Source organism: Isoptericola sp. NPDC057391 (assembly GCF_042668085.1).
In the GTDB taxonomy this organism is placed as follows: domain Bacteria; phylum Actinomycetota; class Actinomycetes; order Actinomycetales; family Cellulomonadaceae; genus Isoptericola.
The window spans coordinates 1-56475 of sequence record NZ_JBHVBO010000007.1 but is presented as its reverse complement, the minus strand read 5'-3'; the positions used below and the strand labels follow the sequence as shown (position 1 = coordinate 56475).

The 56475-nt window shown below is 74.6% G+C and carries 54 protein-coding genes (1 of these 54 only partly in view); 26 read left to right on the top strand and 28 right to left on the bottom strand.

Features of this window, described 5'->3' with window-relative positions; translation table 11 throughout:
• The 3 genes in view from ACFUVW_RS02160 to ACFUVW_RS02150 are tightly spaced (at most 39 nt apart) and all read right to left on the bottom strand, a layout consistent with a single transcriptional unit that may run on beyond the window.
• A protein-coding gene (locus ACFUVW_RS02160; protein ID WP_430569703.1) for an alpha-N-arabinofuranosidase crosses the window boundary here: on the bottom strand, positions 1–1176 show its 5' portion. Its footprint begins 369 nt before the window's first position; the window shows 1176 of its 1545 coding nt (coding positions 1–1176); the start codon lies at positions 1174–1176; its stop codon lies beyond the left edge, outside the window.
• A gap of 39 nt (positions 1177–1215) precedes the next feature.
• Complete coding sequence (locus ACFUVW_RS02155) at positions 1216–2232, bottom strand: hydroxyacid dehydrogenase (protein ID WP_430569702.1); 1017 nt, start codon at positions 2230–2232, stop codon at positions 1216–1218.
• A gap of 32 nt (positions 2233–2264) precedes the next feature.
• Positions 2265–3284: a LacI family DNA-binding transcriptional regulator gene (locus ACFUVW_RS02150; RefSeq protein ID WP_430569701.1), complete on the bottom strand. Its 1020-nt coding sequence runs from the start codon at positions 3282–3284 to the stop codon at positions 2265–2267.
• Positions 3285–3397: 113 nt separating this feature from the next.
• On the opposite strand from ACFUVW_RS02150, the gene ACFUVW_RS02145 reads away from it, so the two are divergent.
• On the top strand, positions 3398–4372 hold the full coding sequence (locus ACFUVW_RS02145) for a family 43 glycosylhydrolase (RefSeq protein WP_430569700.1): 975 nt from the start codon (positions 3398–3400) through the stop codon (positions 4370–4372).
• On the top strand, positions 4369–6552 hold the full coding sequence (locus tag ACFUVW_RS02140; RefSeq protein ID WP_430569699.1) for a glycoside hydrolase family 36 protein: 2184 nt from the start codon (positions 4369–4371) through the stop codon (positions 6550–6552). Before ACFUVW_RS02145 ends, ACFUVW_RS02140 begins: the two co-directional genes overlap by 4 nt.
• A gap of 9 nt (positions 6553–6561) precedes the next feature.
• Here the strand turns inward: ACFUVW_RS02140 and ACFUVW_RS02135 are convergent, their stop codons facing one another.
• The 5 genes from ACFUVW_RS02135 to ACFUVW_RS02115 all read right to left on the bottom strand — a co-directional run bounded on the left by ACFUVW_RS02135 (position 6562) and on the right by ACFUVW_RS02115 (position 10538).
• Entirely contained in the window at positions 6562–6960 is a 399-nt protein-coding gene (locus ACFUVW_RS02135; RefSeq protein WP_430569698.1) for a type II toxin-antitoxin system VapC family toxin, read from the bottom strand.
• Entirely contained in the window at positions 6957–7184 is a 228-nt protein-coding gene (locus tag ACFUVW_RS02130; RefSeq protein WP_430569697.1) for an antitoxin, read from the bottom strand. Before ACFUVW_RS02130 ends, ACFUVW_RS02135 begins: the two co-directional genes overlap by 4 nt.
• 61 nt (positions 7185–7245) lie before the next feature.
• A complete protein-coding gene (locus ACFUVW_RS02125; RefSeq protein WP_430569696.1) occupies positions 7246–8202 on the bottom strand; it encodes a carbohydrate ABC transporter permease in 957 nt (318 codons plus the stop codon).
• On the bottom strand, positions 8199–9131 hold the full coding sequence (locus ACFUVW_RS02120) for a carbohydrate ABC transporter permease (protein ID WP_430569695.1): 933 nt from the start codon (positions 9129–9131) through the stop codon (positions 8199–8201). Before ACFUVW_RS02120 ends, ACFUVW_RS02125 begins: the two co-directional genes overlap by 4 nt.
• Positions 9132–9197: 66 nt before the next feature.
• Positions 9198–10538, bottom strand: a complete 1341-nt coding sequence (locus ACFUVW_RS02115; protein WP_430569694.1) for an ABC transporter substrate-binding protein — start codon at positions 10536–10538, stop codon at positions 9198–9200.
• 239 nt (positions 10539–10777) lie between these two features.
• Between ACFUVW_RS02115 and ACFUVW_RS02110 the strand changes: the two genes are divergently transcribed.
• Genes ACFUVW_RS02110 through ACFUVW_RS02100 form a run of 3 tightly spaced genes read left to right on the top strand, consistent with a single transcriptional unit; the run spans position 10778 to position 16669 of the window.
• Positions 10778–14332 (top strand): discoidin domain-containing protein, encoded by a 3555-nt coding sequence (locus ACFUVW_RS02110; protein ID WP_430569693.1) that lies wholly within the window; start codon positions 10778–10780, stop codon positions 14330–14332.
• A 54-nt stretch (positions 14333–14386) separates the two neighbouring features.
• Positions 14387–15664: an alginate lyase family protein gene (locus ACFUVW_RS02105; protein WP_430569692.1), complete on the top strand. Its 1278-nt coding sequence runs from the start codon at positions 14387–14389 to the stop codon at positions 15662–15664.
• A 39-nt stretch (positions 15665–15703) separates the two neighbouring features.
• Entirely contained in the window at positions 15704–16669 is a 966-nt protein-coding gene (locus ACFUVW_RS02100; RefSeq protein ID WP_430569691.1) for an alpha/beta hydrolase, read from the top strand.
• A 90-nt stretch (positions 16670–16759) separates the two neighbouring features.
• Here the strand turns inward: ACFUVW_RS02100 and ACFUVW_RS02095 are convergent, their stop codons facing one another.
• The 8 genes from ACFUVW_RS02095 to ACFUVW_RS02060 form a co-directional block, all read right to left on the bottom strand.
• Positions 16760–17050, bottom strand: coding sequence for a DUF1905 domain-containing protein (locus ACFUVW_RS02095; protein WP_430569690.1), 291 nt, complete (start codon positions 17048–17050; stop codon positions 16760–16762).
• Between the two features lie 31 nt (positions 17051–17081).
• Positions 17082–18683 carry an alpha-amylase family glycosyl hydrolase gene (locus tag ACFUVW_RS02090; RefSeq protein ID WP_430569689.1) on the bottom strand — a complete coding sequence of 534 codons (1602 nt, stop codon included), beginning with the start codon at positions 18681–18683 and terminating at the stop codon, positions 17082–17084.
• A 44-nt stretch (positions 18684–18727) separates the two neighbouring features.
• A complete protein-coding gene (locus ACFUVW_RS02085) occupies positions 18728–19462 on the bottom strand; it encodes a VIT family protein (RefSeq protein WP_430569688.1) in 735 nt (244 codons plus the stop codon).
• Positions 19463–19520: 58 nt separating this feature from the next.
• Positions 19521–20768 (bottom strand): MFS transporter, encoded by a 1248-nt coding sequence (locus tag ACFUVW_RS02080; protein ID WP_430569687.1) that lies wholly within the window; start codon positions 20766–20768, stop codon positions 19521–19523.
• Positions 20765–21313 carry an ArsR/SmtB family transcription factor gene (locus ACFUVW_RS02075; protein WP_430569686.1) on the bottom strand — a complete coding sequence of 183 codons (549 nt, stop codon included), beginning with the start codon at positions 21311–21313 and terminating at the stop codon, positions 20765–20767. Before ACFUVW_RS02075 ends, ACFUVW_RS02080 begins: the two co-directional genes overlap by 4 nt.
• Before the next feature lie 84 nt (positions 21314–21397).
• Positions 21398–22315, bottom strand: a complete 918-nt coding sequence (locus tag ACFUVW_RS02070; RefSeq protein ID WP_430569685.1) for a cation diffusion facilitator family transporter — start codon at positions 22313–22315, stop codon at positions 21398–21400.
• Positions 22312–22686, bottom strand: a complete 375-nt coding sequence (locus ACFUVW_RS02065; protein ID WP_430569684.1) for an ArsR/SmtB family transcription factor — start codon at positions 22684–22686, stop codon at positions 22312–22314. Before ACFUVW_RS02065 ends, ACFUVW_RS02070 begins: the two co-directional genes overlap by 4 nt.
• 52 nt (positions 22687–22738) lie before the next feature.
• A complete protein-coding gene (locus tag ACFUVW_RS02060; protein WP_430569683.1) occupies positions 22739–23677 on the bottom strand; it encodes an oxidoreductase in 939 nt (312 codons plus the stop codon).
• Between the two features lie 97 nt (positions 23678–23774).
• Between ACFUVW_RS02060 and ACFUVW_RS02055 the strand changes: the two genes are divergently transcribed.
• Complete coding sequence (locus ACFUVW_RS02055) at positions 23775–24428, top strand: DNA-binding response regulator (protein ID WP_430569682.1); 654 nt, start codon at positions 23775–23777, stop codon at positions 24426–24428.
• A 6-nt stretch (positions 24429–24434) separates the two neighbouring features.
• Here ACFUVW_RS02055 and ACFUVW_RS02050 read toward each other — a convergent pair whose 3' ends face one another.
• The 4 genes from ACFUVW_RS02050 to ACFUVW_RS02035 are packed head-to-tail and all read right to left on the bottom strand — an operon-like array spanning position 24435 to position 29682.
• Positions 24435–25757: an APC family permease gene (locus ACFUVW_RS02050; protein WP_430569681.1), complete on the bottom strand. Its 1323-nt coding sequence runs from the start codon at positions 25755–25757 to the stop codon at positions 24435–24437.
• A gap of 40 nt (positions 25758–25797) precedes the next feature.
• Positions 25798–26454, bottom strand: a complete 657-nt coding sequence (locus tag ACFUVW_RS02045) for a response regulator (protein ID WP_430569680.1) — start codon at positions 26452–26454, stop codon at positions 25798–25800.
• Between the two features lie 34 nt (positions 26455–26488).
• Positions 26489–27652, bottom strand: a complete 1164-nt coding sequence (locus ACFUVW_RS02040) for a sensor histidine kinase (protein WP_430569679.1) — start codon at positions 27650–27652, stop codon at positions 26489–26491.
• Positions 27653–27696: 44 nt separating this feature from the next.
• A complete protein-coding gene (locus ACFUVW_RS02035) occupies positions 27697–29682 on the bottom strand; it encodes a glycoside hydrolase family 3 protein (protein WP_430569678.1) in 1986 nt (661 codons plus the stop codon).
• Positions 29683–29922: 240 nt separating this feature from the next.
• Between ACFUVW_RS02035 and ACFUVW_RS02030 the strand changes: the two genes are divergently transcribed.
• The 13 genes from ACFUVW_RS02030 (at position 29923) to ACFUVW_RS01970 (ending at position 41016) form a co-directional block, all read left to right on the top strand.
• The gene (locus ACFUVW_RS02030) at positions 29923–30372 is read left to right on the top strand and encodes a hypothetical protein (RefSeq protein ID WP_430569677.1); all 450 of its coding nucleotides are present in this window, start codon (positions 29923–29925) and stop codon (positions 30370–30372) included.
• Entirely contained in the window at positions 30369–31994 is a 1626-nt protein-coding gene (locus ACFUVW_RS02025) for a multicopper oxidase family protein (RefSeq protein ID WP_430569676.1), read from the top strand. The genes ACFUVW_RS02030 and ACFUVW_RS02025 overlap by 4 nt, the downstream gene beginning before the upstream one ends.
• A gap of 17 nt (positions 31995–32011) precedes the next feature.
• Entirely contained in the window at positions 32012–32923 is a 912-nt protein-coding gene (locus ACFUVW_RS02020; protein WP_430569675.1) for an arginase family protein, read from the top strand.
• Positions 32924–32974: 51 nt separating this feature from the next.
• Positions 32975–33547: a GNAT family N-acetyltransferase gene (locus ACFUVW_RS02015; protein ID WP_430569674.1), complete on the top strand. Its 573-nt coding sequence runs from the start codon at positions 32975–32977 to the stop codon at positions 33545–33547.
• A gap of 49 nt (positions 33548–33596) precedes the next feature.
• Complete coding sequence (locus tag ACFUVW_RS02010; RefSeq protein ID WP_430569673.1) at positions 33597–34043, top strand: helix-turn-helix transcriptional regulator; 447 nt, start codon at positions 33597–33599, stop codon at positions 34041–34043.
• A gap of 14 nt (positions 34044–34057) precedes the next feature.
• Positions 34058–34468 carry a VOC family protein gene (locus ACFUVW_RS02005; protein WP_430569706.1) on the top strand — a complete coding sequence of 137 codons (411 nt, stop codon included), beginning with the start codon at positions 34058–34060 and terminating at the stop codon, positions 34466–34468.
• Complete coding sequence (locus ACFUVW_RS02000; protein ID WP_430569672.1) at positions 34465–34941, top strand: nitroreductase family deazaflavin-dependent oxidoreductase; 477 nt, start codon at positions 34465–34467, stop codon at positions 34939–34941. The genes ACFUVW_RS02005 and ACFUVW_RS02000 overlap by 4 nt, the downstream gene beginning before the upstream one ends.
• Positions 34942–35099: 158 nt before the next feature.
• Positions 35100–35687 carry an MOSC domain-containing protein gene (locus tag ACFUVW_RS01995; protein ID WP_430569671.1) on the top strand — a complete coding sequence of 196 codons (588 nt, stop codon included), beginning with the start codon at positions 35100–35102 and terminating at the stop codon, positions 35685–35687.
• Between the two features lie 40 nt (positions 35688–35727).
• Positions 35728–38097 carry an ATP-binding cassette domain-containing protein gene (locus ACFUVW_RS01990; RefSeq protein WP_430569670.1) on the top strand — a complete coding sequence of 790 codons (2370 nt, stop codon included), beginning with the start codon at positions 35728–35730 and terminating at the stop codon, positions 38095–38097.
• A gap of 24 nt (positions 38098–38121) precedes the next feature.
• A complete protein-coding gene (locus ACFUVW_RS01985; protein ID WP_430569669.1) occupies positions 38122–38889 on the top strand; it encodes an SDR family NAD(P)-dependent oxidoreductase in 768 nt (255 codons plus the stop codon).
• Positions 38890–38939: 50 nt separating this feature from the next.
• The gene (locus ACFUVW_RS01980) at positions 38940–39224 is read left to right on the top strand and encodes a DUF6412 domain-containing protein (protein ID WP_430569668.1); all 285 of its coding nucleotides are present in this window, start codon (positions 38940–38942) and stop codon (positions 39222–39224) included.
• 130 nt (positions 39225–39354) lie between these two features.
• The gene (locus tag ACFUVW_RS01975; RefSeq protein WP_430569667.1) at positions 39355–40140 is read left to right on the top strand and encodes a YidC/Oxa1 family membrane protein insertase; all 786 of its coding nucleotides are present in this window, start codon (positions 39355–39357) and stop codon (positions 40138–40140) included.
• 84 nt (positions 40141–40224) lie between these two features.
• A complete protein-coding gene (locus ACFUVW_RS01970) occupies positions 40225–41016 on the top strand; it encodes an SDR family oxidoreductase (RefSeq protein ID WP_430569666.1) in 792 nt (263 codons plus the stop codon).
• 12 nt (positions 41017–41028) lie between these two features.
• On the opposite strand, the gene ACFUVW_RS01965 is transcribed toward ACFUVW_RS01970, so the two are convergent.
• Together ACFUVW_RS01965 and ACFUVW_RS01960 are read right to left on the bottom strand one after the other, a co-directional pair.
• Positions 41029–41628, bottom strand: coding sequence for a GNAT family N-acetyltransferase (locus ACFUVW_RS01965; protein ID WP_430569665.1), 600 nt, complete (start codon positions 41626–41628; stop codon positions 41029–41031).
• 37 nt (positions 41629–41665) lie between these two features.
• Entirely contained in the window at positions 41666–42217 is a 552-nt protein-coding gene (locus ACFUVW_RS01960; RefSeq protein WP_430569664.1) for a GNAT family N-acetyltransferase, read from the bottom strand.
• 94 nt (positions 42218–42311) lie between these two features.
• Here ACFUVW_RS01960 and ACFUVW_RS01955 point away from each other — a divergent pair, with 94 nt between their 5' ends.
• Positions 42312–43463: a GNAT family N-acetyltransferase gene (locus ACFUVW_RS01955; protein WP_430569663.1), complete on the top strand. Its 1152-nt coding sequence runs from the start codon at positions 42312–42314 to the stop codon at positions 43461–43463.
• 3 nt (positions 43464–43466) lie between these two features.
• Here ACFUVW_RS01955 and ACFUVW_RS01950 read toward each other — a convergent pair whose 3' ends face one another.
• From ACFUVW_RS01950 to ACFUVW_RS01940, 3 genes are read right to left on the bottom strand one after another with little or no spacing between them, the layout of a single operon-like run.
• Positions 43467–44141, bottom strand: a complete 675-nt coding sequence (locus ACFUVW_RS01950) for an MBL fold metallo-hydrolase (protein ID WP_430569662.1) — start codon at positions 44139–44141, stop codon at positions 43467–43469.
• A 47-nt stretch (positions 44142–44188) separates the two neighbouring features.
• Positions 44189–45091: an alpha/beta fold hydrolase gene (locus tag ACFUVW_RS01945; RefSeq protein ID WP_430569661.1), complete on the bottom strand. Its 903-nt coding sequence runs from the start codon at positions 45089–45091 to the stop codon at positions 44189–44191.
• A 49-nt stretch (positions 45092–45140) separates the two neighbouring features.
• Entirely contained in the window at positions 45141–46103 is a 963-nt protein-coding gene (locus ACFUVW_RS01940) for an endonuclease/exonuclease/phosphatase family protein (RefSeq protein ID WP_430569660.1), read from the bottom strand.
• 163 nt (positions 46104–46266) lie between these two features.
• On the opposite strand from ACFUVW_RS01940, the gene ACFUVW_RS01935 reads away from it, so the two are divergent.
• From ACFUVW_RS01935 to ACFUVW_RS01925, 3 genes are all read left to right on the top strand, one after another.
• Positions 46267–46821 (top strand): hemerythrin domain-containing protein, encoded by a 555-nt coding sequence (locus ACFUVW_RS01935; RefSeq protein ID WP_430569659.1) that lies wholly within the window; start codon positions 46267–46269, stop codon positions 46819–46821.
• Positions 46822–46946: 125 nt separating this feature from the next.
• Complete coding sequence (locus tag ACFUVW_RS01930) at positions 46947–47348, top strand: DUF3817 domain-containing protein (protein WP_430569658.1); 402 nt, start codon at positions 46947–46949, stop codon at positions 47346–47348.
• A 204-nt stretch (positions 47349–47552) separates the two neighbouring features.
• On the top strand, positions 47553–49829 hold the full coding sequence (locus ACFUVW_RS01925) for a 5'-nucleotidase C-terminal domain-containing protein (protein ID WP_430569657.1): 2277 nt from the start codon (positions 47553–47555) through the stop codon (positions 49827–49829).
• 80 nt (positions 49830–49909) lie between these two features.
• Here the strand turns inward: ACFUVW_RS01925 and ACFUVW_RS01920 are convergent, their stop codons facing one another.
• From ACFUVW_RS01920 to ACFUVW_RS01910, 3 genes are all read right to left on the bottom strand, one after another.
• The gene (locus tag ACFUVW_RS01920) at positions 49910–51922 is read right to left on the bottom strand and encodes a hypothetical protein (protein ID WP_430569656.1); all 2013 of its coding nucleotides are present in this window, start codon (positions 51920–51922) and stop codon (positions 49910–49912) included.
• A 147-nt stretch (positions 51923–52069) separates the two neighbouring features.
• The gene (locus ACFUVW_RS01915) at positions 52070–53011 is read right to left on the bottom strand and encodes a hypothetical protein (RefSeq protein WP_430569655.1); all 942 of its coding nucleotides are present in this window, start codon (positions 53009–53011) and stop codon (positions 52070–52072) included.
• Between the two features lies 1 nt (position 53012).
• Positions 53013–53471 (bottom strand): Lrp/AsnC family transcriptional regulator, encoded by a 459-nt coding sequence (locus ACFUVW_RS01910; RefSeq protein WP_430549148.1) that lies wholly within the window; start codon positions 53469–53471, stop codon positions 53013–53015.
• 114 nt (positions 53472–53585) lie between these two features.
• On the opposite strand from ACFUVW_RS01910, the gene ddaH reads away from it, so the two are divergent.
• From ddaH to ACFUVW_RS01895, 3 genes are all read left to right on the top strand, one after another.
• Positions 53586–54503, top strand: coding sequence for a dimethylargininase (gene ddaH, locus ACFUVW_RS01905; protein WP_430569654.1), 918 nt, complete (start codon positions 53586–53588; stop codon positions 54501–54503).
• Positions 54500–55714 carry an ornithine cyclodeaminase gene (locus tag ACFUVW_RS01900; RefSeq protein WP_430569653.1) on the top strand — a complete coding sequence of 405 codons (1215 nt, stop codon included), beginning with the start codon at positions 54500–54502 and terminating at the stop codon, positions 55712–55714. The genes ddaH and ACFUVW_RS01900 overlap by 4 nt, the downstream gene beginning before the upstream one ends.
• A 215-nt stretch (positions 55715–55929) precedes the next feature.
• Positions 55930–56475: hypothetical protein (locus ACFUVW_RS01895; RefSeq protein ID WP_430569652.1), on the top strand; the 546-nt coding region annotated here is incomplete at its 3' end.

Here is a 56475-nt window from a genome sequence, read left to right as displayed (position 1 = left end):
CGCGCTCATCGCGAACGCGTGGAACGTGGGCGTCTTGATCATCTTCGCCCCGTCCGTGAGCAGCATGGACTGCAGCACGTTCACCGTCTGCGCGATGTTGGCCAGGCGCAGCCGGCGGGCGTGGTCGTGGAAGGCGTCGAAGTGCACCGCCGCGACGAGGGCGTCGCGCATCGCGTTCTGCTGGTACAGGAAGCCCGGGTTGGTGTCGCGCTCCACGTTCCACCAGGTGCCCCACTCGTCGAGCGCGAGCCCGAGCCTGGCCTGCGGGTCGTAGGCGTCCATCACGGCCGAGTGGCCGGCGATGATGCGGCGCACGTCCAGCGCCTTGCGCATCGTGGCCCAGTACTCGTCGCGCGTGAACTCGGTGGCGGCGCCCTTGTCGCCCCACGTCCCGGCGAACGTGTAGAAGTGGAACGACACCATCTGCCACAGGTCGCGGGGTTCCGCGTCGCCGAGCTTCGCGACCTGCTGCATGAGCGTCTCGGTCCACGCGTAGTCGTCGTCCGACGCGCCCGCCGCGACCCGCACCAGGCGGTTGCCGCCGTGGTCGCGCGCGTACGTCGCGTGCTGGCGGGCGAGCGAGGCGAACTGGTCGGCGCGCAGGTTGCCGCCGCAGCCCCACGGCTCGTTGCCGATGCCGAAGAACGACACGCCCCACGGCTCGTCGCGGCCGTGCTCGCGGCGCAGGCGCGCCATCGGCGAGTCGTCGCCGCGCGTCAGGTACTCCACCCAGTCCGCGGTCTCCTGCACCGTGCCGGAGCCGACGTTCCCCGAGATGTACGGGGCCGTGCCGAGCAGGTCGCACAGCGCCATGAACTCGTGCGTGCCGAAGGAGTTGTCCTCGACGACGTCGCCCCAGTGGGTGTTGACGATCCGCGGGCGGTCGGACGCCGGGCCCACGCCGTCGCGCCAGTGGTACGTGTCGGCGAAGCAGCCGCCCGGCCAGCGCAGGTTCGGGATGGCCAGCTCGCGCAGTGCCTCGACGACGTCCGTGCGGATGCCGCCGACGTTCGGGATGTCGGAGTCCTCGCCCACCCAGAAGCCCTCGTAGATGCACCGGCCCAGGTGCTCGGCGAAGTGCCCGTACAGGTGGCGGCTGATCGTGGGGCCGGGGACGTCGAGGTCGACGACGGCGTCGAGGGCGAGGTCGGGCGTGGACGAGGACAGGTCGGTCACGGGGGTTTCCTCCAACGTTGCAGGGGTGCGGTGATGACGCTACTGAGCGGGCGCGAGGTGGGCGGCGAGGCGCTCGACCTCCGAGACGACGGCGTCGCCCAGGCGGAGCAGCTCGTTGCCCATCGACCCGGCCACGTGCGGGGTGAGCAGCGCGTTCTCCAGGCTCCAGAGCGGGTGCCCGGGCGGGAGAGGCTCAGGGTCGGTGACGTCGAGGATCGCGTCGATGCGCCCGGTGCGGAGCTCGTCGACGAGGGCGTCCGTATCGACGAGCGCGCCGCGCGCGGTGTTGATCAGGGTGCTGCCGTCGGGCAGCAGGGCGAGCCTGCGGGCGTCGAACAGGTGCCGCGTCTCGGGCAGGTCGGGCGCGTGGATCGAGACGACGTCGCAAGCGGCGGCCAGGTCGTCGAGGTCGGCCCGGCGGACGCCGAGCGCGGCCGCATCGTCCTCGGTCAGGTACGGGTCGTGCACGACGACGTCGAGGTCGAACGGGCGCAGCAGCTCGATCGTGAGGCGCCCCGTGGTGGAGGCCCCGACGATGCCGACCCGCCGGCGGAAGTTGCCGGCGTGCGGGAAGTGCTCCTCGCGATCGAGGTGCCGGCGCTGCGCGGCGTACCGGCGTGCGGCCGGCAGCACCTGCTTGCCGGCGAGGACGATCATGGCCTGCGCGTACTCCGCGACCGGGACGCTGTTGGCGGCGCGCGAGTTGGTCACGACCAGGTTGGCGGCGCGCGCGTCCGGGCCGAGCAGGTGCCACGCGTCGCCGCCGGCGTGCAGGACCGCGCGCAGCCGCGTGGCCGCCGCGAACGTCTCGTCGGGGAGCGGCGGCGCTCCCCACCCGGTGAGCAGGACGTCGGCCGTGCTCAGCGCGTCGCGGGCAGCGGGCGTGTGGAGCTCGGTGAGCACCTCGGGGTGCAGATCGGCCACCTCCTCGAGGCGACGACGGAGCGCCGCGTCGAGGAGGTGGTCGGCGAGGGAGGCGGGACGCATCGACAGGACGACGGCGAGGCGGTGAGGGCCGGCAGGATCGGTGGGTGGCGGGACCGCGGTGTCAGGCACGGGGATAACGATATCCCGTCAGAGATCGGCGGTCACCCCCGCGGAGGCGCCGTCGACTCGCGGACGACGAGCTGCGGCGTGGCGACCGACGCAGGCACGTCGTCCTCGCCGTCGATCAGGCGCTGCAGCAGGCCGAAGGCCCGCGCGCCGAGATCCTCGAAGTCCTGGTCGACCGTGGTGAGCGACGGCTGCCACAGCGCCACGAGGGGCTGGTCGTCGAAGCCGACCACCGACACGTCCTCGGGCACGCGCCGGCCGCGGTCGGACAGCGCGCGCATGAGTCCGATCGCCAGCTCGTCGTTGCCGCAGAAGACGGCGGTGACATCGTCCCGTGCGGCCAGCCGCTCGCCCCAGCGGTAGCCCGCGGCGGCGTCCCACTCGGCGTTCATGACCGGCGGCACCGGCACCTGGGCGGCCTGCAGCGCGGCCCGCCAGCCCTCCGTGCGCCCGGAGTGCTTGCCCTCGGTCGGGCCCGCGATGTGGTGCACCGTCGAATGGCCGAGCCGCAGCAGGTACTCGGTGGCCTGACGCCCGGCGGCTCGCTCGTCGATGAGCGCGGCCGGCCGGCCGCCGGTCCGGCGCGACCCGCCGCCAGCGACGACGACCGGCAGCCCCTCCGGTAGCGCGCGGCCGGCCTGGATGCCCGCGCGGTCGAACTCGAGGACCAGGGCGCCGGCGGTGGGCTGGGCCAGAGCCAGGTCGACGGCCCGGGTCACGTGCTCCGGCTCCGCCGACTCGACGACCGTGATCGACACGGACATCCCGGCCTCGCGCGCTGCGACCTCGACGCCCTGCAGGGTGCGGGCGTAGCCATAGTTCGCCGTCGCGCTCGCGAGCACGGAGACCAGCGTGCGGCGGCCCGAGCGCATCGACCGCGCGGCGCTGTTGGGGCGGTAGCCCAGCTCGCGGACGGCGTCGTGCACGCGCTCGGCGAGCTCGGGAGCCACGTACTTCGAGCCGTTCAGCACGCGCGAGACCGTGGGCACGGAGACGCCGGCCGCCTTGGCGACGTCGGCCAGGACGGGGGCGCGGTACGCCTGTGGTGGGGCCATGCGCCGAGGATACGAGAGCGCGAGAAAGTTTGCCCAGCCCGCCCCCGACACGGCGGACTGGCGAGGAATCTCAAGGTGATAACGTTATCCTCGTGTCTCGCCAAGGAGGTCGTGTGCCCACTCCATCGTCCGCACCCCGGGGCGTCGTCGCGCCCGGGCGGCTCTTCGTCGACCAGCATGGGTCCGTCGCCCAGCTCCACGGCGTCGGGGTCCAGCACCTCGACGGCCTCTTCTACGCGTGGGGCGAGGACAAGGCGCACGGGCAGACGTTCGCCGGGGTGGCCTGCTACTCCTCGCCCGACCTGGCGACGTGGACCTTCCGCGGGCACGCCCTCGCCGTCGACCCCGCCGTGCCCGACCTCGCTCCCGGCCGGGTGATCGAGCGACCCAAGGTGCTGCGGCACCCCGACGGGCGCCACGTGATGTTCCTGCACGTGGACTCGCCGGACTACGCCGACGCCCGGGTCGGCTGGGCGGTCGCGGACCGTCCCGAGGGGCCGTACACCTACCTGCGCTCGGAGCGACCGCTGGGCCACGCCAGCCGCGACATCGGCGTCTTCGCCGACGCCGACGGCACGGGGTACCTGCTGAGCGAGGACCGGGAGAACGGCCTGCACGTCTACCGGCTCACGCCGGACTACCTGGGCGTCGAGGAGATCGTGTCGACCACCCTCACGCCGCCGAGCGACCATCCCGCGGGTCCGCACGGGTACGAGTCGCCGGCGATGATCGAGCACGACGGGCGGTACTACCTGTTCGGCTCCGAGCTCACCGGCTGGGCCACCAACGACAACAAGGTCGCCTGGGCGCCGTCGCCGGCGGGACCCTGGAGCGACTGGGCCGACGTCGCCCCGCCCGGCTCCGCCACCTACGACTCGCAGACCTCGACGGTCGTGACCGTGCGCGGCACGGAGGCCACGACGCACGTCTATGTCGGCGACCGCTGGGACCCCGACGACCTGGCGCACTCCGCCCCCGTCTGGCTGCCGGTCCGCGTCGCCGACGGCGCCGCCACGATCGAGTGGCTCGACGCCTGGACGATCGACCCCGTGACCGGGCTCGTGGCGGACGCGGAGGTGACCGCATGACCGTCGACCTTCCCGGACTGGCCGCCGACACGGAGCAGCGGCTCGAGTGGGGCACCGACGTGCTCCGCGTCGCGATCGCCCACGGCCCGGACACCGCGCCCCGGCTCGTGGCGCTCTGGCACGTCGACGAGGGTCGGCCGGACCTCGACGGGCTGCGCCGCTCGGCCCTGCCCGTCCTCGAGGTGGCGGTGCTCGGCGACGGCCGGCACGGGACGTCGGGCAAGCGGCACGTGGACGGCGCCGCCGCGCAGCGCCTGCGCCTGGTCGGCATCGACCGGGAGCGGCACGGCGACGTCGAGGCCCTGCGCCTGCAGGTCGCCGAGGACGAGACGGGGTTGCGCGCCGTCGTGCACTACGAGGCCGCGGTCGGCGTCCCCGTGCTGCGGTCGTGGGCCGAGATCACCGCGACGGCCGAGGCCGTCGTCGACCACGCCACGACCGGCGTCGTGTCCGGGCTCGGGCACGGGGCACGCTGGGAGGACGAGCTCGCCGTCTGGGAGGCCGCGAACCCCTGGAGCGGGGAGTACCGCTGGCGGCGCAGCACCCTCGCTGAACGCGGGCTGATCGACGTGGGTATGGTCCGCTTCGGTCAGGTCGGCTCGAAGAACCGCGTGAGCCTCACCTCCACGGGCGCCTGGTCCACCGCGGAGCACCTCGCGACAGGGGTCGTCGAGGACGCGCGGACCGGGCGGATGCTCGCGTGGCAGGCGGAGACGAACGGCGCCTGGCACGCCGAGCTCGGCGACCGCTACGACGACGTCTACCTCGCCGTGTCGGGCCCGACGGCCCTGGAGCACCAGTGGTCCGCGCGCCTCGCCCCCGGGGAGCAGTTCCGGACCGTGCCGGTGCACCTGGCCGTCGTGCCGGGCGCCCCCGCGGGGGGGACGGCGACGCTCGAGAGGGTGGCCGCAGCGCTCACTGCCCACCGGCGTCGCAGCCGCCGTCCGCACCCCGACCACGACGGCCTGCCCGTCGTCTACAACGACTTCCTCAACGCGCTGATGTCCGACCCGACCGCGGAACGCGTGCTGCCCCTCGTGGACGCGGCCGCCGACCTGGGCGCCGAGTACTACGTCATGGACGCCGGCTGGTACGACGACGAGCAGGGTGGGTGGTGGGATTCCGTCGGCGCCTGGCGGCCGTCGGTCACGCGCTTCCCGGGCGGCGGGCTGGCCGCGGTCCTCGACCACGTCCGCGCCCGCGGCATGAAGGCCGGGCTGTGGCTCGAGCCGGAGGTCGTCGGCGTCCGCAGCCCGGTGGCACGCACCCTGCCCGACGCCGCGTTCTTCCAGCGCGACGGCGTCCGGGTCGCCGAGTGGGGTCGCTACCAGCTCGACCTGCGCCACCCCGCCGCCCGCGCGCACCTGGACACCGTCGTCGATCGGCTCGTCGCCGAGCTCGACCTGGCCTACCTCAAGCTGGACTACAACGTGGACACCGGGCCGGGCACCGACGCCGGGGTAGGCGAGCCGGTCGGCGCGGGACTGCTCGGCCACTCGCGGGCGTTCCTCGACTGGGTCGCGGGCGTCATGGACCGGCACCCCGGGCTGGTGGTGGAGGGATGCGCGGCCGGCGGGTCGCGCACCGACGCCGCCAGCGCGCGCACCTTCCCGATCCAGTCCCTTACGGACCAGCAGGACTACCGGGCCACGCCGCCCATCGCGGCCGCCGCACCCCTGGTCCTGCCGCCCGAGCAGGCCGGGGTGTGGGCGTCCGTCGACGGCACGATGACCAGCGAGGAGCTTGCCTTCTCGACGACGACGGCGCTGCTGTCGCGCGTGCACCTCGCCGGCCGGATCGACACGCTCGACGAGGCCGGACGCGCGGTGGTGCGCGACGCGCTGACGGCCTACCGCGGGTTCCGGGCGATGCTCGCGCGCTCGACGCCGGTCTGGCCGCTGGGGCTGCCCGGCTGGCGCGACCCGTGGGTCGCCGTGGGCGCCCGGGACGGCGACGACGTCCTGCTCGCGGTGTGGCGGCGCGACGACGACCGGCCGAGCGCGGACGCCCTGCCCGCGGTCGTGGAGCTGCCGCTGCACGGGCTGCGCGTGCTGGACGTCGCCGTCGTGCACCCGAGCTGGGGCGGCGGGACGGTCGAGGTCGTCGACGGCCGGCTCCGCCTCGCGCTGTCCGGCCCGACCGCCGCGCGACTGCTGCGCCTCCGCGTCAGCGCGCGCTGATCGTGGCGTTCAGGCCGTCCCCGCCCGTGGGAAGACGCGGACGTCGGCCCTGTGAGCCGTGCCGATCAGCTTGTGGTCGCACGTCAGGAGCGGTGCGCCGAGAGCTTCGGCGAGTGACAGGTACGCCGCGTCATAGGTCGTGAAGTTCTGGCGGAGCTCCCAGACGCGGTCGGCGAGGGCCTCGATCTCGTGGCGGACGATCGTGAGCGCGAAGTAGTCGGCCCGGGCGTCATCGGCGGCCGGGCCGACCAGCTTGCCGGCGAGCGTGAGGCCTCGGAGCACCGAGAGCACCTCGACGTCGAGCAGGTGCGGAGCGTGCAGGTCGTCCGCGAGCGCATCGAGGAGCTCCGGGTCGGCGTCACGCCCGATCAGCGCCTCGACCATCGCCGAGGCGTCGACGACGATCATCGGCGGCCGGCGCGGAGTGCATCGACGATCTCGTCCGCCGTGGGGCCGGACGCACGCTCACGAGCCCGCAGCCGTTCGGCGATCTCGGCGTTGCTCGGCCGGGACGCCATCCGTGTCAGCTCGGCGGCGAGGTAGGCGGACAGCGACATCCCGGCCTCGGCGGCACGTCGCTTGAGCGTCTCGGAGACCGCCGGGGGGACGTCGCGCACGTACAGGGTGGACATGGAACGATGCTAGCAAGTTGCAAGCAGTCACGATAGGGCTGCCCGTTCCCCGCCGGGCCCCCTACTTCAGGCTGCCCAGCGTGACGCCGCTCTTCCAGTAGCGCTGCATGGAGATCATCAGCAGCACCATGGGGATGGAGGCGACGAGGGCGCCGGTGATGACCAGGCCCGTGAGGTCGTACTGGGAGTCCGTGCCGCGCTGCAGCCATGAGTACAGCCCCACCATCACGGGCCACTTCTCGGCCGTGCGCAGGAACACCAGCGGCCCCATGAAGGCGTTCCAGGTGCCCACGAAGTGCAGCAGGAAGATGGTGGCGCCGGCGGTGGACAGCAGCCGCAGGCCGATCTGGAAGAAGATCCGGTACTCGCCCGCGCCGTCGAGGCGGGCGGCCTCCATGAGCTCGGCAGGGACCGCGCCCTGCGCGTACACCTTGGCGAGATAGACGGAGAAGGCGCTGAAGAAGCCCGGGAGGATCATCGACCAGACGGTGTCGAAGATGCCGAGCCGTACGTACAGCAGGTATGAGGGGATGGTGAGCAGCACACCGGGGATGAGGAACGACCCGATGACGAAGGCCATCGTCAGCCCCTTGCCCCGGTACGAGTACCGGGCCAGGCCGTAGCCCGCGGCGAGTGAGACGAGCGTCAGGCCCACGGAGCTCGCGAGGCCGTACAGGGCCGTGTTGGCCAGCCAGCGCGGGTAGATCGCGTCCTGGTAGGTGAAGAGCGCCTGCAGGTTCTCGACCAGGTTGAGGTCGGCGAACCACAGGCCGTTGGTGCGGTACAGCTGCTGCTTCGTCTTGGTGGCCGCGACGATCAGCCACCACACGGGACCGACCGAGTACAGGACGAAGGCGAACAGGGCGGCCAGCACGAACCAGCGGTTCGCGCCGCGGGACGCGGCCGCCGCCTCGACCTCCTCGCGGCGGCGTCGGGCCGGACGTCGGCCCGGCGGTCCGGCGACCGCCTCGACCGGGGCGGCGCCGTCGGCGTCGGTGCTCTGCGTGATGGTGCTCATGCCTCGTCCGCCTTGTTCGTCGCGCGGTAGACGACGGCGGAGACGACGCCGACCACCAGGGCCAGCACGATCGACAGGGCCGTCGCGTAGTTGATGTTGCCGACCATGAACGCCTGGTCGTAGATGTACATCGCCGGGGTGAAGTCGCGAGTGATGGTCTCGGGCGCGACCGTGCGGAACAGCGTGGGCTCGGCGAAGAGCTGCACCGTGCCGATGATCGACAGGAGCATGGTCAGGACGAGGGAGGCGCGTACGAACGGCACCTTGATCGACCAGGCGATCCGGAGGTCACCGGCGCCGTCGACGCGTGCCGCGTCGAAGATCTCGCCCGGCACGGACTGCAGGGAGCCGTACAGGATCAGCATGTTGAAGCCGATCGTGTTCCAGACCACGAGGTTGCCCATCGACACCCAGACCATGCCGCTGGAGAAGAAGTCCACGTGCAGGCCGATCGAGTCGAGCACGGCGGTGAGGGGGCCGACGGCCGGGCTGTACAGGTACAGCCAGATCATCGTCGCGATCATCCCCGGGATCATGTAGGGCAGCAGCAGTGCCAGCCGGAACCGCCCCACGACCTTGCGCCGGAGGGCGTCGAGCAGGAGCGCCATGACGAGCGCGATCCCCTGGACCAGCGGCACGACGACGAGCCCGAAGCCGAACACGCGACCCATGCCGGCCCAGAAGGTCGGGTCCTGGGCAGCCGTGAAGATCTGGGCCAGCCCGGTGAAGGACACGACCTCCTCGCCGCCGAGCCCGAGCCCGCCCGCGCTCTTGGTGGTGTACAAGGTCTCGGACAGGCCGAGGAACACCGGGACGAGGGTGAAGAGGGCGAACCCCACGACGAAGGGGAACGTGAAGGACGCGCCCTTCCACTTCTGGGCGGTGCGCCACGGGACGCGCGGGCGCCCGGCGACTGACTGGACGGACATCGGTGTCACTTCCTTGCTGTGCCGCGACGGCGAGCCCGGGCGGCGTTCCCGCCCGGGCCCGCGACGTCAGTCGATCGTGTACGCGATGCCCTTGGAGTCCAGGTCCTTCGTGATGAACTCCTGGACGTGGGTGAGGGCCTCCTCGAGGGTCTGCTTCCCGGCGACCGCCTTGCCCCACTGGTCCTGCAGCTCGGGGAACCAGGCGTCCGCGTTCGGCCCCATCTCGAACTTGCCGATGGCCGCGGCCTGCGAGTCGACCACGATCTTCCCGACCTCGTCGGGGGACTGGTCGGTGAGGTCCTTCGGCACGATCTCGTCCACGTAGTCCGAGGCGTCGGGGATCTGCGCGGGGAAGCCGATCGCCCCGGTCTCGCCGTCCCGGCCGGCCTCGATGCCCTCCGGGGTGGCGAGCCAGGCCGAGAACTCGACGGCGGCCTCGGGGTGCTCGCAGCCCGCGGGGACGAACGAGGGGTTGTTGCGCCCCGGCACGCCCGCGTCCGGGTTCGCCGCAAAGCTCGGGTTCATGATCGCGTGCCAGTCGCCCAGGGACTCCGAGAAGTTGGTCTCGTAGCCGGCCATCGACCACCAGGCGAGAGGCACGATGGCCAGCTTGCCGGAGTCGAAGTAGTTGTACAGGGCCGGCCGGTCCTGGTACGTCTCGTTGGACACATAGTCGCCGTCGATGAGCTCCTGGTAGAAGTCGGCGGCCTCGAGGGTGCTCTCGTCGAGCAGGTCGATCTTCCACTGGTCGCCGTCGATGGCGAACCACTCGGCACCGGCCTGCTGGGCGAGGTTGATGAACCCGCTCGGATCCTCCCCGGGGAGATTGAGGGTGTCGATGCCCTCCTTCTTCAGCTTCGGCGCCAGTGCGAGCACGTCCTCCCAGGTGGCCGGGGCCTCGGCCCCGATCTTGTCCAGCGCGGGCTGGTTGACCAGCGCGAACTGGGCGTCGACACCCGACGGCACGCCGTAGTACGCACCGTTCACCTCGGCGGCGGCCTTGGCGCCGTCGCTCCAGGTGTCCGGGTGCTTGTCGACGTACTCGGTGACGTCCTCGGCCCAGCCGTTGGCGACCATGCTCGTGAGCCCCGCGAAGCCTTGGACCAGGCACGGGACGGCCTCGTCGCCGGACGCCATGAGGTTCTGGAAGTTCGTCTGCGTCGCGGTGTTCGACGCCGCGAGCACGTAGTTGACCCGGATGTCGTCCTGGGCGGCGTTGAAGGCCTCGGCGACCTGTTTGCCGGTCTCCGCGTTCCAGCCCCAGACGTCGATCGTGACCGGCCCGGACGCGGCGTCGGGCGACCCGTCGTCGCTGCCCGGGTCAGGGGTGCTGCCGCAGGCCGTGAGCGCCATCGCTCCGACAGCCATGACGGCGACCGCGGACACGTACCTGCGTGTCGTGCGCATCATCACTCCTTCGTGAGAGGGGAAAACGTTGTCCCGAGATTGCTCCACCGTGGCGCGGTTGTCAAGGGGGCCGAGCCTGGCGATCGCTCTCCCTGGTCGTTCGCGATGGCCCTCTCGCGCGCCCTGGTGTCGCAGGGCGATCGCTGCTAGCGTCCCGAGATAACGATATCCCATGATCCGAATGTGAGCGTGCTCATGCGCGCTCGCTGCGACGAGGCAGGTTCGAGAGGGGAACTCAGATGCGAACGACCACGTGGCGCGCCCGGCTCCGGCCCACGGCGCTCCTCCTCGCGGTGGTGACGGCCGCGGCCGGGCTGGTCGCCCCGGCGACGGCGAGCGTCGCCCAGGAGGCGGCGTCGACCCGGACGGCCGCCCCGGTCGAGGTGACCGAGACCGTCAGCGACGCCGGATTCTCCCACCCCGGGGTCGGCGTGACCGCCGACCAGCTGCGTAACGTGCAGCGCCAGGTGGCGGACGGCGTCGAGCCGTGGGCGAGCCACTACGCCGCGATGGCGCAGACGAAGTACGCCTCGTCGACGTACGTCGCGCAGAACCAAGGGGCCGACGACGTGCCCAAGGACGACGCGTACGACAAGGTCGCGATGCGCTCGCGTGCCCACGACGACAGCCTCGGTGCTCTCACTCAGGCCCTGATGTACGCGACGACCGGTGACGAGGTGTACCGCGCGAACGCCCTGCACGTGCTGCGTTCGTGGAGCGGCCTGGACCCGGAGAAGTACGCGTACTTCCCGGACGCGCACATCCACACGGGCGTGCCGTTGTACTACTTCGTCGCCGCCGCCGAGGTTGTCCGGTCGACCGCGCCGGGCCAGGACGCGCTCGACGGCTACGACCTGCGGTGGACCGAGCGTGACCAGCAGCGCATGGAGGAGAACCTCGTGAGGCCCACGCTCACGACCTTCCTGTACTCCCAGAACCGGCTGTGGAACCAGCACACCTACGGCGTCGTCGGGATGCTCGCGGCGGCCATCTTCCTCGACGACCCCGACCTGTACGCCGAGCGTGTCGAGTGGTTCTCGGTGAACTCGACCTACGAGAGCGAGCACACGATCAACGGCGGCGACGTCAACGGCGGGCTGTCGTCACTGATCCGCGAGATCGACGCCGACGACCCGCTGAACCCGTACGGGAAGGATTTCGTCGAGCTCGTCGAGATGGGTCGCGACCAGGCCCACGCCGAGGGCGACATCACCACGCTGAGCGCCGCCGCGCGCATGATCCAGAACCAGGGCACCCGCCTCGACCCGGTGCACGGGACCGTGTCCGACGCCCCCGACGCCGTGTCGCCCTACGGGTTCCTCGACAACCGGCTGCTCCACGGCGCGGACGCCTTCGCCCAGTTCATGATGGGCGGCGAGCCACCGTTCATCGACACGTCGGGTGGCGCGGGCGCGCTGTCGCAGGCGTACCGGGGCCGGCTCCGCGACCTCATGAACGACCTCTACTACCAGTACACGTACGTCGAGGGCGTGGACGTGGAGAAGGAGGCGCCCTGGGTGGCGCGGCTCCACGAGCGGTCCGACGGGCCGCTGTACCGGTACGGCGCGTCCGTGGAGAACTTCTGGAACACGCGCGGCTCGGACTTCACCGACTCGGAGTACTGGCTCGCGTTCCCCGAGGAGCTCGCCGCGCAGGACGTGCCGGTGCCGCAGCCGGCGCCGTCGGCCGAGGTCTCCCCGGTGCGGTACGGCCTCGCCGTCGGACGCGGCGCAAAGCTCCTGACGGACGACGACGGTGCGGACGTCGCGCGTCTGAACCCACGCCGCGGGGACGCGACGGTCGCGATCCGCCGCATGGTCTGGGGCGACACGTCGAAGACGTCGCTCGCCGGGATCCGTGTGCGCACGCACGGCCGGGCGACGCTGCAGGCGTCCGCCACGGCGTCGGCCGAGCCGTTCGCCGAGCTTGCTCTCCCGGACACGAAGGGGGAGTGGACGACCGTCTGGGTCGACCTGGGCGCTGCGACGAAGGCGGGCAAGCAGGTCGGGCAGCACATCCTGTACCTCCGCGTGCCAGGGGCGCGCGGGCCCGTCGACGTCGGCGGGGTGGTCGCCGACGCGACGAGCACGCTGAGCCCGCCCGTGTTCGAGGACGCGCCGTCGCTGTCCTTCGTCGCGGTCGCGGGCGAGCCGCTGGCACGTCGTGTCGCCGTGACCGACGCCGACTCCGGGCGCGCGATCTCCCTCCAGGGGGCGCCGCGCGGCGCGACGATCGACGAGGACGGACTGCTGAGCTGGACGCCCTCCGGTGGCGGCGACCAGGAGCTGCTCGTCGTGGCGGACGACGGCGAGGCGACGACGACGCTGCCGGTCACCGTGACGGTGGCGCGCGACCGGGAGGCTGCGGTCACGGCGTCGCTGGACGGCCTGGCCGAGCAGGCCGCGTACACGACCGAGAGCTGGGCGCCGGTCGCCGAGGCCGAGGCCGCCGCGCGCGCCGGCCTGGACTCCGGTGCCGAGGAGTTCGCGGGGCTGCTCGAGGACCTGCGCGTCGCCGTCGACGGCCTCGACCTGCTCGACCCGAGGCTTGCGGACGGCACCCTCGACTACTCGCTGACGGCGACGTCCCCCGAGCTCACCCGGCAGACGCTGCTGGCCCTCGTCGACGGGTCCAACCAGACCACCTGGGGCGACCGCAGGGACGTGTCGGTCGAGCTCGACTTCGGCCTGGGCTACCGGGTGCAGGCCGACAAGTTCGGGCTGCTGGCCCGCGACACCTTCGCCAACCGTTCTCAGGGGACCAACGTCTACGGGTCCGTCGACGGCGAGTCGTGGACGCTCCTGACCGAGCACCCCAGCGTGGGCGACGACACCGAGGTCGAGTACCTCGACGTCCGGCCCGAGCTGCGGGACGAGCGCTACCGGTACGTGCGGCTCCAGGTGGACGAGCCCGGCCCGCCGACCGATCCCGCATACCCGGGGATCTGGTCGCTCGCCGACTTCCGGATCGACGGCGTCCGCACCGAGGCGACGCTCGCCGACGTGCTCGGCGCCGCGCGCGAGGCGGACCTGACGACCTCGTCCCGGGGCTCGGTGGTCCTGTTCGAGCGCGAGATCGACGCCGTGGCGGCTGCCGCCGAGGACCCGGACGCGGACGAGCCGGCGCTCGTGCGGCGCGCGCTCGCGGCATGGGGACTGCTCGAGGAGCCGGTCGTCGAGACGGTCGACGTCGACCCCGCCTGGGTCACCGCCAGCTCGCCGTCGTGGGACGGCACGCGCGACGCCGCGGCCAACGGCTGGGCGATGTTCGACGGCGACCCGGCCACGTTCACCGACACGACCTCGTCGTCGGGCTGGGTGACCGTGCGGCCGGAGGGCGGCGACCTCCCCGTGGCCGGGGTGCGCCTCCTGCCCCGCGCCGGGTACGTGTCCCGGGCCGAGGGCGTCCAGGTCCAGGCTTCGGACGACGGCGGTGGCACCTGGTCGACCCTCACCACGGCGAAGGGCGTCACCGACGGCTGGAACCGGCTCGACCTCGACGCGCCGGTGACGGCGGATGCCGTGCGGGTGCTCGCGCCGTCGGGCAACACCAACCTTGCGGAGGTCGAGCTGATCTCGAGCACGCTCGACCGCAGCGCGCTCGACCTCTACCTCGCCGAGACGGCCGACCTGGCTGAGGGCGAGTGGACGCCCGCGTCATGGGCATCGCTCGCCGACGCACGGACCGCGGCACGGACCGTCCGAGACGACACGACTGCCGACCAGGGCGCCGTCGACGCGGCGTCGGACGCCCTCGCCACCGCGGTCACGGGTCTGGAGGCCGCCGAGGGCTGACGGGCTCCCTCACCCCGGCACATCGAACGCCCCGGAGCGACACGAAGGAGCACCATGACCACGCACCCTCAGCACGCCGTCACCTCCTCGCCCGCGGGCGCCGTCCCGCTCACCCGCCGGCACCTCCTGGCGTCCGTCGGGCTCGCCGCCGGCGCCGGCCTCCTCGGCGTCGGCGCCCGTCCCGCGGCGGCCGCCGTCGACCCGGCACGGACCGCCTCCGCCTCGACGCACCCCGGCCTGCTGCACACGGCCGCCGACCTGGCTCGCGCCCGCGACCAGGTCGCGGCCGGGACGCAGCCCTGGCTGGCGGGGTGGGACCGGCTCGTCGCGAACGGCCGCTCGAGGGCCGACTGGCAGCCGCGCCCCTTGGAGACCGTGGTCCGGGGCGGGGACGGGCAGAACTACGCACAGCTCTATCCCGACATCCACGCCGCCTACCAGAACGCGCTGCGCTGGCACGTGTCGGGCGACGAGGCGCACGGGGCCGCGGCGGCGCGGATCCTCAACGCCTGGTCGTCCACGCTCACCACTGTCACCGGCAACGCGGACCGGTTCCTCGCCGCGGGGATCTACGGGTACCAGTTCGCCAACGCGGCGGAGCTGGTGCGCGGACGTGGCGACTTCGACCAAGGCGCGCTGGTCGCCATGCTCGAGACCGCCTTCCTGCCGCTCAACGAGGACTTCCTCACGAACCACAACAACGCGGTGATCACCAACTACTGGGCCAACTGGGACCTGTGCACCATGGCCTCGATCCTGGCGATCGGGATCCTTGCCGACCGGGCCGACCTCGTCGACCGGGCCGTGGACTACTTCCAAGAGGGCGCGGGCAACGGCTCCCTCGCCCACGCCACCCCGTTCGTCTACGCCGACGAGGGTCTCGCCCAGTGGCAGGAGAGCGGTCGCGACCAGGGGCACACCGTGATGGGCATCGGCCTGATGGGTGCCTTCTGCGAGATGGCCTGGAACCAGGGGATCGACTGCTACGGCGCCGACGACAACCGTTTCCTCAAAGGTGCCGAGTACGTCGCGAAGTACAACCTGGGCCACGACGTCCCGTTCACGGCCTACACCTGGCAGTCGGGACCGAACACCACGGCGCCGCACGTCGGCTGGCAGATCCAGACCGAGATCAGTGCCGCCTCCCGCGGCCAGGTGCGGCCGGTGTGGGAACTGGTGCTCGGCCACTACTCCGGCCGGCGCGAGATCGACGCGCCCTGGGTGCGGCAGATGGCCGAGTCCGTCCGAGCCGAGGGCGGAGGCGGCGACTACGGCACCGCCTCGGGAGGGTACGACCAGCTCGGGTTCGGCACGCTCTTGCACTACCGGTAGCCGGTCCGGCCCGGTCGTCACGGGTGCCAGACTCCTCACGTGCCGAACACCACGGACCTAGCCCCCGCACCAGCCCTCGTCCCGACCTGGTGGCGTGCCGCCACGCTCGTCGTCGCGGCCGCCGCGGTCCTCGTCGTCGGGTGGGCGTGTGCGACGGCGTGGGGTGCGGTGGTGCACGGCCACCCGGCGTACGCGGTGCTGCTGGTGCTGACGCTGGCGGGGTCGCTCGCCGCGGGGGTGCGGGCGCTGCGCCGTCGACCCACGCGGCCGGGGTGGCGGCGCGCCGGCCACGCGGCGCTGATCGTCCTTGGGGCCGTGTGGGTCGGGCTCGTCGCGTGGCTGCGCCCGTTCGGCGCCGTCGAGCCGGCGCTCGCGGCGATGCGCTCGGACGATGCCGTGACGGTCACGGAGAGCGCCGCGCGATACGTGCTGGGCCCCGCCGAGGGAGGGGACGGGACGGCCGTGTTCTTCCAGCCCGGCGCGCGGGTCGACGCCCGCGCGTACGCGGCGGTGCTGCGGCCGCTGGCCGAGGCGGGCCACTCCGTCGTCGTCGCGAAGCAGCCGCTCGGCATCGGGTTCCTCGCCGCGGGCGCCTTCGACGACGCAAGCGCGGCGGTGGACGCCGAGCGCTGGGTGGTGGGCGGCCACTCGCTCGGCGGCACCGTCGCGGCCATGGCGGCGGACGCCGCCGACGCCGAGGACCAGCCTGCTGCGGGGCTGCTGCTGTTCGCGTCGTACCCGGCGGACGACCTGAGCACTCTCGGGGCCGCCGTCGCGTCCGTCTCCGGCAGCGAGGACGGCCTCTCGACCCCGGCGAAGATCGAGGCATCGCGCGCCGACCTGCCCGCCGACGCCGCGTTCACCGTCGTCGAGGGCGCCGTGCACGCCTACTTCGGCGACTACGGCCCGCAGCCCGGCGACGGCACCCCGGCCATCTCCCACGACGACGCCCGCGCGCAGATCTCTGCCGCCGCCGTCGCGTTCGTGGACGGTCTCGGCGGTTGACCCGCCTTCGAGCAAGCGATCCGTCGCGTCATCCGGGCGGTTGGCGCGACAGATCGCTTGCTGGAAGGCGGGTCGGCCGGCGGGCGGCCCTCAGACGCCGTCCAGCGTGAGGAGGACGACGACCTCGTCGCCGTCGTCCACGCCCTCGGGCCGGCGCACGGCGTCCTTGAGCGGCACGAGGTAGCCGCCGTCCTTGGGGAAGAGGGAGGTGGTGAACGTCGTCGCGCCGAGGCGGCCGGTCACGGGGATGACGCCCCAGCCGTAGGTGACCAGCGGCGCGACCGCCGCGATCCGCTCCGCCTCGGCGTCGGGCACCGCGACGTAGTAGTACGGCGCGGGGCCGCGCCACTGGAACACCTCGCCGCGCGCCTCGAGCTCCATGCGCCCAGGGTGCCGCGATCCCCTGACACGGTCACGCGAGGTCGAGGACGGCGTACCCGTGCCCGTCGAGGTGCACGACGTCGCCGTCCGTGCGCAGCCCGCGCACCTCGACCTCGCGGGCACCGGCCGCCCCGGGGACGGCGATCGACACGGCCGCACGGCCGGGGTTGAGCACGACGGCGAGCGTGCCGCCGCGCAGGTACGCGAACGGGTAGCCGGTGGCCAGCACGTCGACGCCGGCGGCGGCGTCGAGCCGCGGGTCCGCGGTGCGCAGGTGCGCGAGGCGGCGCACCAGGTGCAGCAGCGAGCCCTCGTCGTCGAGCTGGGCGGCCACGGTGGGGCGGTCGGGGTCCGGGTCCTGCGGCAGGTAGCGGGACTCCGCCACGTCCGGACCGATGCGCCCGGGCGGCACGTCGCCCCACTGCATCGGGGTGCGCGAGCCCGCCCGGTCGTAGGTCGGGTTGAGCCGGGAACCCTCGAGGGTCGGGGTGTCGGGGACGAACCGCATGCCGATCTCGTCGCCGTAGTAGATCGACGGCATGGACGGCCAGGTGAGGGTGAGGACCAGCGCGGCGCGCGCCTGCTCGGCGTCGCGCGTCCCGGCGACGAGCCGCGTGAAGTCGTGGTTCGACGTCGGCAGGCCGGTGAGCCCGCCGCGCCCGGCCGCCGCGATGGCCCCGGTCGCCTCCTGCCAGGCGCGGACGAACGTGCCCGCGTCGCCGCGCGCCTCGGCGTCGGCCCAGCTCGGCACCTCGCCCCACGACGGCTGCACCGTGCCGGCGCCGTTGTTCCACAGCGACCGCAGTGGCAGGCCGTCGTCGTCGCCACCGAACTGCAGGAAGAAGTCGGCGTGGAACCCCGACGGCACGGACACGCGGGGGTCGCCCCACTCGCTGATCAGCACGCGGCCCGGGTACGTGGCGTCGAGCCAGGCGCGGGTCTCGCGCCACAGGCGGCCGGTCTCCACGAGGCCCGGGTCGTCCTTGACGAGCGACGCCGCCATGTCGACGCGGAAGCCGGCGACGCCCAGCCCGAACCAGTGCGCCATGATCTCGCGCAGCGCGGCCCGGTTGGCCTGCGGGCCCGCGGCGTCGACGGGGCTGCGCCAGGGCTCGCCCGGGTCCGTCCGCGCGTAGCCGAAGTTGAGCGCCGGCTGCACGGGGAAGAAGTTGGGCAGGTAGAACCCGCCGCGCCGGCCGGGCCCGGGCTCGAAGCCGTCGACGGGGACGTCGCTCCACACGAACCGGTCGTCGTCGGGGTCGTCCGCGGACGCGACGAACCACGGGTGCTGGTCGGAGGTGTGCCCGGCGACGAGGTCGAGCAGCACGGCGATGCCGCGCCTGCCCGCCTCCTCCGTGAGCTCCGCCAGGTCCTCGTTGGTGCCATACCGCGGCGCGATGGTCAGGAAGTCGGCGACGTCGTAGCCCGCGTCGGCGAACGGGGACACGAAGCACGGGTCGAGCCACACGGCGCCCACGCCGAGCCACTGCAGGTAGTCGAGGCGGGCGGTGATCCCGGCGAGGTCGCCGATCCCGTCGCCGTTCCCGTCGGCGAAGCTCTGCGGGTACAGCTGGTACAGGACGGTGCGCCCGAGGCGCGGGGCGAGGTCGGTGGCGGCGTGCGACGTCGGCAACGGGGTCTCCTCGATCGTGGGGTACGGATGCTGGTGCGGGCGGGTCAGACGACGCCGGTGGTGCCGAGCAGCGACCCGAGGCCGAAGGTGACGCCGAGCGCCAGCGCGCCACCGACGACGACGCGCGTGACGGACCGGAGGCGCGACGACCCGCCGATCCAGGCGGCGATCGAGCCCGCCGTGCCGAGTGCGACGAGGACGACGACGAACGTGCCGGCGATTTTCCATGGCTCGGGGATGAGCAGCACGGCCAGCAGGGGCAGCACGCCGCCGCACAGGAACGCGAGCAGCGACGCCCAGGCGGCGTGCCAGGGGCTGACGACGTCGTCGGGGTCGATGTTGAGCTCGGCGGACAGGTGGGCGCCGAGGGCGTCGTGGTGGGTGAGCTCGGTGGCGACCTGGCGTGCCGTGCCCTCGCTGAGGCCCTGCCGGCGGTAGAGGCCGACGAGCTCGTCGAACTCCTCGTCGGGCATGGTCGCGAGCTCGTGCCTCTCCTTGGCGATGAGCGCCTTCTCGCTGTCCGACTGGCTGGACACCGACACGTACTCGCCGAGCGCCATCGAGATCGCGCCGCCTACCAGGGCCGCGAGGCCGGCCGTGAGCACCGGCGCCCGCGCCGGCGTCGCTCCGGCGACGCCCACGACGACGGCGGCCACGGAGACGATGCCGTCGTTGGCCCCGAGCACGCCCGCCCGCAGCCAGTTCAGCCGCTGGGCCAGGCCGCCCGCGTGCGGCTCGTCGGGGTGGCCTGTCGGGGTCGTCTCGGCGCGGGCGGACATGTGCCCAGCACAGCACCGCAGATCATCGGGCGCCACGGGGCGCTGCCCGCGGGCCCCGTCACGGACGGGTGCCGAGCGACAGCTCCCGGAACAGCGGGTTGCGCAGCGGGACCGCCATGAGGAGGGTCATCGCGGCGCCGAAGACGACGAACGGCACCCAGAGCGCGGTGGCGGAGGCCAGCGCGCCGAAGGTCGCCATCGCCAGCGGCATGAGGACGTCGTCGCCCAGCCGGGTGATCGACGCCATCCGCCCCAGGTACGACGGGTCGACGGTGCCCGCGAACGTGGCGCCGAGCAGCGCGGACGCGTACCCGGCGGTGAGCCCGACGACGAGGCAGGCGGCCCCGGCGACCCCGACCGGCCCGGTACCCAGCGCGACGATCGCCGCCCCCTGCACCGCCAGGGCGACGAACCCGGCCCGGGCCTCGTGCCGCGGCCGCCAGCGGGCGACCGACAGCGCCCCGAGCGCGGCCCCCAGGCCGATGCACGCCTCCAGGACTCCGACGGCGCGGGCGCCCCAGCCGGCGTCGTGGGCGCGCAGCGCGATCCCGATGCCGACCGCCGGCCCGACGGCGAGGTTGAGTCCCGACAGCGCGATCACGAGGGTGCGGGTGGTGGGCGCCTCGCGCAGGTGGGCGAAGCCGCGGCGGATCCCGCGGAGCGCGGACTCCTGCTCCGCGCGCGGCAGCGCGAACCGCGGGCGCAGCCAGATTGCGACGAACGCGACGACGAGGGCGAAGGTGACCGCGTTGGCGCTCGCACTGCCCAGCAGCCCCGAGCGGGCCACCAGGAACCCGCCCACCGCCGAGCCGCCCATCGTGGCCAGCCGGGACGCCGTCTGCGCGACCGACGTGTACGAGGGGAGATCCTCGGTGCGGACCAGCTGCCGCGCGATCGTGCTGGCGGACGGTTCGTAGAACGCGTCGCACACGCCGAACGCGACCGCCGCGAGCAGGAGCAGCAGCACCGTGGGCGTCGACGACAGCACCCACAGCGCGGCGCCCACCAGCACCGCGACGCGCAGCAGGTTGCAGACGACCATCACGCGCCGCGCGTCGACCCGGTCGGCGAGGACGCCGCCGAACAGCAGCACCACCGCCCGCGGCACGGTGCCCGCAGCCACGACCAGGCCCGCGACGGCGGGGGTGGCCACCTGCACGGCCGTCCACGTCAGGGCGATGGACCAGATCGCGTCGCCGGCGTCGGACAGCGCCTTGACGCCGATCCACGCGTGGGCGGCGCGGTCGCGGGGGAACGGGGGCGGCTCGCGCAGCAGCAGCGGCTGGGCGGCCCCGGTCGCGGTCACGGCGCCGTGGGGAAGCCGTGGGCGAACACGAAGATCGGCCGCCGGTCGGCCTCGCGCTCCGGGTCGAGGCCGGCCTGCCAGGTGCGGAGCGCTTCCGTCATCGCCGCGGAGAGGCTCTCGAGCTCGTCGGGCGTGGCCCAGGCGACGGTGTCGATGCTGAACGCGGCGCGCGACCACTGCGGCAGCGGCGCGGTGCGGCGGTGCCAGGCACGCAGCCGGCCGACGTGCGTCTCGACGTTGGCGCGTTCCGCCTCCCGGGCCAGCAGCGCGTCGGCGGGGGAGTCGGAGAAGTCGTCCGCCGACCAGCTCAAGCCCTGTCGCGACGCGCGCCACCAGCTGGTGCGGCGGTCGCCCGTGCGGTCCGGGGCCTGTTCGACGACGCCCGCCCGCTTCAGCATCCGCAGGTGGTGGCTGACGCTGCCCACCTGGAACCCGAGCTCGCGCGCCAGCATGGTCACCTGGGTGTCACCGTGCAGGCTCAGGTAGTCGTAGATGCGCCGTCGCACCGGGTGGTGGACGGCGGTGATCGCCTCGATCCGCTCCATGCCGACGACGCTAGGCGGGTGCCGGCAGGAGTACAAGACATCTTGTATACCGCGGAATCGTGCGGATTCCCGGGCGGCGCCAGGTCAGGCGTGCGTGGGGTGCTCGTGCTCGGGATGCGTGTCCGGCTCGACCTGGAAGGTGGAGTGCTCGACGGCGACGTCGAAGTGGGTGGCCACGCACTCCTGCAGCTCGTCGAGGATGCGGCCGGCGTGCCCGTCGGTGAAGCAGCCCGAGTCGACCACGACGTGCGCCGACAGGATGGGCAGGCCGGTGGCGATGAGGGAGGCGTGCACGTCGTGCACGTCGCGCACGTGCTCCACCTTCAGCAGGTGCGCGCGCACCTCCTCGAGGTCGAGCCCGGGCGGGGTGGACTCGAGCAGCACCGACCCGGCGGCCCGCAGCAGCTTCACGGCCCGCGGCAGGATGAGCGCCCCGATGAGCAGCGCGGCGACGGCGTCGGCCCGCTGCCAGCCGGTGGTGGCGATGACGATCGCGGCGACGATGACTCCCACCGAACCGAGCGCGTCGTTGAGCACCTCGAGGAACGCGGCCCGCAGGTTGAGGTTGGCGTCGCGGCGGCTCGCCAGCACCGCCATCGAGGCGAGGTTGCCCGCGAGGCCGATGACGCCGAAGACGACGAGCTGGGTGGAGGGGATCTCCGGCGGCTCGGCGAGCCGCAGCACCGCCTCCACCAGCACGTACACGCCGACGACGAGCAGCACGGCGGCCTGCGCCAGCGCGGCCAGCACCTCGGCGCGCCGGTAGCCCCAGGTGCGTTGCGGCGACGCGGGCCGCAGCGACAGGTGCGCGGCGAACAGGGCCAGGGCCAGCCCGCCGGCGTCGGTGAGCATGTGCGCGGTGTCGACGAGCAGCGCGAGGCTGCCGGTGAGCAGCGCGCCCACCGCCTGGGCGACGAGGATCGCGGCCGTGATGCCGAACGCGACCGCGAGCCGGCCCCGGTGGTCGGCGGCGCCGTGCGCGTGCGAGTGGTCGTGGCTCACGCGGCGTCCTCCGCGCCGGTGGGGCCGTGGGGCGCGCCCGGCGTGGCGCAGGTGCAGTCCGGCCCGCAGCAGTCCGGGTCGACGACGAGCGCCAGCCGCAGCATGTCGCCGAGCGCGTGCGCCAGGTGCGGGTCGGACAGCCGGTACTCCGTGCGCCGGCCGTCCTGGCGCCCCACGACCAGGCCGCAGCCGCGCAGGCATGCGAGCTGGTTGCTCATCACCTGCTTGGAGACGCCCAGCGTCGCGGCCAGGTCGGACGGGTAGGCGGGGGCGTCGCGCAGCGCGAGCAGGATGCGCGCGCGGGTGCCGTCCGACAGGGCGTGCCCGAGCCGCGCCAGCGCGGCGGTGTGCGTGAGCGTCACGGTCTCCATGGGCGCGACGGTACATGCTTTCGTGTACTCATGCCAGGCTCGGGTGGGACGGTCAGCCGGCGGCGGCGATCGCGTCGAGGACGGCGAGGTCGTCGTCGGTCAGCCGCAGGCCCGCGGCGGCGACGTTCTGCTCCAGGTGCGCGACGTCGCCCGTGCCCGGGATGGCGAGGACATGCGGACCGCGGTGCAGGGTCCACGCGAGCCGCACCTGGGTGGGCGTCGCGCCGTGGCTCGCGGCGACGGCGGCCACCTGCGCCGCGCCGGTCTCGTCGGCGGTGCCGCCGGGGACGGCCCCGGGAACGGCCGCTCCCATGGAGAAGAACGGCACGAACGCGATGCCGAGCTCGCCGCACCGCGCGAGGAGCCCGTCGTCGTCCCGCTCCGTGAGGCCGTAGCGGTTCTGCACGCACACGACGGGCGTGATCTCCAACGCCTCGTCGAGCTGCTCCGGCAGCACGTTGGAGACGCCGACGTGCCGCACCAGCCCGGCGTCGCGCAGGTCGGCGAGGGCACCGACGTGCTCGGCGACGGACCCGGGCTCGCGCACCAGGCCCGCACCCCAGCGCAGGTTCACGACGTCGAGCTGGTCGAGCCCGAGCTGCCGGATGTTCTCCTCGACCTGCCCGCGCAGCTGGTCGGGCCGCGCGTAGGGCTCGAACCGCCCCTCGCGGGACTGGGAGGCGCCGATCTTCGTGGTGATCACCAGGTCGTCGGCGTAGGGCTGCAGCGCGGCCCCGATCAGCTCGTTCGCCGACCGGGTGGGGACGAAGTAGAAGGCGGCGGTGTCGACGTGGTTGACGCCGAGCTCGACGGCGCGGCGCAGCACGGCGATCGCGTCCTCGCGCGGTCGGGGAGCCGCGGAACCCAGGGCGCCCATGAGGCGCATGGCGCCGAGGCCGAGGCGGTTCACGATGCGGTCGCCGAGCCGCCAGGTGCCGGCGGCACCGGCGTCGGGGGTCGTGGTGGACGGGGTGCTGGTGGAGGTCGTCATGCGGTCCAGCCTCCGTGCCGCGGCCCCCCGGCCCGCGGTGCTGGCAGGTTGTTGCCGACCCTGGCAGGACCCTGCCGCCGGGGTGCAGGATCGAGGCATGCAGACCGGAGAGGCCGTCACGATCGTCCGGGGCGAGGAGGAGCTGTTCGCCCGGACCGCGCACCTGTTCGCCACCGCGACCGACATCGCGTGCGCCGCCAACGACCTCTTCACCTGGCAGGCGACCCACCGGGCGGAAGGGCTCGCGGCGGAGCACCCGCCCCGGGGCGCCGCGACCGTCCGCAAGGTCTACCGGCCGGGCGTCCTGCTCGACCCCGTCGCCGCGCGGCACCTGGAGCTGCTGCGCGACCGGTACGGCGCCCAGGTGCGCATCACCACCGACGAGATCAACGAGACGATCGTCCTCGACCGCCGGCTCGTGATCCTGGCGGGCGACGTCGAGGCCGGACGCCGCTCCTACAGCGTGATCACGCAGCCCGAGGCGGTCCAGGGCGTCACCTCGCTGTTCGACGCGGCCTGGCGCTCGGCCACGGACCTCGCGGTGTTCGACGCCCGCATCGCCGAGATCCGCGCGATCGCGCCCCAGGTGCTCGACCTGCTCGGGCAGGGCGTCAAGGACGAGACCGCGGCGCGCGCCATGGGGCTGGGGGTGCGCACGTACCGCCGTCGCGTCGCCGAGCTGATGGCCGCGCTCGGTGCCGGGTCGCGGTTCCAGGCGGGCGTGCGGGCGCGCGAGCTCGGCCTGGTCTGACCGGGCTCAGTCCTCCTGCCTGCGCCGGCCGCGTCCCGCGGTCAGGCGGGTGACCACGAAGACCGCCGCGCCGACGGCGAGCAGGATCCCGGCGAGCGCCCAGTGCTGGGCCTCCTGCTGGGTCAACAGCACCACGCACGACACGACGGCGAGGACGGGCAGGACCGTGGGCGCGCGGAAGTGCTCGTGCTCCACGTGGTCGCGCCGCAGGACGAGCACCGCGACGTTGGACGACAGGAACACGAACAGCAGCAGGAGGACGACGGTGGACGCGAGGTCGACCAGCTCGCCCGTCGCGGCGAGCACGATCGCGACGGCCGTGGTCGCCAGGATCGCGACGCCGGGCGTCCGGCGGCGGGGCAGGACCGCGCCGAGCGCGGAGGGCAGGAGGCCCTGTCGGGCCATGCCGTAGGTGAGCCGGCTCGTCATGATCATGGTGAGCAGGGCGCCGTTCGCGACGGCGACGAGCGCGACGGCCGCGAACAGCTCGGGGGAGACGAACCCGGCCGCGCGGACGACGTCGAGCAGCGGGCCGGACGAGGCCGCGAGGTCCTGGGGCGGCACGACGGCGGGCGCCACGAAGCCCAGCAGGACGTAGACGACGCCGGCCGTGCCGAGGGCGCCGAACAGGGCGCGCGGGTAGACGCGGGAGACGTCCCGGATCTCCTCCGCCAGGTTCGCGGACGTCTCGAAGCCGACGAAGGAGTAGAACGCCACCAGCGCGCTGCCGAGCACGGCGAGCCACACGGACGTGTCGTCAGGCGGCGTGAACGCCCCGCTCAGGTCGGCGTCGCCGCGGCCGATCACCCAGGCGCCGAGCACGATGACCAGCACCAGCCCGGCCGACTCCACGGCGGTCATCAGGACGTTGGCCTGCAGCGACTCCCGGATGCCCCAGGCGTTCACGGCCGCGACCACGACGAGGAAGACGATCGCGGCCGGCACCTGCGGGACGTCGAGGAACGCCGTCAGGTACTCGCCGGTGAACGCGAGGGAGAGCCCGGCGGCGCTCACCATGCCGGCCGCGAGCATGCAGAACCCGACGAGGAAGCCGACGAGGGGGCTGCGGAACGCCTTCTCCGCGTACACCGCGGAGCCCCCCGCCCGCGGGTACTTCGTGACCAGCTCGGCGTAGGAGGCCGCGGTGAGCATGGCCATCGCCAGAGCGACCGCGAACGACAGCCACACCAGACCGCCCGCCGTGCCGGCCATCTCGCCGATCAGGGCGTAGACGCCGGCCCCGAGGACGTCGCCCAGGATGAACAGGTACAGCAGGGGGCCCGTGACGGCGCGGCGCAGTCCCGTCGGGGCGGTGTCGGTGCTGGTCATCCGCCGAGTGTGCGGTCGGTGGGCCGTGCTCGCTCGCCGGTCAGCCGCCCGGCGTGACGAGCCCCGTCTCGTACGCCAGCACGACCAGCGCCGCGCGGTCGCGGGCGTCCAGCCGCGTGAGCAGCCGGCTCACGTACGTGCGCGCGGTGGCGGGGCTGAGGTACAGGTCGCGGGCGATCTCGTCGTTGGTCAGCCCGCGCCCCACCCGGGTGAGCACCTCCCGCTCGCGCTCGGTGAGGCCGGCGACGGCGTCGTCGTCGAGCCGGCGGGGAGCGTCGGCGACGGCGCGCATCGCCGCGGCGGTGACGGCGGGGGCCAGCAGGGAGTCGCCGGCCGCCACGGTGCGGATCGCGGCGCGCAGGTCGCCGGGGGAGACGTCCTTGAGCAGGTAGCCCGACGCGCCGGCGCGGATGGCCTCGACCACGTGCTCGTCCTCGTCGAACGTGGTGAGCACGAGGACGCGGACGTCACGCAGCGCCGGGTCCGCGACGACCGCCCGGGTCGCCTCGATGCCGTCCAGGCCCGGCATGCGTACGTCCATCAGCACGACGTCGGGGCGCAGCTCGCGCACCCGCGCCAGCCCGGAGCGCCCGTCGGCGGCCTCGCCCACCACGGCGATGTCGCCGTCCAGCTCCGCCAGCGGGCGCAGGCCGGCCCGCACGAGCTCCTGGTCGTCGACCAGCACGATCCGGATCATGGCTCCAGTCTGGCCGGTGCGGCGGGCCGCGGCCTCAGCGGGGGAGCGTCGCCGGGAGGTCGGCGACGACGGCGAACCCGCCCGCCGGAAGGTCGCCCGCGGTGAGGGTGCCGCCCAGCAGACCCGCGCGCTCCCGCATCCCCGCGAGCCCGGTCCCGGTGCCCGGGGAGGGCCCGGCCCCGCGCCCGTCGTCCGTCACCGCCAGGCGCAGGCGCCCGCCGTCGACGGCGGCCTCGACCCGGACGCGGCGCGCGTCCGCGTGCCGCAGCACGTTGGTCAGCGCCTCCTGGGCGATGCGGTAGGCGGCGGCGTCGATCGTGTCGCTCAGCGAGCCGGGTGCGACGTCGTCCCGCACCTCGACCTCGACGCCGGCCGCCCGCACCGGCGCGACGAGGGTGTCGAGGCCGGCCAGGCCGAGCGCCCCGCGCGGCGCGACGTCGGGCGTGGGGGAGCGCAGCACCTTCACCGTGGCCCGCAGCTCGTCGAGCGTGCCCGAGGCCGCCTCCCGGACGCGGGCGAGGGCGTCGCGCGCGGCGTCGTCGTCGCGCCCGACGGCCTCGTCCGCGACGCCGGCGTGCAGCGCGACGACCGACAGGTGGTGGCCGACGGTGTCGTGCAGGTCGCGGGCGATCCGCAGCCGTTCGGCCTGCAGCCGCTCCTGCGCGGCGTGCGCCTCCTGCTCGGCCGTGAGCTCGCGGACCAGCGCGGTGCGCTCGCGGGCCTCGCGCGCCAGCCGGACGGCGACGCCGAGCGCGACCGCCGCCGCGGTGAGCGCGACGTTGGTGACCAGGTCGTAGGCCGTGAGCGCCGCGCTCGGGTCGTCGTCGTCGGTCACGCGGAACCAGGTGGCGACCGCGACCAGCACGAGGCCGGTCCCGGCCGCCCACCCGGCCCGTCCGCGCTCGGCCGCCGCGTACAGGGCGGCGACCGCGGGCAGCACCATGCCGATGGGCGCGAACCCGAGGGCGTAGTAGGCGCACACGCCGAGGAACGTCAGCACGAGCATCGTGCGCGGGGCGGTGCGCCGCAGCAGCACCAGCGCGCCGAACCCCGCCGCGAACAGGTACGCCGCGGCGCCGGCGTCGCCCTGGCCCGACGGGTCCGCGGCGATGACGACCGCGACGACGAGCGTCGACGCCAGCGCCAGGACGACGTCCGTCACCCACGGGCTCGGCGGCGTCGTCGCGGACGAGGTCATGCCGCCAGGCTAGGCGCCGCCCCCGCAGGGTGCCGCACAGGGGGTCAGCGGCCCCGGTACGACAGCCCGAAGCCGGCCTCGAACAGCGGGTGCGCGGTGTCGTCGGGCACGTCGCCGAGCTGGGCCTCGACCTCCGCGGTGCTGGACGGCAGCTCGAACGGCAGGTGCCCGCCCGGGCGCGACCTGCCCACGATCGTCCGCAGCAGCACCTCGTCGCTCACGCCGTAGTTCGCGAGCACGGCATCGGCGTGCTCGACGACGTTCCCGAGGATCAGCGGGCGGGACAGTTGCGGCGACGCGATCGTCGTCGCGCCCGCCTCGTGCGCCGCGACCAGGGCCCGGTAGTCCTCCTCGTCGCCCGTGAAGTCGAGGCCGGTGAGGTCGTCCCCGCCCTTCGGGTCGGACAGGCGCACGACGGCGACGTCGGCGTCGGCAGGGTCGTCGACGACCCGCAGGCCGAGCCGCTCCGCGGCCTCCGGGGCGACCCCGTGCAGGTACACCGTGCGGGCGCCGTGCCGGCCGGTCGCGAGGGGCAACGTCCGGTCCTCGTTCTCCAGCAGGGTGAGGGAGCGTGCCTGCACGGCCTCGCCGAGGCGGGCGTGCGCCCGGTGGCCCACCACGCGGTCGGCACGGTCGGGGTCGACGTACGGGTCCTCGAAGAGGCCGAGCTCGAACTTCTGCGTCAGCACGGCGGCGGCTGCCTCGTCGACGCGCGCCTCGCTGAGCAGGCCCTGCTCGACGGCGGCGACGACGTGCTCCGGGTGGTCGTCGCCGCCCACGATGTCGACGCCCGCGTTGATCGTGCTGGCGAACCGCTCGGGGCGGGTGAGGTCCTCGACGCCCCACGACATGCCCGCTCCCCACGGGCCGACGAAGAAGTTCGGCGGGCGGTTCTCCTTGCAGGCCTGCGGGCAGTCGCCGGTGACGCCCCAGTCGCTGGTGATGACGCCGTCGAAGCCGTACCCGTCCTGCAGGAGGCCGAGCATGTCCTCGCTGTGCCCGGCGCCGACCTGTTCCACGGGCCTCCCGTCGATCGTGAGGTCCTTCAGGATCGAGTAGGTCGGCATGACGCCCGCGGCCCCGGCGTCGAACGCCGCCTCGTACGGCTCGAGGTGCTCGGCGAAGTTGCCGCCGGGGAACGCCGCGAACCGCCCGTAGTAGTAGTGGCTGTCGTAGCCGTTCACCTGGGCGCCGTACCCGGCCCAGTGCTTGACGACGGTGCTCACGGACTCGTCGTGCAGTCCGTCGTCGCCGCCCTGCAGGCCCTCGACGTACGCCCCGACCTGGGGGCCGACCAGCTCGGCCGTGGAGCCGAACGTGCCGTTGATGCGCGACCAGCGGGGCTCGGTGGCGATGTCGGCCTGCGGGGACAGGGCCTCCGTGATGCCGACGGCGCGGTACTCGCGGCGGATGACGTCGCCCATCGCGCGGGTCAGGGCGACGGAGTCCGCGGCTCCGACGCCGATGGCGTCTGGGAACGCGGAGAAGTCGCCGCTCGCGACGGTCTGGCCGCCGGTGACGGTGAACCCGTGGCGGGGGTCGGTGCTGATCTTCAGCGGGATGCCGAGCTCCTGCTGCTCGGCCTCCTGCTGGAGCGCGTTGTGCTCCGTCGCGAGCGTGCGGGCGTCCGCGCCGAGCCGGGAGATGTACGTCGTGACGTGCTGGCTCAGCAGGTCGCGGAACGCCTCGCGGTCGTAGGTCTCCTCGCCCGAGAGGCTGCCGTGGATGAGCTGGCCCGCCTTCTGCTCCAGGTCCATCCGCGCGACCAGGTCGGCCGCCCGCTCCCGCGGGGTCAGCCGCCAGTCCTCGTACGGGGTGACCTTCCCGTTCCCGTCCAGGTCGCGGAACCGTCTGCCGTCCTCGCGGACGATGTCGGCCGACCGTGTCTCCAGGTGCGGCTGCGGTCCGGCGCCGGGGCCGGGGCGGTGGGCGGAGCCGGCGGGAGCCGTGGCCACCAGGGTGGCCACGACCGTCGCGCAGGCGAGGCCGGTCGTACCGATGCGCCGGAGGCGCGCTGACGTCGTCGTCATGGAAGCTCCCTCGTGATGCTCGTCCCCGGGGACCGGGGCGGGGCACGCCGTCGTGCTCCGAAAAACCTACCTGTCGGAAGGTTTCTGGACGGCAGCCAACCACCCCGGTCCCGTCCGGGCAAGCGCCCGTCCACGGTGCGGACCTCGGGGGCGCGTCAGGGTCGGTGTCGCCCCCGGGCGACACCGGAAGACGCTCCCGGGCCGATGTGGCCCACCCCGGTGCGCCGGGATCGTCGAGGCATGACCTCCAACCAGACCTTCCCCCAGCCCCCGAACCGGCCCTCCCCCCGGACGCCCGGCGCACCCCCGACCGACCGCGGCGGCATCTCCTGGCCGCTCGTGGCCGGGCTCGCGTCGATGGCGCTGCTCTGGCCGCTCACCGGTCTCACCGGCATCGGCGGCACCGGCGCGCCGCGCGCGCTCGGCATCGTCGCGCTCACCGCCGTCGTGTGGATCGGCGTCGTCGGCTTCGGCCGCGTGCCCAGGCCGGTGCTCACCCTGACGATGACGGGCCTCGCGTTCGGCGTCGTCGCGCTGCTCGTCTCGACGCTGTTCGGCGGCGTCGGCCTGGGCGGCGAGGGCGCGGCCGCGTGGACGGCGGTCCCGGCGCTCGCGATGGACGCCGGCTGGGGCGCGCTCGCGGGCGTGGTCGCGCTCGGCGTCCAGAAGGCCCGCGGCGGCGCCCGATGACGGCGCGACGCGCACCAGGACCGACCCGGCGCGCCGTCCTGCGCGCGGCGGCGCTCGCCGCCGTCGTCCCGCTCGTGGCCGCCGGGTGCGGGGCGATCGCCGGCTCGGTGACGCCGGTCGACGAGCCGGACTTCTCGCGCGAGCTGCCGGTCCCGCCGCTCGCGGAGTCGACCCTCGTCGACGGGGTGCGCACGTTCCGCCTCGCCGCCCAGGAGGGGACGACCGAGCTGCTGCCCGGCGTCGAGACGCCGACCTGGGGCTTCGACGGCCCGTACCTCGGCCCCACGCTGCGGGCGGAGCGCGGCGAGAAGGTCGCCGTCGAGGTGACCAACGACCTGGACGTCACGACCAGCGTGCACTGGCACGGCATGCACCTGCCCGCCGCGATGGACGGCGGCCCGCACCAGCCGGTCGAGCCGGGTGCCACCTGGCGGCCCACCTGGACGATCGACCAGCCCGCCGCGACCCTCTGGTACCACCCCCACCCGCACGGCGAGACGGAGGAGCACGTGTACCGCGGCCTCGCCGGGCTGTTCCTGCTCGACGACGACGCGTCGCGCGCCGCCCACCTGCCGCAGGAGTACGGCGTCGACGACGTCCCGGTGGTCGTGCAGGACAAGGTGATCGACGACGACGGGCAGCTCGTGCTGAAGGACGACGGCGGCGAGCCGGGCACGCTCGGCGGCACGGTCGTGACGAACGGCGTCGCGGGCGCGTACCAGCGCGTCACGACCGAGCGGATCCGGCTGCGGCTGCTCAACGGGTCGACGGCGCGCACCTACGCCCTGGGGTTCGCGGACCGGGGGATGGACCTCGTCGCCACGGACGGCGGGCTCCTCGACGCCCCGGTGCGCCTCGACCGGGTGCGCCTGGCGCCGGGGGAGCGGGCGGAGGTGGTGGTCGCGATGACCCCGGGCGGGACGACGCGGCTGCGCTCCGCCGAGGTGGACCTGGGCGGCGTCGCGGCGCCGTTCGCGATGGGCGGCAACGACGCGTTCGACGTGCTGGAGCTGCGCGCTGCGGACGAGCTCGCGCCGTCGCCCGAGCCGTCGTGGGGGCGCTCGCGGCACGCGGCCGAGGACGCGCTGCACGAGGAGGATGCGACCGTGACCCGCGCGTTCGACCTCGACGAGCGCACCATCAACGGCGAGCGGATGGACGCCGGGCGCATCGACGAGGTCGCGACCGTCGGCACCACGGAGGTGTGGGAGGTGCGCAACACCATCCCCATGCCGCACAGCTTCCACGTGCACGACGTGCAGTTCCGCGTGCTGACGGTCGACGGGCAGGCGCCGCCCCCCGAGCTCGCCGGCCCGAAGGACACCGTCTACCTGGAGCCGCGCCGCACCTACCGGCTGCTGATGCGGTTCGAGGACTACACGGACGACGTGCTGCCGTACATGTACCACTGCCACATGCTGCTGCACGAGGACGAGGGGATGATGGGCCAGCTCCTCGTCGTGGGACCGGGCTCGGACGCGCGGCCCGGGCCGTCACCGCACCTGTCCGGGCACGACGGCGCGCACGACGGCGCGCACACAGGGGGGCACGACGCCGCCGCTCCCGTGGTGGGCGACGGGTACGGGCCGCGACGGGCGGCCGCCCCGCACGACCACGGGTGACGTGCCACGCTGGCGGCGTGATCGCGCTGCTGTCGGCCCCGACGAACCTCGGCCTGCGCCCGCCGTCGCCGGGGCGGCTGCCGGGCACGTGGCGTGCGCCCGAGGCGCTGCGCGCGGCGGGCCTGCACCGGCGCCTGGTGGCGGCCGGGGCGGTGGACGGGGGCGTCGTCGCGCCCGGCCCGTACGTGGACGACGACGGCCGCCGCCCGCCCGGCACGATCCGCAACCAGGCCGCGATCGTCGAGCACGCGCGGCGGCTCTCCCGGCGGGTCGTGGAGCTGGTGGACGGCGGGCGGACGCCGCTGGTGCTCGGCGGGGACTGCAGCCTCGTCGTCGGCGCCGGTCTCGCGCTGCGCTCGCTCGAGGCGGGCCGGCGCCGCGGGTTGGTCCACGTGGACGGGCACACAGACTTCCGGCACCCCGGCAACAGCGACGACTACGGCAGCCTGGCGGGCGAGGACCTCGCGGCGGCGGTCGGGCGGCACCTGCCGGAGGTCGCGGACGTCGACGGGCTCGGGCCGTACGTCGAGCCGGCCCGGGCCGTGCACGTCGGGTGCCGGGACGACGACGAGCACGCCGCGGAGGTGCGCGGCCTGCTGGCCGACGTCGTCCCGGCGGCGGAGGTGGTCCGCGTCGGTGGGGCGGCGGTTGCGGAGCGGGTGCTGGCGGTCCCCGGCCTGCCGGGCGGGTTCTGGCTGCAGGTGGACGTCGACGTGCTCGACCCGCGGTGGATGCCCGCCGTCGACAGCCCGGACCCGGGCGGGCTCGACCCCGACCAGCTCGTCGAGCTGCTGCGGCCGCTCGCGCCGTGGGCGCTGGGCGCGTCCGTCACGGTCTTCGACCCCGAGCTGGACCCGGACGGGCGGTACGCCGCCACCGTCGCGGACGTCGTCGTGCGGGGTCTGGGCGCCCTCGGCTCGCGTCGCTGAGCAGCGGGAACGGGCTGGCGCGGCGGACGACGACGGTGCCAGGATCGCGGCATGCCCACCCTCCTGCCCGTCACCTTCGCGCCCTTCACCGAGCCCGGGCAGCCCGTGCTCGACGTGCCCGCCGCGGGCGCCCGCCTCCGCCCGTGGCGGCCCGACGACGCCCCGGCCGTGCGCGCGGTGTACGCGGACGCCGCGATCCAGCGCTGGCACGTCCGCGTGCTGGAGTCGGACGACGAGGCGCGCGAGGTGGTCGCCGGCTGGCGCGACGGCTGGTCGGAGGGGCGCGAGTCGAGCTGGGCGGTGGTGGACGCCGCGGACGACACCGTGCTCCTGGGCCGCACGGCCGTGAAGACCTTCGACCCGCACGGCGTCGGCGCGGTCGCCTACTGGACCGCCCCCGCCGCTCGGGGCCGCGGCGTGGCCCCCGCGGCGCTCGACGTGGCGGCGGCGTGGGCGTTCGACGCCGGGTTCCGCCGCCTGGAGCTGGTCCACTCGGTCGACAACGCGCCGTCGTGCCGGGTGGCTCGGAAGGCCGGGTTCGCCGCCGAGGGCGTGCTGCGGCAGTCCGTGCGCCACCTCGACGGGTGGCACGACATGCACCTGCACGCGCGGGTGGCCGGCTGATCGCCGTGGACCCCGGGCGGGCGTCGGCGGGCCGTGGAAGCATCGGACCGTGACCAGCAGCGACGCCGACCGGCTGCGCGACCTCGCGCTGCTGCGGCGTGTGCGCGACCGGATGGACCGCGAGTTCGCGCAGCCGCTGGACGTGGAGGCGCTGGCCCAGGGCGTGCACATGTCGGCGGGGCACCTGAGCCGGCAGTTCAAGGCCGCGTTCGGCGAGTCGCCGTACAGCTACCTCATGACGCGGCGCATCGAGCGGGCGATGACGCTGCTGCGTCGTGGCGACCTGAGCGTCACCGAGGTGTGCTTCGAGGTGGGGTCGTCGTCGCTCGGCACGTTCAGCACCCGGTTCACGGAGCTGGTGGGGATGTCGCCCAGCGAGTACGCCCGGCGGGCCCGGTCGTCGGAGGCGGGGGAGCTGCCGTCGTGCGTCACGAAGCAGGTGACCCGACCGGTCAGGAATCGAGAAGCGCCGGCCGTGGACCTCCACCTAGCGTGAATTCCATGAGCGACATCGACATCACCATCCACACGACCTTCCTGCCGCACACCGACCCCGAGGCCTCCCTCGGCTTCTACCGCGACCTGCTCGGCTTCGAGCTGGTCCAGGACGTCGGCCAGGGCGCGATGCGCTGGCTCACGTTCGTCTCGCCGGCGCAGCCCGAGACCCGGCTCGTCCTCACGCCGCCCGCGGCGGACCCGGGCGTCACCGAGGACGAGCGCCGCACCATCGTCGAGCTGATGGCCAAGGGCAGCTACCAGTCGATCATCCTCGGCACGAAGGACCTCGACGGCGTCTTCGCCACGCTGCAGGCCGCCGACGCCGAGGTGGTCTCCGAGCCCACCGAGCAGCCGTGGGGCGTGCGCGACTGCGCCTTCCGCGACCCGGCGGGCAACATGGTCCGCATCGACCAGGTCGGGTGAGCGCCGTGACGCAGCAGCAGGCGACGAGGCGCCCGAAGGGCACCCCCGGACCGCTCTCCCTGTGGTTCCAGCGGCAGGCCAACGCCAGCACCGCCAAGAAGATCCGTCGCAAGGGCGGGCAGATGATGGGCATGGACCTGCTGGTCCTGCACACCGTCGGACGTCGCACGGGCGAGGCGCGGGAGAACCCGCTGGCCTGGTTCGACGACGGCGCGGGCGGCCGGCTCGTGGTCGCCTCCGGCGGCGGCACCCGGCACCCCGGCTGGTTCGCGAACCTCGTCGCGCACCCCGACCGGGTCGCCGTCGAGCTGCACGGGACCGGCACCGTCCCCGCGACGGCGCACGTGCTCGACGACGCCGAGCGCGCCCGGGTGTGGCCGGCGATCGCGGCGGCCGCGCCGACCATCGACAAGCACCAGCGCAAGAGCGACCGGCAGTACCCGGTCGTCCGCCTCGTCCCGGCCGGCGCCTGACGTGTGCGTCCCCGGGATCCCGCACGTCACCGGGACCACCACGCCGCGCGGCGAGGTCGTCGGACCCGACGACCTCGACGCCGACCCTGTCGCCCGTACGGCGTACGATGCACTTCCCGCGGGACTCGACCCATCCCGACCGAAGGAGCAAGCCCCCGGTGACCGTCACGGAGCCCTCCCTCCCCGCCTCGCCGTCCCCCCGGGCGGCCACGGGCCGGGTCGTCTCCGTGCACGCGAGCGGCGAGCACGGGTTCAGCAAGCCGGCCGTCGACCGGATCGTGCTGGTCGAGGGGGTCGGGGTGGAGGGTGACGCCCACGCCGGGGTCACGGTGCAGCACCGCAGCCGTGTGGCCGCCGACCCGTCGCAGCCGAACCTGCGCCAGGTGCACCTCATCCACGGCGAGCTCTTCGACAGGCTCGCCGCCGCCGGCCACGACGTGGCGCCCGGCGACCTGGGGGAGAACGTCACCACCCGCGGGATCGACCTGCTGGCGCTGCCCGTGGGCACCCGGCTCACGATCGGCGAGTCCGTCGTGACCGTCACCGGGCTGCGCAACCCCTGCCAGCAGATCAACGACTTCCAGCCGGGCCTGCTCAAGCAGGTGCTGCGCCGCGGGGACGACGGCGCGGTCGAGCGGCTCGCCGGCGTCATGGGGATCGTGTCGCGCGGCGGCACGGTCCGCCCCGGGGACGCGGTCGAGGTCGAGCTGCCGGCCCCGCCGCACCTTCCCCTCACCCGCGTGTGACCGCGCGCCGCCGACCATCGACGACCCAAGGAGCCCTTCTGTGACCACGACCAACCACGCCGCCGACGCCCACGACGTCATCCGCGTGCAGGGCGCCCGCGAGAACAACCTGCGCGACGTGGACGTCGAGATCCCCAAGCGCCGCCTCTCCGTGTTCACGGGGGTGTCGGGATCGGGCAAGAGCTCGCTGGTGTTCGCGACCATCGCGGCCGAGTCGCGGCGGCTCATCGACGAGACGTACTCGACGTTCGTGCAGGGCTTCATGCCGTCGCTGCCGCGCCCGGACGTGGACGTCCTGGAGGGCATCACCACCGCGATCCTCGTGGACCAGGAGCGGATGGGCGCCAACGTGCGGTCCACCGTCGGCACGGTCACCGACGCGAACGCGATGCTGCGCAACCTGTTCAGCCGCGTCGGCGAGCCGTACGTCGGCCCGCCCACGGCGTTCTCGTTCAACATCCCGACGTCGACGGCGAGCGGCGTGTTCTCGACCGGCAAGGCCGGGGGCGAGGTCGAGAAGAAGGTCGTGCGCAACCAGGTGTACCTGGGCGGCATGTGCCCGGAGTGCGAGGGGCGCGGCACGGTCTCCGACCTCGACCTGTCGGTCATCGTCGACGAGTCGCTGTCCCTCAACGAGGGTGCGATCCTCGTGCCGGGCTACAAGGCCGACGGCTGGATGGTGAAGGGCTTCTCGGAGTCGGGGATGCTCGACGGGGACAAGCCGGTCAAGGAGTTCACCGAGTCCGAGCGGCACGACTTCCTCTACAAGGAGAAGGGGAAGATCAAGGCGCTCGGGATGAACATGACCTACCAGGGCCTCATCCCCAAGCTGCGCGAGTCGATGTTCAGCAAGGCGCCGGAGTCGCTCCAGCCGCACATCCGGGCGTTCGTGGAGCGGGCCGCGGTGTTCGTGCCGTGCCCCGCCTGCGACGGCACCCGGCTCAACGAGTCGGCCCGGTCGGCGAAGGTCAACGGCGCCGGCATCGCGGACGTGTGCCGCATGCAGATCACCGACGCCGCCGAGTGGGCCCGCGGGATCGACGACCCGTCGGTCGCGCCGCTGGTCGGCTCGCTGCTGCACCTGTTCGACAAGTTCGTCGAGATCGGGCTGGGCTACCTGTCGCTGGAGCGGCCGGCCGGCACGCTGTCGGGCGGCGAGGCGCAGCGCACCAAGATGATCCGCCATCTGGGGTCCGCGCTCACCGACGTCACGTACGTGTTCGACGAGCCGACCGTCGGGCTGCACCCGCACGACATCCAGAGGATGAACGGCCTGCTCCTCGAGCTGCGCGACAAGGGCAACACGGTGCTCGTCGTCGAGCACAAGCCGGAGGCCATCGCGATCGCCGACCACGTGATCGACCTGGGCCCGGGCGCCGGCACGGACGGCGGCACGATCTGCTTCGAGGGCACGCTGGAGGGGCTGCGGGCCAGCGACACCCTCACCGGCCGTCACCTGGACGACCGGGTGCGGGTCAAGGAGACGGTCCGCGAGCCCTCGGGTGCGCTGGAGATCCGCGGCGCGGCGCAGAACAACCTGCGCGACGTCGACGTCGACGTCCCGACCGGCGTCCTGACCGTCGTCACGGGCGTCGCCGGCTCCGGCAAGAGCTCCCTCATCCACGGCAACCTCGCCGGGCGCGAGGGCGTGGTCGTCGTCGACCAGGGCGCGATCAAGGGCTCGCGGCGCTCCAACCCCGCCACCTACACCGGCCTGCTGGAACCGATCCGCAAGGCGTTCGCGAAGGCGAACGGGGTGAAGCCCGCCCTGTTCAGCGCCAACTCGGAGGGCGCGTGCCCCACCTGCAAGGGCAACGGCCGCATCTACACCGAGCTCGGCTTCATGGAGACGGTCGAGACGCCGTGCGAGGACTGCGGCGGCAAGCGGTTCATGGCGTCGGTGCTGGAGTACACGCTCGGCGGCAAGAACATCGCCGAGGTCTTCGACCTGTCGGTCGCGCAGGCGCACGCCTTCTTCCGCGAGGGCGAGGCGAAGATCCCCGCGGCGCACAAGATCCTCGCGCACCTGGAGGACGTCGGGCTCGGCTACGTCAAGCTCGGCCAGCCCCTCAACACCCTGTCCGGCGGCGAGCGGCAGCGGCTCAAGCTCGCCATGCACATGGGCGAGAGGGGCGGCACGTACATCCTCGACGAGCCCACCACCGGCCTGCACCTGGCCGACGTCGCCAACCTGCTCGGCCTGCTGGACCGGCTGGTCGACGCCGGCAAGACGGTGATCGTCATCGAGCACCACCAGGCCGTCATGGCGCACGCCGACTGGATCATCGACCTGGGCCCGGGCGCCGGGCACGACGGCGGCACGGTCGTCTTCGAGGGCACGCCCGCCGACCTCGTGGCCGCCCGCTCCACCGTCACCGGCGAGCACCTCGCCGACTACGTCGGCGCCTGAGCCGGCACGGCGAGAGGGGGAGCGATGGACCGCTTCGCGGGGCGCGTCGCGCTCGTGACCGGGGCCGCGCACGGCATCGGCGCCGCCGTCGTGCGGCGGCTGGCCGCCGAGGGAGCGTCGGTGGTGCTCGCCGACGTCGACACGGCCGCGGCCGAGCAGACGGCGGCGGCCCTCGGGCCGGAGGCGCTCGTCGTGCCCTGCGACCTCACCGACCGGGCGTCGGTCGAGGCGGCGGTGGACGCCGCCGTGAGCCGGTTCGGCCGCCTCGACGCGGTGGTCAACGTCGCGGGCGGCGCGCTCGGCCACCCGGACCAGCTCGACGGCGGCACCGACGCGGACTGGGCCGCCACCGTGGACCTCAACCTCACCGGTCCGGCGCGCGTCGTGCGCGCCGCAGCACCGCACCTGACCCGCCCGGGCGGCGCCGTCGTGCTGGTCGGTTCGGTCAACGGCCTCGCGGCGTTCGGGGGCGACGCCTACTCCGCCGCGAAGGCCGGGCTCGGCGTGCTGGCGAAGAACCTCGCCGTCCGGCTCGGGCCGGACGGCGTGCGCGTCAACGTCGTCGCGCCCGGCACCGTCCGCACCCGCGTCTGGGACGACCAGGGCGGTCCCGACCGCCTCGCGCCGATGTACCCGCTGGGGCGCGTGGGCGAGCCGGCGGACATCGCCGCGGCCGTCGCGTTCCTCGCGTCCGACGACGCCGCGTGGATCACGGGCGTCACGCTGCCCGTGGAGGGCGGCGTGCTCGCCGGGCCGCTCGCCGCTCTCGACCGGCTCGCCGACGGGACCTGACGCGCGCGCTATCGTGACGGGACGGTCCCATGAGCGGGAGGGGAGACGGCATGGGTGAGGTCCTGCTCGTGCTGGCGCGCGACGTGTCGTCGTCGCTCGCGGTGCTGCTCGGCACCCCGACTCTGACGACCCTGCTCCTCCTGGTCGGCGCCGCCGGCCTCGCCGCGATGGCGCTGAGCGTCGTGGCCCGCGCGACGGCGGCCGGTCCGCGGCTCGTGCCCGTGACCGCGCCCGTCGTGCGGCGCTCCGCCGACGTCCCGCCGCTCGTCACCCAGAGCGATCCCCACGCGCCCGGCCACCCCCGGCCGCGTGCCCCCGGCGTCCTCGCCGGCTGACCACCCCTCGGGCATGCCCTGAACCCTCCCGCCCGGACGGTGCGCCCTCGTGCGCGCTGCTGCGGCGACCCCGCACGCCCGCGGGGTGTTCGGCGAACGCGACCCCTTGTCGTTCGACCGAGGACACCCCATGGATCTCTTCGCCCTCCCCCCTGTCGCCGCCGTGCTCGGCGGCGCGTACCACGCCCTGATGGGCCTGACCCACCTGTTCGCACCGGCCCTCGGCGCCGGTGCCGCGGCGGCCGCCGTCGTCGCCGTGACGCTCGCCGTCCGCGCCGCCCTCATCCCCGTCGGGATCTCGCAGGCCCGCGCGGAACGCACCCGGATGCGCCTCGCTCCCCGGATCGCCGAGCTGCAGCGCCGCCACCGCGCGGACCCCGAGGCGTTGCAGCGCGCCACGATGCAGCTCTACGCCGACGAGGGCACCACGCCCCTGGCCGGCTGCCTGCCGATGCTGCTGCAGGCCCCGGTGGTCGGGGTCATCTACGCGGTGTTCGTGCACGCGGAGATCGCCGGCGGCACCAACGCCCTGCTGGGCCACACGGTGTTCGGCGTGCCGCTCGGCACCAGCCTCGTCGGGGTGCTCTCCGGCGGGGCACCGGGCGTCGCGACCGTGGCGGTGCTCGGCGGGCTCGTGCTCGCCGTCGCCCTCGTGGGCGAGCTGACGCGGCGCGCCGCGCTGCCCGGCGGGGCGCTGGCCGTGCCCTCGGCGACGGGCCCGGCCGCCGCACCGGGGATGCAGCGCGCGCTGGGTGCGCTGCAGTTCGTCACCGCCGCCGTCGCGTGCTTCGTCCCGCTCGCCGCGGGCCTGTACCTCCTGGTGACGGTGACGTGGACCCTGGTCCAGCGCATCCTGCTGCGGCGCCGCTTCCCGCTCGACACCGGCACGGTCGCCGTCGAGCGTGGCCGTCGGTAGCCGCCGCGGTCGTCACGTCCCCGCACCCCGTGTCGTCGGAGTGGCAGGACGCGCGATGGTCGCGCGGCGACGGAGGAGGACGGCATGACACGCATCCTGGTCACCGGTGGGACGGGACATCTCGGCAGGCTGGTGGTGCCGCGGCTGGTGCGCACCGGTGCGCAGGTGCGGGTGCTCAGCCGCAGCCCGCACGCAGACGGGGACGGCGTGCGGTTCGTCGTCGCCGACTGGACGACGGGCGAGGGCCTGGCGCAGGCCGTGGGCGACGCGGACGCGATCGTCCACCTCGCCGGCGACCAGCTCCACAACGAGCCGATGGCGCGGGCGCTGGTGCGGGCGATCCGGGACGCCGGCACGGACCCGCACCTGGTGAACGTCTCGGTGGTGGGTGCGGAAAAGGTGCCCGTGAGGTCCGGCTTCGACCGTCGCGCCCTCGGCTACATGGCGAGCAAGCTGGCCCAGGAGCGGGTGCTGGAGGAGTCCGGGATCGCGTGGTCCAACCTGCGCGCGACGCAGTTCCACGAGCTGGTGCTCATCGCCGCCCGGGCGCTGGCGAAGCTGCCGGTGGTGCCCACGCCGTCGGGCTGGAGGGCGCAGCCGATCGCGGCCGACGAGGTCGCGGCGCGCCTCGTGGAGCTGGCGCTCGGCGACCCGCAGGGGCGCGTGCCCGACATCGCCGGGCCGGAGGTGCTCACGTTCCGCGAGATGGTGCGGGACTACCTCGACGCCGTCGGGTCGCGGCGGCCCACGATGCCGGTCCGCGTCCCCGGGGCCGCGTCGCGCGCGTACGCGGCGGGCGGCAACCTCGCGCCCGACCGCGCCGTGGGCAAGCAGACGTGGGGCGAGTTCCTGGCGGAGCACGTCGAGCGGCGCTGAGCGGGGCCGGGATCAGAGGTCGAGGCGCATCACCGCGCGGCGCGACGTCGGGCGGCTCACCTCGCGGAACCCGGCGGCCTCGAACACCGACGCCACGCCGACGTAGAGCTCGCCCCACGAGTCCTGGTAGCCGGGCCCCACGACCATCGGGTACCCCTCGACGGCGCGCGCCCCGCGGGAGCGGGCGTGCTCGACGGCGGCGGCGGTGAGGGCCGCGCTGACCCCGCGGCGGCGGTACCCGGCGCGGGTGACGAAGCAGACCACGGCCCACACGCCGTCGTCGTCCTTGTCCTCGGCGCGGCCCGACCACGGCACGCGGGCGGTGCGCAGCCGGGGGTACGCGGTGCGGGGTTCGACGGCGCACCACCCGGCGGGCTCGCCGTCGAGCCAGGCGAGGAGCCCGCTGGTCGTGGGGGCGTCCGGCTCGCCGCAGTGCGTGTCACGGCGCAGCGCGGCCGCCCGCTCCTCGCGGGCGGTCTCGCGCCAGTCGGACGACGGCGTCTGGAACCACCGGCACTGGCACCGCGCAGCCTCGCCGCGCTGGCCGAGCACGGTCTGCAGGTCGTCCCACGACGCCTCGTTCGCGGGCCGGACCACGATGTCGGAGGTCATCGCCCCATCGTGCCGCGGCGTCGTCCGCGGCGGAAGGTCAGGCCGCGCGGTCACCCTTGAGCACGCCGTAGACGAGCGTGTCCGTCCACTCGCCCTTGGACCACCAGTCCTCGCGCAGGTGCCCCTCGCGCCGCATCCCGACGCGCTCGCACAGCCGGGCGGAGGCGTCGTTGCGGGCGTCGAGCTGCGCGACGACGCGGTGCATGCGGTAGAAGTCGAACGCGAGGCCCAGGACGGCGCGCACGGCTTCGGTCGCGAAGCCCTGCCCGGTGTGGTCGGGGTGGAAGACCCACCCGATCTCGCCGCGGGAGACGGTGTCGCCCGTGGTCCACAGGGCGACGTCGCCGACGACCCGGCCGTCGTGCTCCACGATCAGCGCGAGGGCGGAGCCGGGCTCGTCGATGCGCGTGCGCGCGAGGCGCTTCGCGAGCTGCGCCTCCGCGACGTCCGGCGTCCACGGCTCCTCGAGCAGGTAGCGCGCGACATCGGGGTCGGCGTAGTAGGCGAGCAGGGGCTCGAGGTCCTCCGCGCGGTGCTCGCGCAGGACCAGCCGGCCCGTGGTCACCGGCAGGGGGGTCTCGGTCGTCACGGTCAGGCACCCTACGCGCCGGGGCGGGCGAGCCGCGACGCCGGCCGCCGAAAAGCGCGTGACGCGGGCCCCCGCCGCGGCGCACCGTGTGGGCATGAGCACCCCCGCGGCCACACCGACGTGGCGCCTCGTCGAACCGCCCCGCGCCGACCGTCTCGACGCGCCCGAGGCGTGGGCGTACCACGGGATCGCGGCGCTGGAGCGCGCCGTCGCCCTGGCCGACCTGGGTCACGACGACTTCGCGCCGCGCGCCGTCGACCTGCTGGTGGCCGACCGGCACCAGGAGCACGCGCGGCGTCACCGGCTCGTCGCGGTGGCTGGAGGCGAGGGCGACGGCCCCGCCCCCCGCGTCGTCGGGCACGGCGTCCTCACCCTGCCCGTCTCCGACAACCGCCACCTCGCCGAGGTGCGGGTCGCGGTGCTGCCCGAGCACCGCGGCCGGGGCATCGGGTCGGCCGTCGCGGACCGGCTGCGTCGGATCGCGCTCACCGAGGGCCGCACCACGGTGTTCGCGGAGGTCGAGCTCGCCGACGAGCCCGCCCCGGGGTCGCCCGTCGCCCTCGCGCCGCGGGAGGGGCCGGGGCTCGTCTCCGCCGCGCTGCCCGGCATGCGCTTCGCCCGCCGGGCCGGGCTGGGGCTCGAGATCGTCGCGCGCCGCTCGGTCCTCGACGTGCCGCTGCCCGACGACGTCGTCGAGCGGTTCGCCGCCGACGCCGCCGCGCGGGCCGGCGACGCCTACCGCCTGCACACCTGGCAGGACCGGATGCCCGAGGCGTGGGTCGAGCAGCTCGCGGCGCTGGAGCACAGCCTGTCCGAGGACGAGCCGAACGGCGGCCTCGCGCTCGAGGCCGAGCAGTGGGACGGCGCGCGCATCCGCGTCGAGGAGGCCAAGCGCGCCGAGCGCGGGCAGACGCTGCTGGTCACCGCGGCCGAGCACGCGCCCACCGGCACCCTCGTGGGCATGACGATCCTCGAGTGGGCTGACGACCGCCCCGAGCTCACCGAGCAGGAGAGCACCGTGGTGCTGCCCGGGCACCGCGGCCACCGGCTGGGCATGCTCCTCAAGGCGGTGAACCTGCGCGAGCACACGCGCCTGCGCCCCGCCGCGCGCCGGATCTCCACGTGGAACAACGAGACGAACGCCCCGATGCTGGCGATCAACGTGGCGCTCGGCTTCCGCCCCGCCGGCGGTGCGGCGGAGCTGCAGGCGCCGCTGGCCGACGTCGTGCCGCTCAGCCGCGGCTGACCGTCACCGCGGGCCGTCAGGGAGCGGGACCTGGAGCGGCTCGCCGACGGAGAGGCGCCGGTACTCGGCGCCGCCCAGCCCGCCCGCGACGCGGTCGACGAGCGCCAGCCCGGCGTCGCTGAGGATGGCGTCGTGGATCGGGACGGCGACCCGCGGCGCCACCCGGCGCACGTAGTCGACGGCCTCCCCGAGCTTCATCCAGGGGCCCGCGACGGGCAGCGTCAGCGCCTCGACCGCCACGCCCGCGGGCGGCGGCGTGAACGAGTCGCCCGGGTGCAACACCGCGCCGTCGACGAGGTACGCGACGTTGGCGGGCGGGGGGATGTCCGGGTGGATGGTGGCGTGCACGTGCCCGAGCGCCCGCACCGCGAACCCCGCCGCGGTGAGCTCGTCCCCGCCGTCGACGGCGCGCAGGCGGTCGGCGGGGGCGCCGGCCCCTGCGAGCTGCTCGACGACGGGGGCCGGCGCCCACAGGCCGGGCCCGCCGGCGGCGGCCAGCGCCGCGGCGACGAGGGGCACGTCGACGTGGTCGGCGTGCTCGTGGGTGACGAGCACGGCGTCGGCGCCGTCGAGGATGCGCGGGTCGGTGAACGTGCCGGGGTCGATGACGAGGGTGCGGTCGTCACGCTCCAGGCGGACGCCGGCGTGGCCCCAGGTGGTCAGCATGAGGGAGGACATGCCGCCCATCCTGGCCCTGTTGCCTGGGTGTGCGCTCGGCGGTGGGCTCAGCGGGTGGGCTCGGCGGTGTGCTCGAGCAGGGCCGGGAGCAGCACGTCCCACGACGAGGGCGGCGCGACCTGGTGGCCGACGCCGTCGAGCACCAGCAGCCGCGCCCCGGGGATCTGGGCCGCCAGCGCCGCGCCGTGGCCGGGGAACAGCGGGTCCTCGCTGCCGTGCACGACGAGCGTCGGCACGGCGAGGTCCGCGAGCGTGCCCTCGAACGGCGCGCCGGGCTCCGCGGCGAAGTGGTTGCTCCCGGCGGTCGGGTCGGTCGACCGCTCGACGGCGCGGGTCGCGACGGCGCGGGTGCGTGCCTCGTCGAAGTCGCCCCGGCCGGTGAGCGCGCGGTCCTCGGCGACGGCGGCCTCGACGAGCGCGGCCGTGTCACCCGGGTCGGGGGAGGGGCCGTCCCAGAGGCCGTGCAGCGCGGGGTCGGACGGCGGCAGGGCGGCGTCGTCGGCCCCGGCGAACGCGCGCGTCGTGGACATCAGCGTGGCCGACGCGACGCGGTCGGGGTGCTCGAGCGCCAGCTCCTGCACGATGGCGCCGCCCATCGACAGGCCCACCAGGTGCGCCCGGGCGGCGCCCACGGCGTCGAGCACGCGCAGCGCGTCCTCCGTGACGTCCCGGCCGGTGTAGTCGGGGGCGCCGGGCCGGCTGGTGGCCGAGCGGCCCGTGTCGCGGTGGTCGTACCGGACGACGTGCCGGCCGGCGGCGAGCGCCGCGACGAGGTCGGCGGGCCACCAGTCCATCGACGACCCGACGCCGCCGACCAGCAGCACCGTCGGGTCGGCGGGGTCCCCGACGGCCTGGAAGCACAGCCGCGCCGGGCCGTCGGTGAAGCGTTCCGGGCCGAGGGCGTCGCCGTCCGCGGGACCGACGTCCGAGGCGTCACGTGGTCTCGTCATGGAGGGGGGACGGCGCGAGCCGCCCGGACTCATCGCCGCCGCGCCGACGTCACGGCAGGCGCAGCAGCGCCTGGACCGGGGTGTGGTCGCTGGGCCAGCGACCGTCCCTGGTCCAGGTGTTGGTGGCCGCGGCGAGCACCTCGGTGCCTCCGGTCGCGAGCACCCAGTCGATGCGGTTGCCGCCCGGCACGGGCTCGCCGTAGTTGGGGAACGTGCCCACGTCGGGGGTGAGCCGGCGGTCGGCCGCCACCCACGTGTCGAGCAGGCCCCCGTCCGGGACGAGCACGTCGTAGGGCGCGGACCGCTCGGCGGGCGCGTTGGCGTCGGCGGTGAAGACGACGGGCAGCCCGAACCCGGCGACCAGGTCGCGCACCACCTCGGCGCTGCGCACGCGGGCGTGCTCCGACTGGTGGTCGAAGTGCGAGTTCACGTGCACGAGCTCGGTGCCGGTGCGCTCGTCGCGGAACCGGGCCCAGGTGACGATGCGGGTCACCGAGTTGCCCCACGTGGTGGAGCCGATGACGTCCGGGGTGTCCGACAGCCAGAACTGGTCCCACCACAGCAGCGTGAGCCGGCGAGCGTCGTAGAAGATCGCCGAGTACTCGCCGTCCGCGCCGCCCGACCGTCCGTAGCCCACCGTGCGGTAGTGCTTGCCGAGACCCCGCTCGACGGCGACGAGCTGCTGGAACTCCGCCTCCTGCACCCCGAGGATCGTGGGCTGCTCCAGCGCGAGGAAGGCGGTGACGAGCGGGGCGCGGTCGGGCCAGTGGTCGGGCTCGCCGGGCTGGGTCGCGTCCTCGCGGTCCAGCCGGATGTTGAAGCTCATCGCGTGCAGCGTCGTCCCCTTGGCGGGGCCGATCAGCGCGCCCTTGGCCGGTCGTGCGGCGGTCGTGGCGGCGGCACCCGGCGCGGACAGGGCGCCGGCGACGCCCAGCGCGCCGAGCGCACCAGCGGCGGTGAGCGCGCCGCGTCGGGTGATGCCGGCGGGGGCGGCGGAGCTGCGGTGGTCCATGTCGTCCTCCAGGGGATGGGGCTCGGGCGTCCGTTGCCCGACCATCCCATCGGTCCCGCGTGACCGCGCGGCGGACACCAGGTGGACGGCGGGCGACGGCGTCGTGACCAGGGGCTCGACCGCCGCGCCCTCGCCGGTCCCGCCCGACTAGGCTCGGCGCATCGTGACCGACCCGAACCGAGAGACCACCGCCCCGTCCACCGACCCTTCGTCCGGCACCGCCGACCTCACCGCCCGCCTCGTCGCGTGGGGGCAGGAGCTGCTCGCCGTGCACGCCCGCCTCCGCGACGCGCTGGAGGTCGCGCGGGAGGCCGTCGCCACCGCCGACGGCGCCGCCTCCCGGGCCGACGGCGACCCCCGCCGCCTGCTCGGCCTGTACTGCCACGGGTTCTGCCAGGCGCTGGAGGGCCACCACCGCGGCGAGGACGACAACGTCTTCACGGCCCTGCTCGACCTGCGCCCCGACCTCGCCGGCGTGGTCGCCGAGCTGCAGCGCGACCACCGCATGCTCGACCACCTGCTGGGCGAGCTGTCGCGCGCGGTCGACGCCGACGCGGACGCGGCCACGCTCGAGCGCCACCTCGACGGCATCGACGCCGTCATGGAGACCCACTTCCGGTACGAGGAGAAGCGGCTGGTCGACGCGCTCGACGAGCCCGCGCTCGCGGCCGCCCTGTCCGGCACCGACCGGCGCGCGGCCCTCGGCCCGCTGGCCTGACTCCGAGGATCGCGTTCGACCCTGCCGCGCCGAGGTGCCGACGGGCTGTCACCTCGTCGGGCGGGACGACGACGTGTGTCGGGCAGACTGGGGACACCGCGTCCGCACCGCCCGAGAGGTCCCGCATGCCTGCGTCCCCGTCGTCCGCCCGACAGCCCCTGTCCCGCACCGGCCGCGTGTACGCGGCGATCGCCGTGATCGAGGCGTTCACCTGGGCGGGCCTGCTGGTCGGGATGTTCCTCAAGTACGTCACGGAGACGACGGAGGCGGGCGTCTGGCTGTTCGGCCGGCTGCACGGCGCGGCGTTCGTGGCCTACGTCGTGGTCGCGCTGGTCGCCGCGGTGAAGCTGCGCTGGGGCTGGTTCCGCACGCTGGTGGCGCTCGCGGCCGCCGTCCCGCCCCTCACGACGCTCCTCGCCGAGTGGTGGCTGCGCCGCACGGGCCACCTGAGCGAGCCGACGGCGGTCCCCGCCGGGTCCGCCGTGCCCGCGGCGCAGGACGAGCCGGACCCGGTCTCGCCGAGGTAGTACACGGCCCGGCGAGGTAGTCCCGGGCCCGGCGAGGTAGTACGGAGCCCTCCCGGGTCGGCGTTCGTCCCCGGTTCTCGTGGTCGTCATGCCGCTGTCGCACGGCCCCGCTACGGTGACGCCCACCACAGTCACTGGCACCGGGAGCAACCCATGTCCTCTGCTCGGCCCTTTCCTCGGCGGCGGACCGCCGGCGTCGCGTGCGTGACCCTCGCCTTCGCGGGGCTCACGACCGCCGGCGCCGTGTCCGCCAGCGCCGACCCGATCGTCGACGTCCAGATCCTCGCCACCAACGACTTCCACGGCCGCATCCAGGCGAACGGCACCGAGGCCGGCGCCGCGGTGCTGGCCGGCGCGGTGCAGCAGCTGCGCGCCGAGAACCCGAACACCGTGTTCGCGGCCGCGGGCGACCTCATCGGCGCCTCGACGTTCGAGTCCTTCATCCAGCACGACAAGCCCACCATCGACGCCCTCAACGCCGCGGGCCTCGACGTGTCGGCGGTCGGCAACCACGAGCTCGACCAGGGCTACGACGACCTGGTGAACCGCGTGATGGCGCCCTACGACGCCGCGACCAACCCGTACGGCGGCGCGCAGTGGCAGTACGTGGCCGCGAACCTCAAGGTCAGGGCGACCGGCGACGACGCCGTCCCCGCCACGTGGCTGAAGGACTTCGGCGACGTGCAGGTCGGCTTCGTCGGCGCGGTCACCGAGGAGCTGCCCGCGCTCGTCAGCCCGGCCGGGATCGCCGACCTCGAGGTGCGCGGCATCGTCGACTCGGTGAACGAGGAGGCCGACGCGCTCAAGGCCGAGGGCGCCGACCTCGTCGTCATGCTGGTGCACGAGGGCGCGGAGTCCACGGACTGCGCCGCGATGCCGACGGCGGACAACGCGTTCGCGAGCATCGTCAACGACGTCGGCCCCGAGGTGGACGCCATCGTCTCGGGGCACACGCACCTCGCCTACGACTGCAAGTTCCCGGTCGACGAGTGGGCCGGCGAGGCCGTGACGGAGCGCCCGGTCGTCTCCGCGGGCCAGTACGGCTACAACCTCAACCAGCTCACGTACTCGGTGGACGCCGCGACGGGTGAGCCGGTCGGCGTCGAGACGGCGGTCCTGCCGCTCGCTGGCCAGTACCCGGCCGACCCGGACGTCGCGACGATCGTGTCCGACGCCGTCGCCGAGGCCGACGTGCTCGGCGCGGAGCCGCTGGGCGAGATCGGCGGGGCCTTCAACCGGGCCAAGCTGTCGTCCGGCGCGGAGAACCGCGGCGGCGAGTCCACGCTCGGCAACCTCGTGGCCGAGGTGCAGCGCTGGGCCACCGAGGCACCCGAGTCGGGCGGCGCGCAGATCGCGTTCATGAACCCCGGCGGCCTGCGCGCCGACATGGTGGGCTCCGGCACGGACGCCTTCCCGCGCACGCTCACCTACAAGCAGGCGGCCGCGGTGCAGCCGTTCGCCAACACCCTCGTCAACATGGACCTCACGGGCGAGCAAATCAAGGCCGTCCTCGAGCAGCAGTGGCAGCGCGACGCCGACGGCAACGTGCCGTCGCGGCCGTTCCTGCGCCTGGGCGTCTCCGACGGGTTCACGTACACGTTCGACGCGAACCGCGAGGAGGGCGACCGCATCACCGGCATGTGGCTGGACGGCGAGGCCGTCGACCCGGCGGCGTCATACTCCGTCACGGCGAACTCGTTCCTCGCCTCGGGCGGCGACAACTTCCGCGCGTTCGCGGAGGGTGCGAACGCCCGCGACACGGGCAAGGCCGACCTTGCGGCGTTCGTCGACTACATGGCGACCTTCGCCGCCGACGAGCCGCTCCCCGTCGACCCGAGCCAGCGCGCCGTCGGCGTCTCGTTCCCGGCCGACGCCCCCGAGGCGTACGAGCCCGGCACGACCGTCGCGTTCGACGTCTCGTCCTGGTCCATGTCCGCGCCGGGTGACGTCACCGACTCCGAGCTGACCGTGTCCCTCGGCGACGCCGAGCTCGGCACGGCCCCCGTCACCACGACGGCCGGCACGACGCCGGACGACACGATCGGCACCGCGTCGGTCGCCGTCGAGCTCCCGGCGGACACCCCGGCCGGGGCCGCGAGCCTCACCCTCACGGGCGCGGCGACCGGCACCGAGGTGACCGTGCCGATCGAGGTGACCGAGCCGGCCAAGGCCACCCCGACCCTCACGGTCGACGCCCCGAAGACCGCGGTCGCCTGGTTCCAGCCGGTGCGCCTCGCGGTGTCGGTCGAGACACCTGACGGCACGCCCACCGGGAAGGTCACCGCGACGGTCGACGGCAGGAAGGTCGACGCCGACAGGCTGAACGCGAAGGGCGACGCCCGCCTGTGGGCGGGGCCGTTCAAGCCCGGCACCGTCGAGGTGGAGGTCCGCTACACCGGTGACGACGCCACCGAGCCCGCCTCGACGACCACCACCATCCGGGTGAAGAGCCTGTGGGAGGTCATCTTCGGCAGGTGGTGACCGGAACGCCCTGACGCACCGACGGCCCGGCCGACGCTCCCCTGAGTGTCGGCCGGGCCGTCCGGCGTGTCGGTTCGCCCTCAGGCGCGACGGCGCAGGTGGAGGGTCAGCGCCACCACCCCGCCCAGGAGGCCGAGGGCCAGCAACATCCCGCCCGCCAGCGCCGCCGGGTCCGCAGGGCTGGACTCCATCTCCGTGCGCATCGTGGTGGTGCCGTCCGCGAGCTCGACCGTCCCGGCCGACAGCTCGCCGGCGCCGTCCGCCAGCTCCGTGCTCCCCTCGAAGAGCTCCGACGCGCCCGACAGGAGCCGGCCCGCCCCGGCGGCGAGCTCGCCGGAGCCCGTGGCGAGCTCCGCCGCGCCGTCGTCGAGTCGCTCGCCGCCCTTGCGCAGCCGCTCGGCGCCGGCCGCGGCGTCGGTGGCGCCCGTCGCCAGCTCGTCCAGCCCGTCGTCCAGGCGGCTTGCGCCTGCCTCCGCGTCATCGAGACCGGTCGTCAGACGCCACGCGCCAGCCTCCGCGTCGCCCAGCTTGGTGGACAGCCGGGCATTGCCCGCCGCGACCGTCGCGGCTCCCTCGGCGAGCGCCGGCATCCTTCCGGCCAGCTCGGTGGCGCCCGACGCAAGGCGGCCCGTCCCGGACGCGACGAGCTGGGCGCCGTCGTTCAGCGTGACACTCTTGCCCGCGAGGTCGTCGAGCCCGGCACCGAGAGTGCTGGAGCCGGCTGCGGCAGTCGTCGCCCCGGCCTGAAGCTTCTTGCCGCCGTCGAGCACAGCGGACACGCCGTCGCTGACGTCGGTGGTGCCGTCGGCGAGCTTCCCGGCGCCGGTCTTGAGGTTCTCGGTGCCGAGGGCGAGGGCCTTCGTCCCGACGAGCAGACCGTCCTCCGCGTCGTTCAGACCCGCGTCGATACCGGTGGCGCCGGCCTCGACCAGGGTGGCGCCTCCGGCGACCTCGCGGAGCGATCCTGCGAGCGCGGCGACGTTCTCCTGTCCGGTGCGGATACCGCTCGCGACCTGGCCCGCTCCACCTGCGACGGCGTCGGCCTTGGCGGCGAGCGCCTCCAGGTGCGCCTTGGTCGCCTCGTCCTCCGTGGACTTCGCCAGCGTCCTGAGTTCTCCTGCGATGCCGGAAACCCCCTCGGCGGTCTGATCCGCCCCGGAGACGGCGGTCTTCAGCCCCTCGGCGAGCTGTGCGCCGCTCTGGGCCGCCAGCCGGGCTCCGTCTGCGGTCCGGGCGGCTCCGGCGGCGAGGTCGGACGCTCCGCCAGCAGCCTTCGTCGTGCCGGCGACGACCTTGTCCGCACCCTGGTCGACGCCCGTGGCGCCCTGCAGGACCTCCTGGGCACCGGTGGCAGCCTTGGCTGCGCCGGCCGCAAGGTCGCCGCCCTTGCCGACCAGAGTGTCGATGCCCTGCGAGAGGTCGTGGACGCCACCGGTGAGCTTCGCTGCACCGGCGGAGAGCCGGGCGCTGCCCGCGGCCAGCGCCTCAGTCCCGCCGGCGAGGGCCTGCGCGCCGTCCGCGGCCGTGCTTGAGCCCGCGGCGAGCCGGCTCGCGCCGGCGTCGGCGCTTGCCGCGCCGTCGGCGAGCTCGCCCGAGCCGACGGCGAGGGTGGTGCTGCCGTCGTGGAGCTGGGACGCGCCGGCTGCGAGCTCGGCGCTGCCAGCGCGCAGCCGGACGGTGCCGTCGTGCAGCTCGACGATCCCCGCGGACGCTCGGGTCGCGCCGGGGCTCAGTCGGTCGTTCAGCCCTTCGGACAGCTCGGCGGCACCGGTGTTGAGCTCGGCGGTGCCGGCCGTCAGCTCGTCGGTCCCGTCGACGAGGCGGGCGGTGCCGTCCGACAGGTCGGATGCGCCGTCGGCGAGGGCGCCGGCGCCGTCGGAGAGGCGACCGCTGCCGTCGGCGAGGTCAGCGGCGCCGTCGCGCACGGCGGTGGCGCCGGCGTCGAGGCGGGTGGCGCCGTCGGCGACCTTGCCGTCGAGCAGGACGAGCACCACGAGCGCGACAAGGGCCGCAAGGGCGAGCGCCGCGATGGCGGTGACGGTGGACGCGGCATGGCCGCGGGATCGGCGGGGAACGGGTGCGGTGGGGGTCATCGGGCCTCACTCCGGAGCGCGTCCACGTCGACGCGGGAGGTGGCACGGCGCGGGGCCGTGGCCCGTCGCCATCGACGGGGCTGGAGCGAGACTACTGAGGTTGCCTCAATAAGGGGAAGGCCTCACAGGATTTCACCCGCTCTCCGCTCAACCCCAACCGCACGCGTCATGCACGAGGCCGTAGACGGCGGCGCGCTGCTCGTCGGTCATGGGCACGTAGATCTCGGGCTGCCGGGCGCCGTCGACCTCGGCGTGCACGGGCAGGAAGGCGCCGCGCTTGTCCTCCGCCACGACGTGCGGGTCGCAGCGCGCAGGCACGACGTCGAGCACGACCCGGCCGCCGGCGTCGGGGGTCAGGTCGTCGCCCGTCCAGGCGGGGCCGGAGGCGGGGGACAGCAGGGTGGTGCCCGCCACCCGCAGCAGCCCCACGTCGGGGCCGCCGGGCACGGGCTCGACCGCGAGGGTGATGCGCCCGCCGTCGACGACACCGTCGGGGGTGCGGACCCGCGCGGCGCGGACGTCGCCGACGCGCAGCGCCACGCCGGAGGCGACGAGGCGCTCGGCGCACGCCTCCGCGTGCACGGCGGCGAGGCGGGCCAGCGGGTCGACGACCTCCACCTCGACGGCGGTCCCCGCCGGCGTGCTCCCGGGGGAGGCCTCTCCTGCCGCGAGGCGCACGGTCGCCGTGGCGACGGGCGTCCGCTGCGCGTCCGCGCCGGTGAGGGCCGCGGGCGGCTCGGCGTCGCAGTCGACCTCCCCGAGCCGTAGCCGCACGTCGCGTCCGGCGCCGGGCGCGAGGGTGCGGGCGCGCGGGGCGCCGTCGGGGCTGCTCGGGCCGTAGCCCGGCGCGTCGAGGGCGCCGCCGAGCAGCGTCACCGTGCGGCCGGAGCCGTTGACGACGCGCAGCGTGGCTCGACGGTCCGCGTACTGGGTGCGGTCCTGCCGCAGCTCGGCGCTCAGGTCCTGCGCGACGCCGCTCGGCAGCGGCGCGGCGTCGTCGCCGGGGGAGGAGCAGGACGCGAGGGCGGCCGCCGCCGCGACGACGACCGTGAGGCCGACGGGCGGCCCGACGAGCCCGCGGGCGCGCACGTCACGCCCCCTCCGCCGAGGAGGACCGTGCGGGCCGGTCGATGACCCGCGTCATGACCAGCGAGGTGCGCGTCTTGTCGACACGGGCGCTGGCGCGGATGGCCTCGACCGTGCGCTCCACGTCGGCCATGTTCCCGGCCATGATCTGCACCATCGCGTCGGCCTCGCCGGTGACGGTGTCGACCCGCACGATCTCGGGGATCGTCGCCAGGTCGCGGCGCAGCGTGGCGGGGGAGACGTTGCCGCGGCAGAACAGCTCCACGTACGCCTCGACGCCCCACCCGAGCTCCTCCGGCGCCACCCGCACCGTGAACCCGGTGATCTCGCCGCGCGCCAGCATGACGTCCACCCGCCGCTTCACCGCCGGCGCGGACAGCCCGACGTCGGCGCCGATGTCGGCGTAGGTCGCGCGCCCGTCGCGCAGCAGGTGGCCGACGATCCTCCGGTTCAGCACGTCCATGCCGCCACCATGCCCGATTTCTTCCACCGTCGCGCACGATCCGTCAGGTCGGCGCCCGCAACACGCAACGGATCGCGCGTCGGTCGCAACGACCGCGGCCCTAGCGTCCCGGTCATGACGGCCCTCACCACGCCGACGACGACGTCGGCCACGGTTCCCCAGCCCGCGAGGATCGAGCGGACGGCCACCCCGCGCCGCTTCCTCATGTGCCCGCCCACCTACTTCGACGTGGTCTACGAGATCAACCCGTGGATGGACCTCGGCGTCCCCGTCGACGCCGGCCGGGCGCTCGCGCAGTGGGAGCACCTGCGCGCCACGTACGAGGCCTACGGCCACCGCGTCGAGGTGATCGACCCGGTGCCCGGCCTGCCCGACATGGTGTACGCCGCGAACGGCGGCGTCGTGGTCGGCGGGCGCGCCCTGGCGGCGCGGTTCACCTACCCGGAGCGGCGGCCCGAGGGGATCGCGTACGACACGTGGTTCGCCGGCGCGGGCGACGGCGTCGTCAGCCTCGGCCAGGCGGCCGAGCAGAACGAGGGCGAGGGCGACCTGCTGCTCGCCGGCGAGGTCATGCTGGCGGGCACCGGCTTCCGCACCTCCCGCGCCGCGCACGCCGAGGTCGCCGCGCTGCTGGGTGTCGAGGTCGTGACCCTCGAGCTCGTGGACCCCCGCTACTACCACCTCGACACGGCGCTCGCGGTGCTCGACGCCGGCCCGTCGCCGCTGGTCGCCTACCTGCCGGAGGCGTTCAGCCCCGCCTCGCAGGCGGTGCTCGCGGAGCGCTACCCCGACGCGGTCCTCGCCACGCCGGAGGACGCCGCGGTGCTCGGCCTCAACGCCGTCTCCGACGGGCGGCACGTTTTTCTCACCGACCGCGCCACCGGCATGCACGCCCGCCTGCGCGAGCGCGGCTTCGAGCCCGTCGGGATCGACCTGTCCGAGCTGCTCAAGGGCGGCGGCTCCGTGAAGTGCTGCACCCTCGAGCTCCGCCCCGCCCCGACCGCCACGACCGAGCAGGAGGCCCGCGCATGACCGAGCCCACGCACCTGCCCACCAGCCGGGTCCCGTTCCTCGACGTCGCGTCCATGGCGCGCTGGGTGGCGCACCGCGGACCGGAGGCCGTCATCGCGCGCCTGGTGGACGCGCTGGAGGTCGACCTCGCCCGCTGGCCCGACCTCGACAAGCGGCCGCGGGTCGCGTCGCACTCGCGCGACGGCGTCATCGAGCTCATGCCGACGTCCGACGACGTCACCTACGGCTTCAAGTTCGTCAACGGCCACCCGCGCAACCCGGCCCGCGGCTTCCAGACGGTCACCGCGTTCGGCGTCCTCGCCGACGTGCGCAACGGCTACCCCACGTTCCTCGCCGAGATGACGCTGCTCACCGCGCTGCGGACGGCGGCGACGTCGGCCCTCGCCGCCCGCTACCTGGCGCGCGCCGGCTCGCGCACCCTCGCGCTGATCGGCGCGGGCTCGCAGTCGGAGTTCCAGGCGCTGGGGATGCGGGCCGCGCTCGGCATCACGCACCTGCGCGTCTGGGACACCGACCCGGGCGCGCAGGCCAAGCTCGCCCGGCACGCCCGCGCCCTCGGCTTCGAGGTGCACGAGGCGACCAGCGGGGAGGACGCCGTCACGGGCGCCGACGTGATCACCACCTGCACGGCCGACAAGGCGAACGCGACCGTGCTCGCCCACGACATGGTGTTCCGCCTCGCGCACCCCGGCGTGCACGTCAACGCCATCGGCGGCGACTGCCCCGGCAAGACGGAGCTCGACCCGGCGATCCTGCGCGCCGCCGAGGTGTTCGTCGAGTACGAGCCGCAGACCCGCATCGAGGGCGAGATCCAGCAGACGCCGGACCTCGTCGTCACCGAGCTGTGGGAGGTCGTGGCCGGGCGGCGCGACGGCCGCCGCGGCGCACCCGCCACGGCGGGGCCGGGGGAGGCGTTCACGCGGCACGCCGGCGACCGGCACACCCCGGACGACACCACCGTGACCGTCTTCGACTCCGTCGGCTTCGCCGTCGAGGACTGGACGGCGCTGCGGTTCGTGCGCGACGACGTCCCCGCCGCCCTGCTGCAGCACCTGGACCTCGTCGCCGAGCCGGAGGACCCGAAGGACCTGTACTCCCTGGTGCTCGCCGCGCAGGAGGACGACCGCGCCGACGCCCGCCGGGCGCTGGACCGGCTCATGGGGCTGGCCGGGCGCGGGCACGTCGAGGCGCTCGCGACCGCGAGGTCCTGACCCGCAGCGACCCTGACCCCGAAGCCGACGCCGGCCGTGGCCACCCTCTCCCCAGGGGCGGCCACGGCCGGTGCCGGTCGCCGAGCCGTCCGCCGTCCCCGTCCCCTGAGACCCGGCTGGACAGGGGCTCGCCGAGACCCTGGGGTGCGCTGCCATCATGAGCCCCGCGAGCGCGCCGTCGGCGCGCTGGTGGAGACCCAGGGACGGGGGGCACCGTGACCGAGACCGGCGGTGACGACGCGCCGGCGCGCGCGGGCTATGTCGACGACGCGATCCGCCGGATGCGGGTCGCCGCCGCGGCCGCGGGGCGCGGGGGAGGGCCCGGCGCGGCGGGGACCGCGGACCCCGCGGTGCTGCGCGCCGCCCTCGCGACCCTCCCGCCCGACGACCAGCGGCTGCTGTGGGCCACGCACGTGCAGCGACAGGAGCCGTCCGCCGTCGCGGCCGCGCTCGGCACGCACCCGCGCGCGGCGGCCCGCCTGGTGCCGCAGGCCGAGCAGGCCCTCGCGGCGGCGCTCGCCGAGGCGCACGCACCGGGCTGCCCGCCGGGGTGTGCCGACACGCGGCGCACGCTCCACGACCTCGTCCAGGGCGGCGTCCCGGCCGGGCAGGGCGCCGGGGTCGAGGACCACCTCGTCGACTGCGCCGCCTGCCTGCGCGCGTTCGTCGACGTGCGCGAGCCCGCCTGGGCGCTGCGGGACGCCGGGCCGCGGCTGCTCGCGGGCGGCTGGCGCCCGCCCGCGGTCGTGGCCGCGACCGCC

Coding starts and splice junctions, on each gene's coding strand:
- ACFUVW_RS02065 (WP_430569684.1), bottom strand. CDS start 22,686: ATGGAGACCGTGACGCTCACGCACACCGCCGCGCTGGCGCGGCTCGGG.
- ddaH (WP_430569654.1), top strand. CDS start 53,586: ATGACGGCCCTCACCACGCCGACGACGACGTCGGCCACGGTTCCCCAG.
- ACFUVW_RS01955 (WP_430569663.1), top strand. CDS start 42,312: ATGAGCACCCCCGCGGCCACACCGACGTGGCGCCTCGTCGAACCGCCC.
- ACFUVW_RS02015 (WP_430569674.1), top strand. CDS start 32,975: ATGCCCACCCTCCTGCCCGTCACCTTCGCGCCCTTCACCGAGCCCGGG.
- ACFUVW_RS02150 (WP_430569701.1), bottom strand. CDS start 3,284: ATGGCCCCACCACAGGCGTACCGCGCCCCCGTCCTGGCCGACGTCGCC.
- ACFUVW_RS02025 (WP_430569676.1), top strand. CDS start 30,369: ATGACGGCGCGACGCGCACCAGGACCGACCCGGCGCGCCGTCCTGCGC.
- ACFUVW_RS02050 (WP_430569681.1), bottom strand. CDS start 25,757: ATGACCAGCACCGACACCGCCCCGACGGGACTGCGCCGCGCCGTCACG.
- ACFUVW_RS02030 (WP_430569677.1), top strand. CDS start 29,923: ATGACCTCCAACCAGACCTTCCCCCAGCCCCCGAACCGGCCCTCCCCC.
- ACFUVW_RS02040 (WP_430569679.1), bottom strand. CDS start 27,652: ATGACCTCGTCCGCGACGACGCCGCCGAGCCCGTGGGTGACGGACGTC.
- ACFUVW_RS02055 (WP_430569682.1), top strand. CDS start 23,775: ATGCAGACCGGAGAGGCCGTCACGATCGTCCGGGGCGAGGAGGAGCTG.
- ACFUVW_RS02105 (WP_430569692.1), top strand. CDS start 14,387: ATGACCACGCACCCTCAGCACGCCGTCACCTCCTCGCCCGCGGGCGCC.
- ACFUVW_RS01970 (WP_430569666.1), top strand. CDS start 40,225: ATGACACGCATCCTGGTCACCGGTGGGACGGGACATCTCGGCAGGCTG.
- ACFUVW_RS01980 (WP_430569668.1), top strand. CDS start 38,940: ATGGGTGAGGTCCTGCTCGTGCTGGCGCGCGACGTGTCGTCGTCGCTC.
- ACFUVW_RS02115 (WP_430569694.1), bottom strand. CDS start 10,538: ATGCGCACGACACGCAGGTACGTGTCCGCGGTCGCCGTCATGGCTGTC.
- ACFUVW_RS02035 (WP_430569678.1), bottom strand. CDS start 29,682: ATGACGACGACGTCAGCGCGCCTCCGGCGCATCGGTACGACCGGCCTC.
- ACFUVW_RS02085 (WP_430569688.1), bottom strand. CDS start 19,462: ATGTCCGCCCGCGCCGAGACGACCCCGACAGGCCACCCCGACGAGCCG.
- ACFUVW_RS02135 (WP_430569698.1), bottom strand. CDS start 6,960: ATGATCGTCGTCGACGCCTCGGCGATGGTCGAGGCGCTGATCGGGCGT.
- ACFUVW_RS02095 (WP_430569690.1), bottom strand. CDS start 17,050: ATGGAGCTCGAGGCGCGCGGCGAGGTGTTCCAGTGGCGCGGCCCCGCG.
- ACFUVW_RS02060 (WP_430569683.1), bottom strand. CDS start 23,677: ATGACGACCTCCACCAGCACCCCGTCCACCACGACCCCCGACGCCGGT.
- ACFUVW_RS02125 (WP_430569696.1), bottom strand. CDS start 8,202: ATGAGCACCATCACGCAGAGCACCGACGCCGACGGCGCCGCCCCGGTC.
- ACFUVW_RS02045 (WP_430569680.1), bottom strand. CDS start 26,454: ATGATCCGGATCGTGCTGGTCGACGACCAGGAGCTCGTGCGGGCCGGC.
- ACFUVW_RS02075 (WP_430569686.1), bottom strand. CDS start 21,313: ATGGAGCGGATCGAGGCGATCACCGCCGTCCACCACCCGGTGCGACGG.
- ACFUVW_RS01900 (WP_430569653.1), top strand. CDS start 54,500: ATGACCGAGCCCACGCACCTGCCCACCAGCCGGGTCCCGTTCCTCGAC.
- ACFUVW_RS01930 (WP_430569658.1), top strand. CDS start 46,947: ATGCCTGCGTCCCCGTCGTCCGCCCGACAGCCCCTGTCCCGCACCGGC.
- ACFUVW_RS02130 (WP_430569697.1), bottom strand. CDS start 7,184: ATGTCCACCCTGTACGTGCGCGACGTCCCCCCGGCGGTCTCCGAGACG.
- ACFUVW_RS01945 (WP_430569661.1), bottom strand. CDS start 45,091: ATGACGAGACCACGTGACGCCTCGGACGTCGGTCCCGCGGACGGCGAC.
- ACFUVW_RS01920 (WP_430569656.1), bottom strand. CDS start 51,922: ATGACCCCCACCGCACCCGTTCCCCGCCGATCCCGCGGCCATGCCGCG.
- ACFUVW_RS01985 (WP_430569669.1), top strand. CDS start 38,122: ATGGACCGCTTCGCGGGGCGCGTCGCGCTCGTGACCGGGGCCGCGCAC.
- ACFUVW_RS01910 (WP_430549148.1), bottom strand. CDS start 53,471: ATGGACGTGCTGAACCGGAGGATCGTCGGCCACCTGCTGCGCGACGGG.
- ACFUVW_RS01940 (WP_430569660.1), bottom strand. CDS start 46,103: ATGGACCACCGCAGCTCCGCCGCCCCCGCCGGCATCACCCGACGCGGC.
- ACFUVW_RS02110 (WP_430569693.1), top strand. CDS start 10,778: ATGCGAACGACCACGTGGCGCGCCCGGCTCCGGCCCACGGCGCTCCTC.
- ACFUVW_RS01950 (WP_430569662.1), bottom strand. CDS start 44,141: ATGTCCTCCCTCATGCTGACCACCTGGGGCCACGCCGGCGTCCGCCTG.
- ACFUVW_RS01975 (WP_430569667.1), top strand. CDS start 39,355: ATGGATCTCTTCGCCCTCCCCCCTGTCGCCGCCGTGCTCGGCGGCGCG.
- ACFUVW_RS01965 (WP_430569665.1), bottom strand. CDS start 41,628: ATGACCTCCGACATCGTGGTCCGGCCCGCGAACGAGGCGTCGTGGGAC.
- ACFUVW_RS02140 (WP_430569699.1), top strand. CDS start 4,369: ATGACCGTCGACCTTCCCGGACTGGCCGCCGACACGGAGCAGCGGCTC.
- ACFUVW_RS02120 (WP_430569695.1), bottom strand. CDS start 9,131: ATGTCCGTCCAGTCAGTCGCCGGGCGCCCGCGCGTCCCGTGGCGCACC.